Origin of the sequence: Burkholderia sp. Bp9140 (genome assembly GCF_003853425.1) — a bacterium.
Lineage (GTDB): Bacteria > Pseudomonadota > Gammaproteobacteria > Burkholderiales > Burkholderiaceae > Burkholderia.
Genome location: NZ_QTPQ01000058.1, coordinates 1 through 42,351, shown reverse-complemented (window position 1 = coordinate 42,351; position 42,351 = coordinate 1). Strand labels below are relative to the sequence as shown.

31 protein-coding genes and 2 tRNA genes are annotated in these 42,351 nt (G+C 67.7%); 12 read left to right on the top strand and 21 right to left on the bottom strand.

Translation table 11 applies throughout. From position 1 onward, the window contains the following. Together DIE21_RS33885 and aceE are read right to left on the bottom strand one after the other, a co-directional pair. The coding region (locus DIE21_RS33885) for a biotin/lipoyl-containing protein (RefSeq protein ID WP_311767470.1) at positions 1 to 473 on the bottom strand (473 nt) is incomplete at its 3' end. Between the two features lie 70 nt (positions 474 to 543). Next, a complete protein-coding gene (gene aceE / locus DIE21_RS33880) occupies positions 544 to 3,240 on the bottom strand; it encodes a pyruvate dehydrogenase (acetyl-transferring), homodimeric type (protein ID WP_124501727.1) in 2,697 nt (898 codons plus the stop codon). A 273-nt stretch (positions 3,241 to 3,513) separates the two neighbouring features. Between aceE and fixL the strand changes: the two genes are divergently transcribed. The 4 genes from fixL to DIE21_RS33860 all read left to right on the top strand — a co-directional run bounded on the left by fixL (position 3,514) and on the right by DIE21_RS33860 (position 10,102). Beyond that, entirely contained in the window at positions 3,514 to 6,030 is a 2,517-nt protein-coding gene (gene fixL, locus DIE21_RS33875) for an oxygen sensor histidine kinase FixL (RefSeq protein WP_124501726.1), read from the top strand. After that, a complete protein-coding gene (gene fixJ / locus DIE21_RS33870) occupies positions 6,027 to 6,665 on the top strand; it encodes an oxygen response regulator transcription factor FixJ (RefSeq protein WP_006493245.1) in 639 nt (212 codons plus the stop codon). Before fixL ends, fixJ begins: the two co-directional genes overlap by 4 nt. A 235-nt stretch (positions 6,666 to 6,900) precedes the next feature. Beyond that, positions 6,901 to 7,758 (top strand): bifunctional methylenetetrahydrofolate dehydrogenase/methenyltetrahydrofolate cyclohydrolase FolD, encoded by an 858-nt coding sequence (gene folD / locus DIE21_RS33865; protein WP_124501725.1) that lies wholly within the window; start codon positions 6,901 to 6,903, stop codon positions 7,756 to 7,758. Positions 7,759 to 8,014: 256 nt separating this feature from the next. Further along, positions 8,015 to 10,102, top strand: coding sequence for a M3 family metallopeptidase (locus DIE21_RS33860; protein ID WP_124501724.1), 2,088 nt, complete (start codon positions 8,015 to 8,017; stop codon positions 10,100 to 10,102). A 62-nt stretch (positions 10,103 to 10,164) separates the two neighbouring features. Here DIE21_RS33860 and dinB read toward each other — a convergent pair whose 3' ends face one another. Then, positions 10,165 to 11,358, bottom strand: coding sequence for a DNA polymerase IV (dinB, locus tag DIE21_RS33855; RefSeq protein WP_124501723.1), 1,194 nt, complete (start codon positions 11,356 to 11,358; stop codon positions 10,165 to 10,167). A 224-nt stretch (positions 11,359 to 11,582) separates the two neighbouring features. On the opposite strand from dinB, the gene DIE21_RS33850 reads away from it, so the two are divergent. Continuing rightward, positions 11,583 to 12,275, top strand: a complete 693-nt coding sequence (locus DIE21_RS33850; RefSeq protein ID WP_124501722.1) for an aspartate/glutamate racemase family protein — start codon at positions 11,583 to 11,585, stop codon at positions 12,273 to 12,275. 82 nt (positions 12,276 to 12,357) lie between these two features. Here the strand turns inward: DIE21_RS33850 and DIE21_RS33845 are convergent. After that, positions 12,358 to 12,434: transfer RNA gene (locus DIE21_RS33845), tRNA-Met, on the bottom strand. 181 nt (positions 12,435 to 12,615) lie between these two features. On the opposite strand from DIE21_RS33845, the gene xth reads away from it, so the two are divergent. Continuing rightward, on the top strand, positions 12,616 to 13,392 hold the full coding sequence (xth, locus tag DIE21_RS33840; RefSeq protein ID WP_221622411.1) for an exodeoxyribonuclease III: 777 nt from the start codon (positions 12,616 to 12,618) through the stop codon (positions 13,390 to 13,392). Positions 13,393 to 13,417: 25 nt separating this feature from the next. On the opposite strand, the gene DIE21_RS33835 is transcribed toward xth, so the two are convergent. The 4 genes from DIE21_RS33835 to glnA form a co-directional block, all read right to left on the bottom strand. After that, on the bottom strand, positions 13,418 to 15,535 hold the full coding sequence (locus tag DIE21_RS33835; protein ID WP_124501720.1) for a prolyl oligopeptidase family protein: 2,118 nt from the start codon (positions 15,533 to 15,535) through the stop codon (positions 13,418 to 13,420). A gap of 80 nt (positions 15,536 to 15,615) precedes the next feature. Further along, positions 15,616 to 17,145: a nitrogen regulation protein NR(I) gene (gene ntrC, locus DIE21_RS33830; RefSeq protein ID WP_124501719.1), complete on the bottom strand. Its 1,530-nt coding sequence runs from the start codon at positions 17,143 to 17,145 to the stop codon at positions 15,616 to 15,618. A 46-nt stretch (positions 17,146 to 17,191) separates the two neighbouring features. After that, entirely contained in the window at positions 17,192 to 18,334 is a 1,143-nt protein-coding gene (gene glnL, locus DIE21_RS33825) for a nitrogen regulation protein NR(II) (protein WP_185640763.1), read from the bottom strand. A 161-nt stretch (positions 18,335 to 18,495) separates the two neighbouring features. Further along, a complete protein-coding gene (gene glnA, locus DIE21_RS33820) occupies positions 18,496 to 19,911 on the bottom strand; it encodes a type I glutamate--ammonia ligase (RefSeq protein WP_124501718.1) in 1,416 nt (471 codons plus the stop codon). 404 nt (positions 19,912 to 20,315) lie between these two features. Between glnA and DIE21_RS33815 the strand changes: the two genes are divergently transcribed. Continuing rightward, positions 20,316 to 20,780, top strand: a complete 465-nt coding sequence (locus DIE21_RS33815; RefSeq protein WP_124501717.1) for a rhodanese-like domain-containing protein — start codon at positions 20,316 to 20,318, stop codon at positions 20,778 to 20,780. Positions 20,781 to 20,884: 104 nt separating this feature from the next. Here the strand turns inward: DIE21_RS33815 and DIE21_RS33810 are convergent, their stop codons facing one another. From DIE21_RS33810 to hrpA, 5 genes are all read right to left on the bottom strand, one after another. Further along, positions 20,885 to 21,700, bottom strand: coding sequence for a molybdopterin-binding protein (locus DIE21_RS33810; RefSeq protein WP_124501716.1), 816 nt, complete (start codon positions 21,698 to 21,700; stop codon positions 20,885 to 20,887). Next, positions 21,697 to 22,524, bottom strand: coding sequence for an EI24 domain-containing protein (locus DIE21_RS33805; protein WP_124501715.1), 828 nt, complete (start codon positions 22,522 to 22,524; stop codon positions 21,697 to 21,699). Before DIE21_RS33805 ends, DIE21_RS33810 begins: the two co-directional genes overlap by 4 nt. Before the next feature lie 111 nt (positions 22,525 to 22,635). Further along, positions 22,636 to 23,610: a sterol desaturase family protein gene (locus DIE21_RS33800; RefSeq protein ID WP_124501714.1), complete on the bottom strand. Its 975-nt coding sequence runs from the start codon at positions 23,608 to 23,610 to the stop codon at positions 22,636 to 22,638. Between the two features lie 16 nt (positions 23,611 to 23,626). After that, the gene (locus DIE21_RS33795; protein ID WP_124501713.1) at positions 23,627 to 24,616 is read right to left on the bottom strand and encodes a beta-propeller fold lactonase family protein; all 990 of its coding nucleotides are present in this window, start codon (positions 24,614 to 24,616) and stop codon (positions 23,627 to 23,629) included. Positions 24,617 to 24,795: 179 nt separating this feature from the next. Further along, a complete protein-coding gene (gene hrpA / locus DIE21_RS33790) occupies positions 24,796 to 28,992 on the bottom strand; it encodes an ATP-dependent RNA helicase HrpA (protein WP_124501712.1) in 4,197 nt (1,398 codons plus the stop codon). Positions 28,993 to 29,015: 23 nt separating this feature from the next. On the opposite strand from hrpA, the gene argA reads away from it, so the two are divergent. Continuing rightward, positions 29,016 to 30,395, top strand: coding sequence for an amino-acid N-acetyltransferase (argA, locus tag DIE21_RS33785; protein ID WP_124501711.1), 1,380 nt, complete (start codon positions 29,016 to 29,018; stop codon positions 30,393 to 30,395). A gap of 49 nt (positions 30,396 to 30,444) precedes the next feature. Beyond that, on the top strand, positions 30,445 to 30,720 hold the full coding sequence (locus DIE21_RS33780; RefSeq protein WP_006478357.1) for an oxidative damage protection protein: 276 nt from the start codon (positions 30,445 to 30,447) through the stop codon (positions 30,718 to 30,720). A 172-nt stretch (positions 30,721 to 30,892) separates the two neighbouring features. On the opposite strand, the gene DIE21_RS33775 is transcribed toward DIE21_RS33780, so the two are convergent. The 3 genes from DIE21_RS33775 to DIE21_RS33765 all read right to left on the bottom strand — a co-directional run bounded on the left by DIE21_RS33775 (position 30,893) and on the right by DIE21_RS33765 (position 35,447). Further along, positions 30,893 to 32,305 carry an MFS transporter gene (locus DIE21_RS33775; RefSeq protein ID WP_124501710.1) on the bottom strand — a complete coding sequence of 471 codons (1,413 nt, stop codon included), beginning with the start codon at positions 32,303 to 32,305 and terminating at the stop codon, positions 30,893 to 30,895. A 170-nt stretch (positions 32,306 to 32,475) separates the two neighbouring features. Next, positions 32,476 to 33,696, bottom strand: a complete 1,221-nt coding sequence (locus tag DIE21_RS33770; protein WP_124501709.1) for a CaiB/BaiF CoA-transferase family protein — start codon at positions 33,694 to 33,696, stop codon at positions 32,476 to 32,478. Beyond that, a complete protein-coding gene (locus tag DIE21_RS33765) occupies positions 33,693 to 35,447 on the bottom strand; it encodes an acyl-CoA dehydrogenase family protein (protein ID WP_124501708.1) in 1,755 nt (584 codons plus the stop codon). Before DIE21_RS33765 ends, DIE21_RS33770 begins: the two co-directional genes overlap by 4 nt. Before the next feature lie 174 nt (positions 35,448 to 35,621). Between DIE21_RS33765 and DIE21_RS33760 the strand changes: the two genes are divergently transcribed. Further along, a complete protein-coding gene (locus DIE21_RS33760) occupies positions 35,622 to 36,524 on the top strand; it encodes a LysR family transcriptional regulator (protein WP_124501707.1) in 903 nt (300 codons plus the stop codon). A gap of 51 nt (positions 36,525 to 36,575) precedes the next feature. Here DIE21_RS33760 and DIE21_RS33755 read toward each other — a convergent pair whose 3' ends face one another. The 4 genes from DIE21_RS33755 to DIE21_RS33740 all read right to left on the bottom strand — a co-directional run bounded on the left by DIE21_RS33755 (position 36,576) and on the right by DIE21_RS33740 (position 40,883). Continuing rightward, positions 36,576 to 37,994 (bottom strand): amino acid permease, encoded by a 1,419-nt coding sequence (locus tag DIE21_RS33755; RefSeq protein WP_124501706.1) that lies wholly within the window; start codon positions 37,992 to 37,994, stop codon positions 36,576 to 36,578. A 92-nt stretch (positions 37,995 to 38,086) separates the two neighbouring features. Next, positions 38,087 to 39,157: a porin gene (locus DIE21_RS33750; protein ID WP_409364669.1), complete on the bottom strand. Its 1,071-nt coding sequence runs from the start codon at positions 39,155 to 39,157 to the stop codon at positions 38,087 to 38,089. Positions 39,158 to 39,254: 97 nt separating this feature from the next. Next, complete coding sequence (locus DIE21_RS33745) at positions 39,255 to 39,638, bottom strand: RidA family protein (RefSeq protein WP_124501704.1); 384 nt, start codon at positions 39,636 to 39,638, stop codon at positions 39,255 to 39,257. A 30-nt stretch (positions 39,639 to 39,668) separates the two neighbouring features. After that, positions 39,669 to 40,883 carry an amino acid aminotransferase gene (locus tag DIE21_RS33740; RefSeq protein ID WP_124501703.1) on the bottom strand — a complete coding sequence of 405 codons (1,215 nt, stop codon included), beginning with the start codon at positions 40,881 to 40,883 and terminating at the stop codon, positions 39,669 to 39,671. Between the two features lie 191 nt (positions 40,884 to 41,074). On the opposite strand from DIE21_RS33740, the gene DIE21_RS33735 reads away from it, so the two are divergent. Both DIE21_RS33735 and DIE21_RS33730 read left to right on the top strand, forming a co-directional pair. Beyond that, positions 41,075 to 41,557 carry an Lrp/AsnC family transcriptional regulator gene (locus tag DIE21_RS33735; RefSeq protein WP_124501702.1) on the top strand — a complete coding sequence of 161 codons (483 nt, stop codon included), beginning with the start codon at positions 41,075 to 41,077 and terminating at the stop codon, positions 41,555 to 41,557. An 82-nt stretch (positions 41,558 to 41,639) separates the two neighbouring features. Beyond that, a tRNA-Val gene (locus DIE21_RS33730) sits at positions 41,640 to 41,714 on the top strand. A 151-nt stretch (positions 41,715 to 41,865) separates the two neighbouring features. Here DIE21_RS33730 and DIE21_RS33725 read toward each other — a convergent pair. Next, the coding region (locus tag DIE21_RS33725; RefSeq protein WP_124501701.1) for an aminotransferase class III-fold pyridoxal phosphate-dependent enzyme at positions 41,866 to 42,351 on the bottom strand (486 nt) is incomplete at its 5' end.

Here is a 42,351-nt window from a genome sequence, read left to right as displayed (position 1 = left end):
TTGTCCGACTCGAGCGTGACGAGCGACTGCTCCTTCTCGACCGTGTCGCCGACCTTCACGCCGATCTCGATCACCGGGACGTCCTTGTAGTCGCCGATGTCGGGCACCTTCACCTCGAGCGTGCCGCCCGACGCTGCCGGCGCGGCAGCCGGCGCTGCTGCAGCCGGTGCCGGCGCTGCCGCCGGAGCCGGGGCTGCGGCCGGCGCGGCCGCGCCGTTCACCTGCGCCGCGGCGGCGCCGTCGAGCAGGATGATCAGCGAGCCTTCCGACACGGAATCGCCCACCTTGATCTTCACTTCCTTGACCGTGCCGGCTGCCGGGCTCGGGACATCCATCGTCGCCTTGTCCGACTCGAGCGTGACGAGCGACTGCTCGGGCTCGACCGTGTCACCCACCTTCACGAGCACCTCGATGACGGGCACGTCCTTGTAATCGCCGATATCCGGCACCTTCACTTCGATCGCTTGACTCATCTTTTTGTGTCTCCATGGCCGCGCGCGCCCCTCCCGGAAGCGGCGCGCGGCATCACACGGCGCGTGTGCGTTAAACGGTCATCGGGTTGGGCTTCGACGGATCGAGGTTGTACTTGGCGATCGCGTCCGCGACCACCTTGCGCTCGATCGTGCCTTCGTCGGCCAGCGCGTTCAGCGCGGCGACGGTGACCCAGTGACGGTCGACTTCGAAGAAGTGACGCAGCTTCTCGCGGGTGTCCGAACGACCGAAGCCGTCCGTGCCCAGCACGACGAAGCGGCGATCGATCTGACCACGGATCTGGTCGACCAGCGCGCGCACGTAGTCGGTCGATGCGATGACCGGACCCTGCGTGTCCTTCAGGCACTTCTGCACGTGCGACAGGCGACGCTCCTCGGACGGATGGAGCAGGTTCCAGCGCTCGACTTCGTGGCCTTCACGCGCGAGCTCGGTGAAGCTCGGCACGCTCCAGAGGTCGGCCGCGACGCCCCAGTCGTTCTTCAGCAGGTCGGCGGCTGCGATCACTTCGTTGAAGATCGTGCCCGCGCCCAGCAGCTGCACGCGCGGTGCCTTCTGGTCGGCGTCGGCCTTCTTGAACGCGTACATGCCCTTGATGATGTCGGCCGCCACGTGCTCGCCCTGCGGAATCGCCGGGTGCTCGTAGTTCTCGTTCATCACCGTGATGTAGTAGTACACGTCTTCCTGGTCCTGCACCATGCGGCGCAGACCGTCCTGGATGATCACCGCGAGTTCATAGCCGAACGTCGGGTCGTAGCTCACGCAGTTCGGCACCGATGCCGCCCACAGGAGCGAGTGGCCGTCTTCGTGCTGCAGGCCTTCGCCGTTCAGCGTCGTGCGGCCCGCGGTGCCGCCGAGCAGGAAGCCGCGCGAGCGCATGTCGCCCGCCGCCCATGCCAGGTCGCCGATCCGCTGGAAGCCGAACATCGAATAGAAGATGTAGAACGGCACCATGATCTCGCCGTGCGTCGAGTACGACGTCGCCGCCGCGATCCAGTCGCACATGCCGCCCGCTTCGTTGATGCCTTCCTGCAGGATCTGGCCGGTTTCCGATTCCTTGTAGAACATCAGCTGGTCGGAATCTTCCGGCACGTACTTCTGGCCCTGCTGGTTCCAGATGCCGATCTGGCGGAACAGGCCTTCCATGCCGAACGTGCGCGATTCATCCGGGACGATCGGCACGACGCGCTTGCCGAGCGCCTTGTCCTTCAGCAGGATGTTCAGGATCCGCACGAACGCCATCGTCGTCGAGATCTCGCGGCCTTCGCCCGTGCCCTTCAGCAGCGGCTCGAACGTGTCGAGCGCCGGCACCGGCAGCGACGTCGCCTTCTCGCGGCGGTGCGGCAGGTAGCCGCCGAGGTCCATGCGCTGCTTGCGCATGTATTCGAGTTCCTTCGAGCCTTCCTCGAACTTCAGGTACGGCACGTCGGCGATCTGCTCGTCGGTGATCGGCAGGCGGAACTGGTCACGGAACTTCTTCAGTTGCTCGACCGGCAGCTTCTTCTGCTGGTGCGTGATGTTCATCGCCTGGCCCGACTCGCCCATCCCGTAGCCCTTGATGGTCTTCGCGAGGATGACGGTCGGCGCGCCCTTCGTGTTGCTGGCTTCGTGGAACGCCGCGTAGATCTTGTGCGGATCGTGACCGCCGCGGTTCAGCGCCCAGATGTCGTCGTCCGACCAGTCGGCGACGAGCGCCTTCAGTTCAGGCGTGTTGAAGAAGTGCTCGCGCACGTACGCGCCCGACTCCGACTTGTACGTCTGGTATTCGCCGTCGACGACGTCCATCATGCGGCGCATCAGCGCGCCGGACTTGTCGCGTGCGAACAGCGCATCCCAGCGGCTGCCCCAGATGACCTTGATCACGTTCCAGCCGGCGCCGCGGAATTCCGATTCCAGTTCCTGGATGATCTTGCCGTTGCCGCGCACCGGGCCGTCGAGACGCTGCAGGTTGCAGTTGATCACGAACACGAGGTTGTCGAGCTTTTCGCGGCTCGCCATCCCGATCGCGCCGAGCGATTCCGGCTCGTCCGTCTCGCCGTCGCCGAGGAACGCCCACACCTTGCGGCCTTCCGTCTTCGCGATGCCGCGGGCCTCCAGGTACTTCATGAAGCGGGCCTGGTAGATCGCCATGATCGGGCCAAGGCCCATCGACACGGTCGGGAACTGCCAGAAGTCCGGCATCAGCCACGGGTGCGGGTACGACGAGATGCCCTTGCCGTCGACTTCCTGGCGGAAGCTGTCGAGCTGCTCTTCCGACAGGCGGCCGAGCAGGAACGCGCGCGAGTACACGCCCGGCGACGAGTGGCCCTGCACGAACACGAGATCGCCGCCGTGCTGGTCGGACGCCGCGTGCCAGAAGTGGTTGTAGCCGACGTCATAGAGCGTCGCGGCCGATGCGAACGACGCGATGTGGCCGCCGACGTTCGTGTCCTTGCCCGCGCGCAGCACCATCGCCAGCGCGTTCCAGCGCGTGTACGAACGGATGCGGTGCTCGACGTCCTGGTCGCCCGGGATCTTCGCCTGGGCTTCGACGGGGATCGTGTTGATGTACGGGGTATTCGCGGAGAACGGCAGGTGTTCGCCGTGCATGCGGGCGAATTCGATCTGCTTTTCGATCAGGTAGTGCGCGCGGCCGGTGCCCACGGAGGAGATCACGCCGTCGAGCGACTCGAGCCATTCAACGGTTTCCTGCGGGTCGTCGTCACGTTCGGCGGCGACATATTTCATCACTTCGTTCGGTACAGCGGACATTCTCGTCTCCTGGGTCCTGGAATGTGAGGATCGCTCTCGTGCAGACGACGCGACGCGGCCGGCTGCGGGCAAGCTCCGACGGATTGTAATGAGCGTGCACGGGCCCGCGCAACAAAATTTTCGAATTATGAGATCTTTTCTCGTAATGCGGAATATTGCTGCGCCGCACCCTTGTTTCGGGCCTCTCCGGCGCGCGCCGCGAGCACAAATTCGTTTCCGTTCAACATATCCGGTATGGGTTTTCCATGTATTGCGCTGCGCTACAATCCTGCCATGTTGACCGATCGGCTTTTCGCACGCTCGGCGCGACCGTCGGGCCCGCCGGCGGAGTCGCAGCCGTCCCGCTGGCACCACGGACCGTGGTGGTCCAACTCCTATTTGCTGACGCCGCTGCTGTCGATCCTCGTGTTCCTCGTGGTGATGAGCCTGATTCTATGGAGTCTCAATCGCCGCGAACAGCAGCAGCAGGAAGACACCCTGTTTCGTAACGTCGCATGGGCGCAGCAGCAGATCCGCCTGTCGATGACGGGCGCGCAGGAGCAGCTGCAGGCGCTGTCGCGTGATCTCGCGTCCGGCCGCCTCGACCAGAATGCCTTCCAGATGGCCGTCGCGGACGTGATGCAGACGCATCCGGAAATCCTCTATCTGAACTGGTACACCGCGCCCGGCGTGCAGCGCTGGCCGACCGTGCATCCGCCGCTGCTCGGCCAGCGGCTCGCGAAGCCCGGCGACGCGCAGATGCAGGACGCCGTGCGCGGCGCGTACGACGAAGCGCGCAGCACGCGCCGCCAGGCCTATTCGCCACTGATCTACGACGACTTCGGCAACGGCTTCATCACGCTGCAGACGCCCGTGATGCGCGGCGACCGCGAGTATCTCGGCTCGATCGCCGCGGTGTTCTCGGTCGAAGGGATCCTGAAGCACGACATCCCGCAGGAGCTGTCGTCGAAGTACAAGATCTCCATCACCGACTCGAACAACCGCGAGCTGTCGTCGACGTCGACGCGCCCGCGCCTGCCGCGCGACTCCCACTACGACCTGCCGCTCGATCCGCCCGGCCAGGGGCTGACCGTGCGCGTGTACGCGTTCCCGCAGCTCACGAACCTGACCAACAACACGCTCGTGTGGCTGGTCGCCGGGCTGTCGTGCTTCGTGCTGTGGAGCCTCTGGAGCCTGTGGAAGCACACGCGCCAGCGCTTCGAGGCGCAGCAGGCGCTGTACGCGGAAGCGTTCTTCCGCCGCGCGATGGAAAACTCGGTGCTGATCGGCATGCGCGTGCTCGACATGCACGGCCGCATCACGCACGTGAACCCCGCGTTCTGCCGGATGACGGGCTGGGACGAGACCGACCTCGTCGGCAAGGTCGCGCCGTTTCCGTACTGGCCGCGCGATTCGTACCCGGAAATGCAGCGCCAGCTCGACATGACCCTGCGCGGCAAGGCGCCGAGCTCGGGCTTCGAGCTGCGCGTGCGGCGCAAGAACGGCACGCTGTTCCATGCGCGCCTCTACGTGTCGCCGCTGATCGACAGCTCCGGCCGCCAGACCGGCTGGATGTCGTCGATGACCGACATCACCGAGCCTAAGCGCGCGCGCGAGGAGCTCGCGGCCGCGCACGAACGCTTCACGACGGTGCTCGAAAGCCTCGACGCCGCGGTGTCGGTGCTCGCCGCCGACGAGGCCGAACTGCTGTTCGCGAACCGCTACTACCGCCACCTGTTCGGGATCCGCCCGGACGGCCACCTCGAGCTGTCGGGCGGCGGCTTCGATCGCGCGCAGGCGTCCTCCGACTCGATCGACATGGTCGACGCGTTCGCCGGCCTGCCGGCCGCCGCGCTGACGAGCAGCACCGCCGATGCGCAGGAAGTGTATGTCGAGAGCATCCAGAAGTGGTTCGAGGTGCGCCGCCAATACATCCAGTGGGTGGACGGCCACCTCGCGCAGATGCAGATCGCGACCGACATCACGACCCGCAAGAAGGCGCAGGAACTCGCGCACCAGCAGGAAGAGAAGCTGCAGTTCACGAGCCGATTGATGACGATGGGTGAAATGGCGTCGTCGATTGCTCACGAATTGAACCAGCCGCTCGCCGCGATCAACAACTACTGCTCGGGCACGCTCGCGCTCGTGAAGAGCGGCCGCGGCACGCCCGAGACGCTGCAGCCCGCGCTGGAAAAGACCGCGCAGCAGGCGCTGCGCGCGGGGATGATCGTCAAGCGGATCCGCGAATTCGTGAAGCGCAGCGAGCCGAAGCGCCAGCCGGCGCGGGTCGCGGACATCGTCGCCGACGCGGTCGGGCTCGCCGAAATCGAGGCCAGGAAGCGCAGGATCCGGATCGTCACGGAAATCCTCGCAAGAATGCCTATTATTTATGTCGACCCCGTGCTGATCGAGCAGGTGCTCGTGAACCTGATGAAGAACGCGGCCGAGGCGATGGCCGACGTGAAGCCGGCGTCGGCGGATGGCATGATCCGCGTCGTCGCCGACATCGAGGCGGGTTTCGTCGACATTCGCGTGATCGACCAGGGTCCAGGCGTCGACGAAGCGACCGCCGAACGCCTGTTCGAACCGTTTTACAGCACCAAGTCCGACGGCATGGGCATGGGGCTGAACATCTGCCGTTCGATCATCGAATCGCATCGGGGGCGTCTGTGGGTGGTCAACAATGTCGAACCGGACGGCCGCATTTCCGGCGCGACATTCCACTGCAGCCTGCCCATTGGGGAACCCGCTGATCTCGGCCAAGGGGGGCGCGAGGCATCGGCATCACATACCGTTACGGGAGAACTATGAATAGCCCTGTCACCACCACTCAGGAAACTGTCTTCGTCGTCGACGACGACGAGGCCGTACGGGACTCGCTGCGCTGGCTGCTGGAGGCGAACGGCTATCGCGTGCAATGCTTCTCGAGCGCCGAGCAGTTCCTCGATGCCTATCAGCCGGCGCAGCAGGCCGGCCAGATCGCCTGCCTGATCCTCGACGTGCGGATGTCGGGCATGAGCGGCCTCGAACTGCAGGAGCGCCTGATCGCCGACAACGCCGCGCTGCCGATCATCTTCGTCACGGGCCACGGCGACGTGCCGATGGCGGTGTCGACGATGAAAAAGGGTGCGATGGACTTTATCGAGAAACCGTTCGACGAAGCCGAGCTGCGCAAGCTCGTCGAGCGGATGCTCGACAAGGCCCGAAGCGAAAGCAAGAGCGTCCAGGAACAGCGCGCCGCGAGCGAGCGCCTGTCGAAGCTGACCGCGCGCGAGCAGCAGGTGCTCGAGCGGATCATCGCCGGCCGCCTGAACAAGCAGATCGCCGACGATCTCGGGATCAGCATCAAGACGGTGGAAGCGCACCGCGCGAACATCATGGAAAAGCTCAACGTCAACACGGTCGCCGACCTGCTGCGCCTCGCGCTGTCGAAGAAGCAGGCCTGAACGTCGCGCGGCTGCGGGGCACCTGCCCGGCCTGCCGCGCCACCGCGCCGCGCGATGCGGCCCACTCGCGCGGCGTGGCCCGGCGCTTCCTCCCGGAGCGCCGGCGCCGCCGACATGACGCTTCCCGTGCATTCGCTGTCGGACGACAGCAAGCGAACGGTATAATTGCGTGCTTTGCTGCGGCGCTTCAGGCGTCGTACGCCCGCATTCCAACTTCCCGGCAGGACCCACCACCATGACAGCCCTCCTCATCGACGGCAACGCCCTCTCGAAGACCTTGCGCGCGCAGGCCGCCGAACGCGCCGCCGCGCTGACCGCACGCGGCCACCAGCCCGGCCTCGCGGTACTCCTCGTCGGCGCGAACCCGGCGAGCGAAGTCTACGTGCGCAACAAGATCAAGGCGTGTGAGGACAACGGTTTCTTCTCGCAGAAGGATGCGTATCCGGACACGCTGTCGGAGGCCGACCTGCTCGCGCGCATCGACGAGCTGAACCGTGATCCGAAGATCCACGGCATCCTGGTCCAGCTGCCGCTGCCCGCGCACATCGACAGCCACAAGGTAATCGAGGCGATCGCACCTGAGAAGGACGTCGACGGCTTCCACGTCGCGAACGCCGGCGCGCTGATGACGGGCAAGCCGCTGTTCCGCCCGTGCACGCCGTACGGCGTGATGAAGATGTTCGAAACACATGACATCCCGCTGCGGGGCGCCAACGCGGTCGTGATCGGCCGCTCGAACATCGTCGGCAAGCCGATGGCGATGATGCTGCTCGAAGCCGGCGCGACCGTGACGATCTGCCACAGCAAGACGCGCGACCTCGCCGCGCACACGCGCCAGGCCGACGTCGTGGTCGCCGCGGTCGGCAAGCGCAACATCCTGACGGCCGACATGGTCAAGCCCGGCGCGACGGTGATCGACGTCGGCATGAACCGCGACGACGCAGGCAAGCTGTGCGGCGATGTCGACTTCGCCGGTGTGAAGGAAGTCGCCGGCCACATCACGCCGGTGCCGGGCGGTGTCGGCCCGATGACCATCACGATGCTGCTGATCAACACGATCGAGGCAGCCGAGCGCGCCGCCGCGGCCGCCTGATCGCCCTGCCCGCCCAGCCGGCGCGCATTCGTGCGCCGGCATCCCGCCGGTCGCCGCCGCGGCCGCGCCGTCACCCTGCCACCCCCCGCTGCGTTTCGCCCGTATCCGACCCCGCGTCGAGCGCATCCAATCGCGTCGTTAGAAACTAACGATTGGAAAGCGCGCGATGCGCCCCAATAATGTCGATATCGGGCGCCGCTGCTTCGCGCCTCACCCTTTTCACCCCGGTTCATCCGGCAACAGACAGGGAGTCTTAATGTCCGCCAGCGCCAATACCAATCCGCTTCTCGATTTCTCCGGCCTGCCCCGCTTCGGCGAGATTCGTCCGGAACACGTGACGCCCGCGCTCGACACGCTGCTCGACGCCGCCAATCGCGCTGTCGACACCGCGAGCGCACCCGCGACGCCGGCGACCTGGGCCGCGATCGTCGAGACGGTCGAGCAGGCGACGGAGCCGCTCGGGCGCGCATGGGGCGTCGTCGGCCACCTCAACGCTGTCGCCGACACGCCCGAGCTGCGCGCCGCCTACGGCGAGAACCTGCCGCGCGTGACCGAATTCTGGTCGAGCGTCGGCCAGAACCTCGCGCTGTACGAGAAGTACAAGGCGATCGCCGCGAGCGACGAATACGCGACGCTGTCCGCCGAGCGCAAGAAGATCCTCGACAATGCGCTGCGCGATTTCCGCCTGTCGGGCGCCGAGCTGCCCGAAGACCAGAAGCCGCGCTTCGCGGAACTGCAGGAGCAGCAGGCGGCGCTGTCGAAGGCGTTCTCCGACCACGTGCTCGACGCGACCAACGCCTATGCGTATTTCGCACAGGATGAAGCCGAGCTGGCCGGCCTGCCGGGCGACGCAATCGAAGCGGCCCGCGAAGCCGCGCAGAAGGAAGGCAAGGAAGGCTGGAAATTCACGCTGCACTTCCCGTCCTACTTCCCGGTGCTGCAGTACGCCGAGAACCGCGCGATGCGCGAGACGCTGTACCGCGCGTATGCGACGCGCGCCTCCGAACTCGGGCCGCAGTACGGCGGCGGCAAGGCCGAATGGGACAACACGGCGATCGTGGCCGACGAGCTGAAACTGCGCCGCGAAGAGGCGCAGATGCTCGGCTACCGCAATTTCGCCGAAGTGTCGCTCGCGCCGAAGATGGCCGAGTCGCCGCAGCAGGTGATTGCGTTCCTCGAGGATCTCGCGACACGCGCGCGCCCGCACGCGGACAAGGACTGGGACGAACTGCGCGCCTTCGCCGCGAAGGAACTCGGCCTGACCGAGCTCGCGCCGTGGGACGTCACGTTCGCGGCCGAGCGGCTGCGCCAGCAGCGCTACGCGTTCTCGGAAAACGAGGTCAAGCAGTACTTCCCGGAACCGGCCGTGCTGAAGGGCCTCTTCACCGTCACCGAAACGCTGTTCGGCGTGCGGATCGCGCCGGACGATGCGCCGGTCTGGCACCAGGACGTGTGCTTTTTCCGCGTCGAGAACCGCGACGGTTCGCTCGTCGCGCAGTTCTATCTCGACCTGTATGCACGCGAAGGCAAGCGCGGCGGCGCCTGGATGGACGATGCGCGTGCGCGCGCGAAGCGCGGCGGCACCGTGCAGACACCGGTCGCGTACCTGACCTGCAACTTCTCGGCGCCGGTTGGCGGCAAGCCCGCGTGCTTCACGCACGACGAAGTCATCACGCTGTTCCATGAGTTCGGCCACGGACTGCATCACATGCTCACGCGCGTCGACGAGCTCGGCGTGTCGGGCATCAACGGCGTCGAATGGGATGCGGTCGAGCTGCCGTCGCAGTTCATGGAGAACTTCTGCTGGGAATGGGACGTGCTGTCGTCAATGTCGTCGCACGTCGATACCGGCGCCGCGCTGCCGCGCGAGCTGTTCGACAAGATGATCGCCGCGAAGAACTTCCAGAGCGGACTCGGCACGCTGCGCCAGATCGTGTTCTCGATGTTCGACATGCTGCTGCACGTCGACTTCGACCCGGCCGGCGCGACCGGCGTGAACGCGTTCGCGCGCGAGATCAACGAGCGCTACCACGTGATCCCGCAGGCGGCGTTCTCGCGCTGGCCGAACACGTTCAGCCACATCTTCGCAGGCGGCTATGCGGCCGGCTACTACAGCTACAAGTGGGCCGAGGTATTGTCCGCCGATGCGTACGCGGCGTTCGAGGAAGCGGCCGCCGCCAGCGGCAGCGTGCTCGACGCGGCGACCGGCACGCGCTATCGCCGCGAGATCCTCGAAGTCGGCGGCAGCCGCCCGGCGATGGATTCGTTCAAGGCGTTCCGCGGCCGCGAGCCGGAAATCGACGCGCTGCTGCGCCACAACGGGATGGCCGCCCCCGCGCACTGAGTGCGCGCCGCCCGGCGCGTCCGGCTGCATCGAAAGGCACCGCGCTTCGGCGGTGCCTTTTTTCATGGCGCCGGCGTCTCACTGCCGGCGTCGTCCGCATGATCGGCGTCGTCATCGAACAGCAAGAACTGCCCGTGACGCTCGGCCGTATCCTCGTCGATGCGCACGCCGACGCCGAGCAGCCGCACGGCTTGCGCGCGCCGCTGCAGCCCCTTCGCGAGCAGCGCGACCGCCGTCTGCGCATTCGTCGCGTCGGCCACGCATTCGACGGTCGTGCGCTGGAAATCGGCGAAGCGGATCTTCACGTACAGCTTGCGGATCGCGCGGGCAGCACCGGCACGCGCGATCCGCGCGTCGAGCTGCACGACGAGGCGGCGGATTTCGTCCGCGCATTGTTCGAGCGTCGTCAGGTCGGTCACGTAGGTCGTCTCGACGCTGACCGACTTGCGCTCCTGGTCAGCCCGCACCGGCCGCTCGTCGATTCCGCGCGCCAACTGGTACAGCCGCCGGCCGAACGCACCGAACTCGCGATGCAGATCGATCAGCGACCAGTCGCGCAACTGCGCGCAGGTCTGGATGCCGAGCCGGTCGAGCCGCGTGGCAGTCACCTTGCCGACGCCGTGCAGCTTGCGCACCGGCAACGCCGCGACGAACGCATCGACTTCATGCGGGCGCACGACGAACAGGCCGTCGGGCTTGTTCCAGTCGGACGCGATCTTCGCGATGAACTTGTTCGGCGCGACGCCCGCCGACACCGTCACGCCGACCGTGTCGTACACACGCTGACGGATCTCCCGCGCGATCAGCGTCGCGCTGCCCTGGCACAGTTCCGACCCGCTGACGTCGAGGTAGGCTTCGTCGAGCGACAGCGGCTCGACGTCGTGCGTGTAGTCACGATAGATCGCCATGATCTGCCGCGACGCCGCGCGGTACTTGTCCATCGCGGACGGCAGGATCAGCAGGTCCGGACACTTGCGCATCGCCAGCGCCGACGACATCGCCGAATGCACGCCATAGCGGCGCGCCTCGTAGTTGCAGGTCGCGATCACGCCGCGCTGGTCGGGCCGGCCGCCGACCGCGAGCGGCCGGTTGCGCAGCGACGGGTCGTCGCGCATCTCCACCGACGCGTAAAAGCAGTCGCAGTCGCAGTGGATGATCTTGCGCACGCGCGGCGGCGCGTCGCCAAGGGGCGGCGCGCGCGGATCGGCAGGCGGGATGATGGTCGGGTTCACGGTGCCGATACTGTACAAAAACACAGTGCCCGTTTCAACTGTCGCGTGCTGCCGCGTTCGATCGCCGCCGGGCGCCTTTGGCCGCATCGGGCCGCTTCCCGTACTCCCCGGCGATCCGCGGCCATCTCCGGCCAAGCGGCCCTGGCCGGCGGCACCGTACCGGTCCGCTTCGAGCGGATCGTACCGCCGCGCGCACGGGCCGGCCCCTATACTCGTCTGCCACGACAGAAGAAACGCACAGGTGACGGATGAAGACGATCGGACTGATCGGCGGGATGAGCTGGGAATCGTCGGCCGAGTACTACCGGATGATCAACCGCCATTCGAAGGCGCTGCACGGCGGCCATCACAACGCGAAGAGCGTGCTGGTCACGGTGGATTTCGCCGAGATCGAAGCGCTGCAGCGCACGCAGGACTGGGCCGCGCTCGGCGAACGGATGGCCGACGCCGCGCGACAGCTCGAAGCGGCCGGCGCCGATCTCGTCGTGCTGACGACCAACACGATGCACCGCGTGCACGACGCGATCGAGGCTGCGGTGGCACTGCCGTTCCTGCACATCGCCGATCCGACCGGCGCCGCGCTGCGCGCCGCCGGCGTCGAGCGCGTCGCACTGCTCGGCACGCGTTACACGATGGAACTGCCGTTCTATGCGGAGCGCCTGCGCGACAGGTTCGGCCTCGACGTACTGGTGCCGGACGAAGCCGCACGCGGCGACGTGCACCGGATCATCTATGACGAGCTGTGTCACGGCGTGATCGATGCGGGGTCGCGCGCGACCTATGTGGCGATCATCGACGAACTGGCGAAACGCGGCGCGCAGGCCGTGATTCTCGGCTGCACGGAAATCACGTTGCTGATCGGTGCGGACGATTCGCCGCTGCCGGTATTCGATACGACCGCGCTGCATGCGAAGGCAGCGGTCGAGTGGGCGGCGTGCTGAAAACAAAAAACCCGGCACGAGGCCGGGTTCTTGTCGACGAAGCGCGCATCGGTCACTTGCGCTGCACATCGTCTGGTGTGCTTGGTTGCGGGGGTAGGATTTGAACCTACGACCTTCGGGTTATGAGCCCGACGAGCTGCCAGACTGCTCCACCCCGCGTCAGAGAAATAAATTATAGGGTGATGAAGCACTCACGTCAACACCTTTGTCACAATTTCTTTGCAAGCCGTCGATGTCGCGATGCCCGGCGCGTGCTTCGCATCGCGTGTCGCGCGCGTTCGCGCCCCGTGCTCGCGGTAAGATGGCGGCCTTCGCATTCACCCCGCACGCATTCCCGTTCATGAAAATCGCCACCTGGAACGTCAACTCGCTCAACGTCCGCAAGCAGCACGTGCTCGACTGGCTCGCGCAAAGCGGAACCGACGTGCTGTGCCTGCAGGAACTGAAGCTGCCGGACGAGAAGTATCCGCGCGCCGATCTCGAGGCAATCGGCTATCGCAGCTGGTTCGCGGGCCAGAAGACCTACAACGGCGTCGCGATCCTCGTGCGCGACACGCTCGCCGTCGACGAATCGGACGTCGTGCGCAACATCCCCGGCTTCGACGATCCGCAGCAGCGCGTGGTCGCCGTGACGGTCGACGGCGTACGCATCGTGTCCGCGTATTTCCCGAACGGCCAGGCGCCCGACTCCGACAAGTTCGTCTACAAGATGCAGTGGCTCGACGCGCTGCATGCGTGGCTGAGCACCGAAATGCAGCGCCACCCAAAGCTCGCGCTGCTCGGCGACTACAACATCGCGCCCGAGGACCGCGACGTGCACGACCCGGCGAAATGGGAAGGCCAGAACCTCGTGTCGCCGCAGGAGCGCGCGCACTTCGCGAAGCTGATCGAGCTCGGCTTCGTCGACGCGTTCCGCCGCTTCGAGCAGCCCGAGAAGACCTTCACGTGGTGGGACTACCGGATGTTCGCGTTCCGCCGCAACGCGGGGCTGCGCATCGACCACGTCCTGCTGTCGCCGGCGCTCGCCGCCACCTGCACGTCGTGCGAAGTCGACCGCACGCCGCGCACGTGGGAACAGCCGTCCGACCACACGCCGGTCGTCGCGATCGTCGGCTGACCACCCCGCCCGCTCACGCCCGCGCTCAACCGCGCGCGGGCGCGGGCCCGAGATGGGCCCACAGGAAGCCGAACTCCGCCGCATCCGATTCGGCACGCTCCAGGTCGTCGGCGCTGCCGTGGCCGCCGTCGGTGTTCTCCCAGTACCACACCCGTTCATGTCCAAGCTCATGCATGCGCGCGGCCATCTTGCGCGCATGCGCGGGATGCACGCGGTCGTCGCGCGTCGACGTGGTCAGCAACAGCGGCGGATACGCTACACCTTCGCGCACGCGGTGATACGGCGAGTAGGCGGCGAGCGCCGCGCCCTCGCGCACATCGTCCGGATCGCCGTATTCGTCGAGCCACGCGGCGCCCGCGTGCAGCTTCGGATAGCGCCGCATGTCGAGCAGCGGCACGCGGCACAGGACCGCGCCGAACAACTCCGGACGCTGCACCATGCACGCGCCGACCAGCAGCCCGCCGTTGCTGCCGCCCTCGATGCCGAGTTGCGCGGCCGTCGTCACGCCGGTGCGGATCAGATCCTCGGCCACCGCGATGAAGTCGTCGAACGAACGCTGCCGATGCTCGCGCTGCGCGTCGACGTGCCAGCCCGGCCCGAATTCGCCGCCGCCGCGGATGTGCGCGAACGCCGCGACGCCGCCGCGTTCGAGCCACCCGATGCCCAGTGCATCGCTATAGCCCGGCAGGTTCGGAATCGCGAAGCCGCCATAGCCCGACAGCAGGCACGGCCGCGCGACGCGGGCGCTGCCGTCGGGATGCGCCAGTCCATCGAGCGCGTCACGCGGCCCGATCAGCGTGTACGGCACGACCGTGCCGTCGCGCGAGCGGGCATTCGCGCGCCGCACGACGAGCCCGGCCGCATCGAACCGCACCGGCGGCCGGTCGAGCAGTACGCGGCGCGACGGCGCATCGGCCGCGCGATCGTCCAGATCGGCGAGCCAGCATTCGGGGGGATCGAGATAGGTATCGACGTCCACGTACACGTCGTCGTTCAGCGTCGACTCGACCGGCTCGACGTCGATCTGCGCATCGCCCGGCCACTCGAACGGCCGCGCGTCCCACGTCCATGCGCCATCATCGCCCTGGCGCGGCTGCCACAGCAGCGTGCGGTTGTGCACGTCGTCGAGCCAGCTTGCGATCAGCAGCGTGCGCGTGTGCGTCCACGTGCACGCGGACGTCGACGGCCGCGGCTCGAACAGCGTCGTGAGTTCGCGCGACCCGGCGAGGAACGCCTGCTCGCGGATCGCGAGCAGCGAGCCGCCCGCGTGACGCACGCCGCCGCAGTCCCAGTCGAGCCGCGGCTCCAGCATGAGCCAGCCTTCCCAGAAACCGACCTCGACGTGCGTCGGCACATCGTAGCGCGCCCACTCGCCCGCGTCGGTCAGCCGGTATGCATGCGCGTCGAAGAAATCGACGCTGCGCCACGCGACGTGGCGGCCGTCGATCGGATCGAACCCCGCGCCCGCGCTGATGTCGTCGGGTTCGCCGCGGAACACGACCGGCGCATCGGCGAGCGGCGTGCCGCGTACCCAGCGGCGCGCTTCGTACGGATAGCCGGCGGCGGTCACATGTGGCTCGCCGCGATCCCAGCTCACGTAGACGGTATCGCGGTCGATCCAGCCGACCGTGTGATTCCCGGGCTCGTCGATCGTGAACCCGCCGTCGACGAAACGGCGCTGCACGAGGTCGAATTCGCGCACGACGACCGCGTCGGCGCCGCCCGGCGACAGCGACAGCAAAGCACGGTCACCGTCCGGATACAGGATCGCGTCCTGCTCGAACACCCACGACTCGCCCTCTTGCGCGCCGAGCGCGTCGACGTCGAGCAGCGTTTCCCACTCGGGCCGGCCGGCGCGCCAGTCGTCCCAGCGCGCGCGGCGCCACAGTCCCTTCGGGTGGAGATCGTCCTGCCACAGGTCGTACGCCCAGTCGCGCCAGCGGGTCGGAATCACCGGGCGTTCGCGCGGCAGATACGCCTGCGCGAGCCGCGCGGTGAGCGCGCGATACGCATCGTCATCGCGCAGCACGACACGCGTGCGCGCGTTCTGCTCGTCGACCCACGCGCGGGCGCGCTTGCTGTCGAGCGCTTCGAGAAAACGGAAGGGATCGGCCCCGGCGGGCCAGCGGAAGGAATCGGACATGACGGGTGTGCACGTGACGGCAAACCGAGATTATGTCCGATCGCGGCATGCGCGATGCCCGCGCATGCCGCGACGGTTGCTTACGGCTCCAGATGCAGTTCCTGGATCTTGCGCGTGATCGTGTTGCGGCCGATGCCGAGCCGCTCCGCCGCCTCGACCTTGCGGCCGCGCGTGAAGTCGAGCGCCTCGCGGATCACGGCGGCCTCGAAGCGGCGCGCGAGCTCGTCCATCACGTCGGCCGAATTCTCGCGCAACAGCCGCGCGACCTCCGTGCGCAGCCCGTTTTCCCACATCGGATAGCCGGCCGGCGCGCCGTTCGGCACGGCCGCGACGGGCGCAACAACCGTCAACGGCATCGCACCGGCCGCCGGCTGCGCGCGCGCGACGTCGCCGCCGCCGACGCTGGTGCCGGCGTACGCATCCGCGCCATCGACCGTCGCTGTCACCGGCGCGCCTGCCGGCACGAGATCGGGCGGCAGATCCTTGATCTCGACCGTCTGCGCGGGCGCCATCACGGTCAGCCAGTTCGCGAGGTTCTCGAGCTGCCGCACGTTGCCGGGGAACGGCAACGAGGTCAGGTACGCAAGCGCCTCGTCGGACACGCGCTTCGGCTCGACGCCGAGATCGCGCGCGCTTTTCTGCAGGAAGTGGCGCGTGAGCAGCGCGATGTCCTCGCTGCGTTCGCGCAGCGGCGGCAACCGCAGCCGGATCACGTTGAGCCGGTGGTAAAGGTCCTCGCGGAACAGCCCCTGCCGCACGCGCGCCTCGAGATTCTGGTGCGTCGCGGCGATCACGCGCACGTTCGCGCGCAGCGGGTTGTGGCCGCCGACCCGATAGAACTGCCCGTCCGACAGCACGCGCAACAGGCGCGTCTGCAGATCGAACGGCATGTCGCCGATTTCATCGAGGAACAGCGTGCCGTTCTCGGCCTGTTCGAAGCGGCCCTGGCGCGTCGTCTGCGCGCCGGTGAACGCACCGCGCTCGTGACCGAACAGTTCCGATTCGAGCAGGTCCTTCGGAATCGCCGCGGTGTTCAGCGCGATGAACGGCCCGTTCGCCCGCGGGCTGTGACGGTGCAGCGCCCGCGCGACGAGCTCCTTGCCGGTGCCCGATTCACCGGTGATCAGCACGGTCGCCGCCGAATGCGACAGGCGGCCGATCGCGCGGAACATGTCCTGCATCGCGGGCGCCTGGCCGAGCATCTCGGGCGCCTCGGCGACGCGCTCGTCCTGCGGCGCGCCGCCGCGCAGGCTTTCCTCGACCGCGCGGCGGATCAGCTCGACCGCCTTGTCGACGTCGAACGGCTTCGCGAGATATTCGAACGCACCGCCCTGGAACGCCGCGACGGCGCTGTCGAGATCGGAGAACGCCGTCATGATGATGACGGGCAGGCCCGGCAGGCGCTCGTGCATCGCCTGCAGCAGCTCGAGGCCGGAGCCGCCCGGCATCCGGATGTCGGACACGAGCACCTGCGGCTTCTCGTGGTCGAGCGCGGCCAGCGCGTCGCGCACGTTCGCGAAGCTCTTCGTCGCGAAGCTGTCCCGGGCGAGCGCCTTTTCGAGCACCCAGCGGATCGATTGATCGTCGTCTACTATCCAGATCGGCTTCATAGGTCGGTCAGATATTGGTGAATCGGGTGAATCGCCATGCCGCCGCTCAATGGTCGAGCGGCAGCAGGATCTGAAATTCGGTACGTCCGGGCCGGCTCTCGACCTCGATCATCCCGTCGTGCTGCTGCACGAACGTCTGCGCGAGCGTGAGGCCGAGGCCGCTGCCGTCGTCGCGCCCGGACACGAGCGGGTAGAAGATCCGGTCGCGGATCTCTTCCGGAATGCCGGGCCCGTTGTCGACCACGTGCAAGTCCAGTGCCAGCTTGTACAGGCGCTTCGCGATCGTCACCTTGCGCGCGACGCGCGTGCGCAGCTCGATCTTCGCGTCGCCCTGCGCGATCCGTTCGCGCAGCGCCTGCGCGGCGTTGCGCACGATGTTCAGCAGTGCCTGGATCAGCTGCTCCTTGTCGCCGCGCAGGTCCGGCACGCTGACGTCGTAGTCGCGCTCGATCGTGAGCCCGCGCGGAAATTCCGCGAGCATCACTGCGCGCACGCGTTCGCACACTTCATGAATGTTCACGTCGCCGACGATGTGCGGATGCCGGTGTGGCTCCAGCAACCGGTCGACGAGCGTCTGCAGGCGGTCGGACTCCTTGATGATCACCTGCGTGTATTCGCGCAACTCGCCGCGCTCGCGCTCGCTCAGTTCGAATTCGAGCAGCTGGGCTGCGCCGCGAATGCCGCCGAGCGGGTTCTTGATCTCGTGCGCGAGGTTGCGGATCAGTTGCTTGTTGACCGCGGTCAGGTCGTGGATGCGCTCCTCGCGATCGGTGCGCGACTGCCGTTCGTTCTCGAACAGCTCGACGAGCACGAAATCGGGCGCGGTCTCGAGGAAGCCGACGATCGCATGCACGTGCAGCGCCTCGTGGCCGGGCCGGTCGAGCACGGTATCGAGATGCGTCGCGTGAAAGCGCTCCTCGCCGATCGCGGTGATCGTCGACGCGAGCTCGTTCGCGTTCGGAAAAATCTCGCCCCACGGCCGCTGCGCGAGCTGCCGGCGCGAGATGTCGAGCATCGCCTCCGCGGACGGGTTCGCGAACGCAACCCGCAGCGTCTTGCGGTCGAGCACGATCACGACCGTCGGCAGCGCTTCCAGCCCCGCAAGCAGGCCCGAGCGCGCGAGCCGCTCGTCTTCCGTCAGTCGCTCGGGCTGCCCCGTCTTCGCCTTGATCAGATTCTTCAGAGCCATCTTGCGTATCGTCGCGCCTCAGCGGGCCGGAAAATGAAAATTGTCGGAACAAAAAAGGGACGGCTGGACGCCGTCCCCTTTCAGACTCCGCGGTTCCCGCCGCAGGCCGCGCGACGGGAACGAACCGGCAGGACGGCGCTGAATCGAAGCGCCATCGCCGATTACAGCGAGTAGTACATCTCGAACTCGATCGGATGCGTCGTCATGCGGAACTTCGCCAGCTCCTGCTCCTTCAGCGCGAGGTACGCATCGATCATGCCGTCGGTGAACACGCCACCGCGCGTCAGGAACTCGCGATCCTTGTCGAGCGCTTCCAGTGCCTGGTCGAGGCCCGCGCAGACGGTCGGGATCTTTGCATCCTCTTCCGGCGGCAGGTCGTACAGGTTCTTGTCGGCAGCTTCGCCCGGATGGATCTTGTTCTGGATCCCGTCGAGACCGGCCATCATCAGCGCCGTGAAGCACAGGTACGGGTTCGCCATCGGATCCGGGAAGCGCGTTTCGATACGGCGGCCCTTCGGGTTCGACACGTGCGGAATGCGGATCGATGCCGAACGGTTGCGTGCCGAGTAGGCGAGCTTGACCGGCGCTTCGAAGTGCGGGACCAGACGCTTGTACGAGTTCGTCGTCGGGTTCGTGATCGCGTTCAGTGCACGGGCGTGCTTGATGATGCCGCCGATGTAGAACAGCGCCAGTTCCGACAGGCCGGCGTAGCCGTTGCCCGCGAACAGGTTCTGGCCGTCCTTCCAGATCGACTGGTGAACGTGCATGCCCGAACCGTTGTCGCCGACGACCGGCTTCGGCATGAACGTCGCCGTCTTGCCGTACGAGTGCGCGACGTTATGGATGATGTACTTCGACCATTGCGTCCAGTCGGCGCGCTGCACGAGCGTCGAGAACTTCGTGCCGATTTCGTTCTGGCCCTGGCCCGCCACTTCGTGGTGGTGCACTTCGACCGGGATGCCGAGCTGTTCGAGCAGCAGGCACATTTCCGAACGCATGTCCTGGAATGTGTCGACCGGCGCGACCGGGAAGTAGCCGCCCTTCGTGCCCGGGCGGTGGCCCGTGTTGCCGCCTTCGAATTCCTTGGCCGACGACCACGGCGCTTCTTCCGAGTTGATCTTCACGAAGCAGCCCGACATGTCCGTGTTCCACTGGACCGAGTCGAAAATGAAGAATTCCGGTTCCGGACCGAAGAAGGCCGTGTCACCGATGCCCGTGCTCTTCAGGTACGCTTCGCCGCGCTTCGCGAGCGAACGCGGATCGCGCTCGTAGCCCTTGCCGTCAGCCGGTTCGACCACGTCGCAGGTCAGCACGAGGGTCGACTCTTCATAGAACGGGTCGACGAATGCGGCGTTCGGGTCCGGCATGAGCAGCATGTCCGACGCCTCGATGCCCTTCCAGCCCGCGATCGACGAACCGTCGAATGCATGGCCGCTTTCGAACTTGTCTTCGTCAAACGCCGAAACCGGCACCGACACGTGCTGTTCCTTGCCGCGCGTATCCGTGAAGCGGAAATCGACAAACTTGACGTCCTCGTCCTTCACGAGCTGCATGACGTCGGCGACGGTTTTACTCATAACCTCTTCTCCTGATTGAACAATTCCGGCGGACTGGGAACCGCCTCGTTTATCGAGCTGCCCGGAGTCTGGCTTTGGCGCAGCGCGCCCCGGGTCGACCGAATTCTATATAGCAGCAACCGTGCCAGCCATGCGCAGAAGCGACATGAATCGTGCCAGCCCGCGCCACGGCAGGGCCCGGCTGCGCGATTCCGGGGCCGGGCGCCGCATCAGCGGTTGCCCGGCCGCACCGATACGGTGCAAATGACGGGACGCACCGGCGCGACGGGATCATTCTGGTGCACCCATGCCATTCTGCACTCTTCTGGTGAATCCGTGCGCGGTGCATGCGCCGCAGGGCACGGACATCCGCGCAGCGGTGCCGCGCTAGAATGTTCGTTTGACCGATACGGAGACCTCCTGCCATGAGTACGCTCGACCAGCTTTACGCGAAGGCCGAAGAACGCCGCGTCCAAGGCGCGCTCCACTATGCCGGCGCACTGCTGCCGGCCGAGGCATTCGAACTGCTGCAGCTCGATCCGTCGGCACGCCTCGTCGACGTGCGCACCCGCGCCGAGCTCGACTGGATCGGCCGCCCGCTCGTCGGCGACGGCCAGTACCTGCATCTCGAATGGACGCGCTACCCGGGCGGCGTGCCGAACGCCGAATTCATCGACGAACTGAAGGCGGCCCTCCCGGCCGATACGCCCATCCTGTTCCTGTGCCGCAGCGCGGCGCGCTCGAAGCTCGCCGCGGTCGCGTCGTCGCAGGCCGGCTTCACGAAGGCCTTCGACCTGCTCGAAGGCTTCGAGGGCGGCAAGGACGCCGAGGGCCACCGCAAGACGGTCGACGGCTGGTGCTTCCGGAAACTGCCGTGGATCGGCGCCTGACGGCGCCGCCGTTCAGGCACGCCCGACTGCGACATCGTCGAGCCGGGCGATGACATCCCGATGACGGGCCGCGTTGCGCGACCCGTGGTTCTGGTGCGGCCCGTTCAGGCGCGCGGTGCGTCCGGCTCGACGACGTCGCCGCCGAGCAGGTGCACGCCTTCGCGCAGCTTCACGAACGCGGCCGCGACCGCTTCCGGCTCGCCCTTCACGCCGAGGTCGATATGCCGGCGCGCGTAGATCCCGCCGCGCTCGGCATCGCCGACGCTCGGCAGGCTGAACACGCGCACGCCCGGGAAATCGCGCTCGATCCTTTCCATCAGCGGCGTGAGCGTCGATTCCGGCAGTTCGAACACGTACAGCGAGCGCTCCGCGTGCGGCGTTGCGTGATGGAGATGCTGGTACTTCGTGTCGAGCACCCATTCGATCATCGGCCATGCCATCACCGGGAAGCCCGGCACGAAATGGAGATCGCCGACCGAGAAACCGGGAATCCGGTTGTAGCCGTTCGGGATGATCGTCGCGCCCGCCGGGAACACGCCCATGTTGAAGCGGTGCTGGTTTTCCGGCGAATCGAAGTCGACCGGCGTGGCCGGATCGGCGTGCGTCTCGCGGATGCGCTCCGAAATCAGCAGCTTCGCTTCCGGATGCAGCTCGAGCGGCACGCCGAGCGCGGCGGCGGCGCACTGGCGCGTGTGGTCGTCCGGCGTCGCGCCGATGCCGCCCGTCGAGAACACGATGTCGCCGGACGCGATCGCGCGGGCGAGCGTCGCGGTGATCCGCGCCGGATCGTCGCCGACGTATTCGGCCCAGTCGAGCGCGAGGCCGCGCGCGCCGAGCAGCTCGATGGCCTTCGCCAGATGCTTGTCCTGCCGGCGGCCCGAAAGGATTTCGTCGCCGATGATGATGATGCCGATGCTCATGCCTGCCCCATGTCGATTGCGGTGGCGCGCGAACTCGCGCGCAGGTCGTCCAGCGCGCGCAGGCAATAGTGCCCGAACCACAGCGCCGAGAAGACGAGGATGAAAGCGTAAACCCAGATCATCGCCGCCGCCACGAACGGAAACAGCACCATCATCCAGACCGACGACACCCACACGAAGGTCGGCACGGTGCCGAGCAGCCCGGTCGCGACGCCGATGCCGATCAGCGGCCAGCGATGCTGCCGCACGAGCGCGCGGCGCTCGTCGCGGCTCGCGTGCTGCGCGAGCGCGTCGTAGGTCATCACGCGGTACGTGAGCCAGCCCCAGATCACGGGCGGCAGCAGCGCGAAGAACGGCGGAATCAGCCACAGCGGGATCGTGACGACGAGCAGCACGACGCCGACGATGGCCGCGCCGAGCGAATTGAACACGCTGCCGAGGAACGTGCCGCCCCGCTTCGCCTCGAGCGCGGCGAACTGCCGGTTCGACAGGTGCTTGATCACGACCGGCATCGAGATCGTCGCGATCAGCAGCAGCACGGTCAGCACGATCAGCGGGATCGCGAGCGACACGACGACGAACGGCGCGACGACCGCATGCAGCTGCGACATCCCGATCGCGTCGAACGCGCGGTACAGCGCGGCGGTCAGCACGAAGCCGTCGAGCGCGCCGCGCGCGGCGTCGATCAGCGTCTGCCACGAGAACCACAGCACGACGCCCCACAGCAGCGCCGAGACGACGAACGGCATCAGGGTGAGCCACAGCATGCGCGGGTGCAGCGCGCTGGCGAAGGCCCGGACGAAAGAGCGCAGCAAGTCGTTCATGCGAACCTGTATCGACGGAGAAAAACGGGGAAAGGATAAACCACACGGCCCGCATGCGCCAAAGCGCATGCGGGCCGTGTGGTCACGCCGTTCAACGGGAGCTGGATCGGGTCAGGCCGACGCCGCGCCGCGCTTCGCGGGAACGAGACGCCGGAAGATCCGCACGAACGCGAGGCCGTGCTGCGCCCAGAAGCCGTCGCCGTAGGACACGCCCTCGACCTGCTCGCGGATGCCGGTCGGCTCGACCGTGCGGTTCCACGACGCGGTGCCGAACATCATGTCCCACCACGGGAACAGCACGCCGAAGTTGCAGCCGTACTTGGTGCCCTCGTGACCGTAGCCGACCGCGTGGTGACGCCGGTGGAAGGTCGGGCTCACGAGCAGGCGCTCGCCGAGCCGGCCGAACGACAGCCGCGCATTCGTATGCTGGATGCTCTGCAGGAAGTTGGTGACCGCGGTCAGCACGACGAACTGCGACGGCGTCACGCCGATCACGAGCGCGATCGCCGCGAAGAAGCACGACTGGATCACGTCGTCGAGCAGGTGGTTGCGGTCGTCGCACCACAGCGACATCTGCCGCTGGCTGTGATGCACCGCGTGCAGCTCCCACCAGATGCCGAACTTGTGCTGCCAGCGGTGATACCAGTAGCCGGCGAAGTCGAGCACGACGAGGTAGATCGCGAACGCGACGATCGGCTGCGAGGTCACGCCCGGCCACAGATAGTCGAGGTTGAAGTTCGCGACGCCGTGCAGGCGCAGCCATGCCTGAAAGTTGTCGAACACCGGCTGCAGCGCGAAGAAGAAGAACAGCGTGTAGATGCCGAGCTTCGAGATCGCGGTGTAGATCACGTCGACCCGCACCGCGCGGCGGTTCTTCCAGCGCTCGACGGGCGCGAGCGCCTCGAGCGGGCGCAGCAGCGCGAACATCAGCACCATCTGGAGCGCGCCGACGATCACCCAGTACAGCGCGTCGTAGGTGTCCTCGTCATAGTCCATCAGGTTGAACTTGAAGAGGAGCGGCTGCACGACGTCGACGTACAGCCAGGTCTGGATGTCCGACACGAACGCATCGATCAGGTGCAGCATCGTCCGCCTCCGCCCGTCACGCGCCGTTCGCAGCCTTCCACGGCGCGCGGTCGTAGAAGTAGATTCCGTGCGGCGAACGGCCGACGGAGATCGTCTGCACCAGCTTGCGCGATGCCAGATCGATGATTCCCACCTTCTTCGCGAAGCGGAACGTCACCCACAGCGTCTTCTTGTCGGCGGACAGCTCCATGTCGTCGGGGCCCGGCAGCAGGCCGGTGATGTCGCCGACGTTGGTGAGCGTGTTCTCGTCGATGATGCTGATCGTGTTCGCGACCCGGTTGGTGATCGCGACGTGCGTGCCATCGGCGAGCGAGCGGAAATTGTGCGCGCCCTTGCCCGTATAGATCTGCTTGACGATCTTCTGGTTGCGCCAGTCGACCACCGCGACGTAATCCGCGCCGGTCATCCCGACCAGCAGGAACTTGTCGTCCGGCGTGAGCCACAGGCCCGCCGGCACCTTGCCGACCGGCATCTTCCACTTGACCGTCTGCGTCGCGAGGTCGACCGCGGCGATCTCGCCGGACACCTGCAGCGACACGAGCACGGTCTTGCTGTCCTTCGTGAACGCGATGTGGCTCGGCATCACCGCGAGCGGCAGGCGCTTCACGAGATGCAGGTCGCGGCCGTCGTAGCCGTAGATGTCGAGCCGGTCGAGGCGCAGCCCGGTCGACACGAACCACTTCTTATCGGGCGAGAAGCCGAGCTGGTACGGATCCTCGATGCCTTCGACCGTGCGTTGCAGCTTGCCCGTCTTCGGATCGACGAACATCAGGCTGTTCGAGACCGAATTCGCGACGATCAGCGACGAATTGTCCGGCGTCGCCATCAGGTGGTGCGGCTCCTTGCCGGTCGGCATCGTGCCGACGACCTGGCGGGTCTGCTGGTCGATCAGGGAAAGCGTCGCTTCGGCCGAATTGAGGATGATCACGTTATTCGCGTGTGCGGCGGGCGCCAGCACGGCGGCGGCCAGCGCAAGCGTGCGGCCGAAGGAAAGGAAGGTGCGCATGAAGACTCACGTCGTGGAACAGCAGTCATTGTAAAACGCTCAACCGGCCCCGCCGGTTGACGAGAATCGACGTTGCGCCACTTCGACGCACGCCGCGGCCGCCGTGCGGCCCGCCGCGGCAGGCGCCGCGCGGCCGGCCGGACCGGCAGCCGGTGCGGGCCCGGACAACCGCCGTTGCGCTAGCGCTGCATCGACTCCCAGACCTTGTGCAGACGCTTGACAGAGACAGGCATCGGCGTGCGCAGTTCCTGCGCGAACAGCGAAATGCGCAGTTCCTCCAGCAGCCAGCGGAATTCCGCGAGCCGCGGGTCGGCGACACCGCCGCGCTGCGACACCGCGCGCTGGTACTGCTGGACGAGCGGCAGCAGCTCGCCGGACTGCTTCGCGTCGCGCGCCGGGTCCGCCTTCAGCTTGTCGATCCGCAGCGCGATCCCCTTCAGGTAGCGCGGGAAGTGCGCAAGCTGCACGTAAGGCGTGTCGATCACGAAGCGCTTGCCGACCAGCGCGGCGAGCTGCTGCTGCAGGTCCGCGTGGGCCTGCGCGAACGGCTTCGCCTGCGCGAGCTTCTTCGCGAGTCCCGCGTATTCGGCGAGGATCTGCCCGACGAGCCGTGCGATCTCCTGCGCGAGCAGGTTCAGGCGGCTCCGGCCCTCGTCGCGGCGAGCGTGGAAGCTCGCGTCGTCGTCGGGCAGCGGGTCCTGCAGGCACGCGCGATCGAGCGCCGTGTCGATCAGCTGGTCGCGCAGCTCGTCCTGCGTGCCGAGCGACATGTACTGCATCGCCATCTCGCGCAGCCCCGGCAGGTTCTTCTCGAGGAACTTGATCGGCTCCTTCAGCTGCAGCGCGAACAGCCGCCGCAAGCCGGCACGGTGGATCCGCGCGGCCTCCTCCGGCGAGTCGAACACCTCGACGTCGCAATGCGTGCCGCGATCGACGAGCGCCGGATAGCCGTACAGCGTCTGGCCGCGGCGGCGGATCTCGAGCAACTCGGGGAGCTTGCCGAAGTTCCACGTCGTCAGGTTCTCGTAAAGCGCGGTCGCGCCGGCTTCCGCCGGGGCGGCCGTATGCGGCGCCGCGCCCCTGCCAGCCTTGCCGCCCTGCGCCGCCGAACCCGGCGCGGCAGCAGGCGCCGGCGTGTCGCCCGCGTCGCCGGCACCGGCCTCGCCGCCGGGCGCGATCGTCGACGCCGCCGCGATCTTCTGGAACTGCTGCTGCGCCTGCGCACCGAGTTCCTGACGCAGCTGCGCGAGATTGCGCCCCATCGCGAGCTGGCGGCCGTGCTCGTCGATCACCTTGAAGTTCATGAACAGGTGCGCGGGCAGCGTCTCGAGCTTGAAGTCGGCCGTCTTCATCGCGACCTGCGTCTGGCCGCGCACGTCGGCGATCAGCGCCTCGACGAGGCCGCCCGCGCCGAAGCGCTCGCGGCCCGCGCGCTCGACGAAGCCGGCCGCGTACTCGGGCAGCGGCACGCAGTGCCGGCGCAGTTTCTGCGGCAGCGACTTCAGCAGCAGCTGCACCTTCTCCTTCAGCATCCCCGGCACGAGCCATTCGCAACGGCGCGCATCGACCTGGTTCAGCGCGTAGAGCGGCACCGCGAGCGTCACGCCGTCGCGCGGCGTGCCGGGCTCGAAATGGTAGGTGAGCGCCATCTCGACGCCGGCCATCGTCGCGCGCTTCGGGAACAGCTCGGTCGTCACGCCGGCCGCCTCGTGGCGCATCAGGTCGTCGCGAGACAGGTACAGCAGCCGTTGCCTGTCCTCCGCCTGGCCGCCCTGCTTCACCTCGTCGCGATACCAGCGCTCGAATGCCGCGCCGGTATGGATGCCCTCGGGAATCGCCTGGTCGTAGTACGCGTAGATCAGCTCGTCGTCGACCAGCACGTCCTGCCGGCGCGACTTGTGCTCGAGCTGCTCGATGTCGGCAAGCAGCTTGCGGTTGTGCGCGAAGAACGGCAGCTTCGTGTCGAACTCGCCCTCGACCAGCGCGCCGCGGATGAACAGCTCGCGCGCACGCGCCGGATCCTGCTGGCCGAACGCGACGCGCCGGCGGTGATAGATCGGCAGCCCGTACAGCGTCGCGCGCTCGAACGCGCTGACCTGTGCAGGACGTTTTTCCCAGTGCGGCTCCGACAGCGACTTCTTCAGCAGGTGCGCGCCGATCTTCTCGACCCACTCGGGCTCGATCTTCGCGAGGCAGCGCGCATACAGCCGGCTCGTCTCGACGAGCTCGGCCGCCATCACCCAACGGCCGGCCTTCTTGGCGAGCGCGGAGCCCGGCCACAGGTAGAACTTGATCCCGCGCGCGCCGAGATAGTGCGGATCGTCGTCGGCCTTCATGCCGAGGTTGCCGAGCAAGCCCGTCAACAGGGCCAGATGCACCTGCTCGTAGGTCGCCTCGACCTCGTTGAGCCGCCAGCCGTGCTCGCGCACGACCGTCAGCAGCTGCGAATGGACGTCGCGCCATTCGCGCAGCCGCAGGTGCGACAGAAAGTTCTGCCGGCACGCGTCGATCAGCTGGCGGTTCGACTTCTTGTGCGCGACGGCCTCTTCGAACCACGCCCAGATCTTCAGCCACTGCAGGAATTCGGAGCGCTCGTCGGCAAAGCGGCGATGCGCCTGGTCAGCCTGCTCCTGCGCTTCGATCGGACGGTCGCGCGGGTCCTGCACGGACAGCGCGCTCGCGATGATCAGCACCTCGCGCAGCGACTGCTGGTCGCGCGCGGCGAGGATCATGCGGCCCACGCGCGGGTCGAGCGGCAGCCGTGCGAGCTCGCGGCCGAGCGGCGTCAGCGCGTTGTCGTCGTCGACCGCGCCGAGTTCGTTGAGCAGCTGGTAGCCGTCCGCGATCGCGCGGCCGGGCGGCGGCTCGAGGAACGGGAACGATTCGATCGCGGTCAGGTGCAGCGATTTCATCCGCAGAATCACCGACGCGAGCGACGAGCGCAGGATCTCCGGGTCGGTGAAACGCGCGCGCGCCTGGTAGTCGCTTTCCTCGTACAAGCGGATGCAGACGCCGTCGGCCACCCGGCCGCAGCGGCCCGCGCGCTGGTTCGCGGCGGCCTGCGAGATCGACTCGACCTGCAGCTGCTCGACCTTGTTCCGGTACGAATAGCGCTTCACGCGCGCGAGCCCGGTGTCGACGACGTAGCGGATGCCCGGCACCGTCAGCGACGTCTCGGCCACGTTGGTCGCAAGCACGATGCGGCGCGCGTTCGACGCCTTGAACACCTTGTCCTGGTCGGCGGCCGACAGCCGCGCGAACAGCGGCAGGATCTCGGTATGCGGCGGATGGTGCTTGCGCAGCGCCTCGGCCGCCTCGCGGATCTCGCGCTCGCCGGGCAGGAACACCAGCACGTCGCCGGGGCCTTCGCGGCACAGTTCGTCGACCGCGTCGACGATCGCGTCCATCAGGTCGCGTTCGGCCTCGCGCGCGGTCTTCACGCGGTCGCGGCCACCGGTGCCCTCGGCGTGCTTCACGGCCGGGCGATCCTCGGCCACCGGGCGGTAGCGCATCTCGACCGGATACAGCCGCCCGCTCACCTCGATCACGGGCGCCGGGCGCGCGTCGGTGCCGAAGTGGCGCGCGAAGCGGTCCGCATCGATCGTCGCGGACGTGACGATCAGCTTCAGGTCCGGCCGCCTCGGCAGGATCTCCTTCAGGTAGCCGAGCAGGAAGTCGATGTTCAGGCTGCGCTCGTGCGCCTCGTCGATGATCAGCGTGTCGTACGCCTTCAGCAGCGGATCGGTCTGCGTCTCGGCGAGCAGGATGCCGTCCGTCATCAGCTTGACGGACGCGCCCGGCGCGAGATTGTCGGTGAAGCGCACCTTGTAGCCGACCACCTCGCCGAACGGCGTGCCGAGTTCCTCGGCGATCCGCCGGCCGGTCGACGACGCGGCGAGGCGCCGCGGCTGCGTGTGGCCGATCAGGCCCGTGCCGCCGGCGCCGAGGCCGCGGCCGAGCTCGAGACAGATCTTCGGCAGCTGGGTGGTCTTGCCCGAACCCGTTTCGCCGCAGACGATGACGACCTGATGACCGGCGATCGCGCGCGCGATTTCGTCGCGCTTGCCCGACACCGGCAGGCTTTCGGGGTAGGTGATCGGCGGGACGGGATTCGGCGCGACGGTCGCGCGCGGCGGACGTTCGCGGCGCGGCGCGCGCTCGCCGGTGGCCTGGGGCGCGCCCTTCGCGGCCGGCTGGCCCGCCTCGCGGCGCCGCTCATCGCCGTGCGGCCCGCGCGGCGGCTTGCCCGCCTGCTGCTGTTGCTGCTGGCGCGGCGGCTGGCCCTGCTGCTGACGCGCATCGGCCGCACCATCCGGGTGCCTGGCCGACGGCGCTTTGGCCCGCGTCGGCGCGGGACTTTTAGGTACATTCGACATGGGGGCGCATTATAATCCCGCCCATGAATTCCCAAACCGACCTCCCTTCCGCCCAGACCGGCGCCGCGACGCCGCCGGCCGCCGACGATTCGGCCGCCAGCCACGCGCAGTTCGTCGACTGGATGCGCTCCGTCGCGCCCTATATCCACAGGTTCCGCAACAGCACGTTCGTCGTGGGGTTCGGCGGCGAGGTGGTGCAGCAGGGGCTCCTGAACGCGCTCGTGTCCGACATCGCGCTGCTGCAGGCAATGGGCATCCAGATCGTGCTGGTGCACGGCTCGCGGCCGCAGGTCGAGGAGCAACTGAGCCTGCATGGTGTCGAATCCGAGTTTTCGCACGGGCTGCGCATCACCGATGCGCGCGCGCTCGAATCCGCGAAGGAAGCGGCCGGCGAAGTGCGTCTCGACATCGAGGCCGCGATCAGCCAGGGTCTGCCGAACTCGCCGATGGCGCACGCGCACATCAGCGTCGTGTCCGGCAACTTCGTGACCGCGCGGCCGGTGGGGATTCTCGACGGGGTCGATTTCGCGCACACCGGCATCGTGCGCAAGATCGACGCCGAATCGATCCGTCATTCGCTCGCGAGCCGCAAGCTCGTGCTACTGTCGCCGCTCGGCTTCTCGCCGACCGGCGAGGCGTTCAACCTGTCGATGGAAGACGTCGCCTCGGCCGCCGCGATCGCGCTGCGCGCCGACAAGATCATCTTCCTGACCGAGGCGCCCGGCATCGTCGACGACGAAGGCGAGCTGATCCGCGAAATGTCGCTCGACGCAGCCGCCGAGCTGCTCGACTCCGGCAACATCCAGGGCGACGACGCGTTCTTCCTGAAGCACTCGATCCGCGCCTGCCGCGGCGGCGTGACCCGGGCCCACCTGATTCCGCAGTCGCTCGACGGCAGCATGCTGCTCGAACTGTTCCTGCACGACGGCGTCGGCACGATGATCTCGTACGAGAACCTCGAGAGCCTGCGCGAAGCGACGCCGGACGACGTCGGCGGCATCCTGTCGCTGATCGAGCCGCTCGAGTCGGACGGCACGCTGGTGCGGCGCGGCCGCCACCAGATCGAACGCGACATCGACCACTTCTCGGTGATCGAGCACGATGGCGTGCTGTTCGGCTGCGCGGCGCTGTATCCATACCAGCAGGAAAAGATCGGCGAGATGGCGTGCCTGACGGTCGCGCCGGAAGCGCAGGGCTCCGGCGACGGCGAACGCCTGCTCAAGCGCATCGAGCAGCGCGCCCGCGCGCGCGGCCTCACGCACATCTTCGTGCTCACGACGCGCACCGAGCACTGGTTCCTCAAGCGCGGCTTCGTCAAGGTCAGCGTCGACGACCTGCCGGAAGACCGCCGCAAACTCTATAACTGGCAGCGCAAGTCGCTCGTGCTGATGAAGCAGCTCTGAGCGCAGGCACGACTGCCCTCCCCCAGATCGATTACAGGAGAAGTACACGATGGCCCGAATGATCCAATGCGCGAAGCTCGGCAAGGAAGCCGAAGGTCTCGATTTCCCGCCGCTGCCGGGCGAACTCGGCAAGCGCATTTACGAAAGCGTGTCGAAGGAAGCGTGGCAAGGCTGGCTCAAGCAGCAGACGATGCTGATCAACGAGAACCGCCTGAACATGGCCGATCCGCGCGCACGCCAGTACCTGATGAAGCAGACCGAGAAGTATTTCTTCGGCGACGGCGCGGACCAGGCGTCCGGCTACGTACCGCCGACGGAAGGCTGAGCGCCGCGCCTCGCGCAGGCCGGCCATGCCGGCCTCGCGCGAAGCAACGCAAGGCAAACGGCACCGTGTTTCACACGGTGCCGTTTGCTTTTGGGGAAGCGGAATCGAGCCGATGCGATCGGCCCGGCGCGTTCGACGCCGCCGGATCGGCAAGCCGCGCCGGCCTGCCGGCTCAACCCGCCGGTTTCAACGCGCCGCGCTCGTCCGGCTGCGCGGGCTCGCCGGCCGGCCTTTCGGCGCTCGTGCTTTCGGTGCCCCATTCGGCCGCATCGCTACGCTCGGCCGTCGACAGTTCGTCCGCGCGGTAGCCGGTACGATTCAGCAGCGCGAGCATGCACGCGAGCGACACGAGCGCATACAGCCCCGACGCGATCGCGACGCCGACGATGCTGCCGGTCGCGTTCAGGATCGCCTGCGCAAGCACCGGCGTGCCGCCGCCGACCACGAGCGCGCTCAGCTGGTACGCGAGCGACAGGCCCGTATAGCGGATGTTGGCCGGGAACACGCGCGCGAGCACGCCGCCGACCGCGCCGTAGAACATCGCCGACGGGATCGTCGAGATGCACATCCCCGCGACGGCGACCCAGTACGACCGGGTCGCGAGCGCATGGAACATCACCGGCATCAGCACGATCTCGGGAATCAGGATCCAGCACATCGCCCGCCGCATGTCGACCTTCGACACGAACCACGCGCCGACCGGCTGCATCAGGAACTGCACGACGAGCGAGATCGACAGGATGCCGAGGAACGTCCCCTGCGCGTAGCCGAGCGCCTTCGTCGCCCACGACAGCGCGAACGTGCTGCGGAAATACGTGACGTTGATCACCGGCAGCGTGCCGGCCGCGAGCAGCACGACGGGCCAGTGGTCGCGCACGACGTCGCGCAGCGGCAGCTTCACCGTCCGCTTGCGCGCGAGCACGCGCTGCATGTCGATCGATTCCTCGAGCCGCAGCCGGATCACCATCCCGATGATCACGAGCACCGCCGACAGCAGGAATGGAATGCGCCAGCCCCACATCAGGAACGACGGCGTCGGCAGCGCGCTCAGCGCGAAGAAGGCGGCCGTCGCGAGCAGATTGCCGGTGGGCGACCCCTGCTGCGCGAACGCCGCGTACAGGATGCTGCGGTGCTTCGGCGCGTTCTCGCTCGCGATGAGCACCGCGCCGCCCCACTCGCCGCCGACCGCGATGCCCTGCAGCACGCGCAGCACGACGAGGCCCGCGGGCGCCCACACGCCGATCGACGCATAGCCGGGCAAGAGGCCGATGCCGGTCGTGGCGAGCCCCATCATCACCAGCGTGATCACGAGCGCGGTCTTGCGGCCGACGCGATCGCCGAGGTGCCCGAACACGATCCCGCCGAGCGGCCGCGCGGCGAAGCCGGCCCAGAACGTGACGAACGCGAGCAGCGTCGCGACGCCGGGATCCATCGTGCTCGAGAAGAACACCTTGCCGAACACGAGCGCGGCGGCGGTGCCGTAGATGTAGAAGTCGTACCACTCGATCGTGGTGCCGACGAATGCCGCGAGGGCGGCGCGGCCTGGCCGCGGCTGTGCGGCGGACGGGGATTGCGGACGGCTCATCGATGTCTCCATGTTCGTGATCGGCGGCGCGACTGTCGCGCGCCTTGCCGGATGGCCGGCCTTGCGCCGCCGGCTGGCGGTATTGCCTTGCGTAGCGCTGCCTTGCGTAGCGCTGCCTTGCGTCCCGTTTCGTCGGCCGGGGATGCTCGCCTGCAAGCCCCCTCGACCGGTCACGCCGGGTCGGGCGCGACCTTCAGCACGCCGGCGTCGAGCAACTGCTGCTGGAGCGCGGGATCGACGCCGAGGCGCTCGAGCACCGCGCGCGTGTCGCGACCGAGCGCGGGCGGCGGCGAACGGTAGGTCGCCGGCGTGCGCGACAGCCTCACCGGCGATGCGGTGCCGCGATACGCGCCGATCTCGACGAACAGCGCGCGGTGCAGCGCATGCGGATCGCGTGCGACGTCGGCGACCGTACGCACCGGCCCGCACGGCACGCCCGCCGCCATCAGGTCGCGCGCAAGCGGCTCGCACGGATGCGCGGCGAGCCGTGCCTCGAGTTCAGCCTTCAACTCGGGCCGGTGCGCGCAGCGGCTGCGGTTGTCGACGAAGCGCGGGTCGCCGGCCAGCGCCGGCGCGCCGAGATGCGCGACGAGGCGTGCGAACTGCCGGTCGTTGCCGACCGCGAGGAAGATCGGCACGGTCGCCGTGCGGTAGCTGTCGTACGGCGCGATGTTCGGATGCGCGTTGCCGCTGCGCTCGGGCACGCGCCCCGAGCCGAAGAAGTTCGGCAGGTGCGGATGCAGCAGCGACACGCCGCAGTCGTACAGCGCGATGTCGATCGACTGGCCCCGCCCGCTCCTCTCGCGCTCCGCGAGCGCGAGCAGGATGCCGGCCAGCGCGTTGAGCCCCGTGACCATGTCGACGATCGGCAACCCGATGCGCAGCGCGTCGCCGTCGCGCTCGCCGTTGACGCTCATCAGCCCGGCCATCGCCTGGATCACCGCGTCGTAGCCGGGCAGCCCGCCGAGCGGGCCGTCCTCGCCGAAGCCCGTCACCGCGCAGTGGATCAGGCGCGGGAAACGCGGCTGCAGGTCGCGCGCGTAGTCCATCCCCCAGCGCGCGAGCGTGCCGGGCTTGAAGTTCTCGACGAGCACGTCGGCGTCGTCGAGCAGGCGCCACAGGATCGCGCGCCCTTCGTCGCGCGACAGGTCGAGCGCAAGCCCTTCCTTGTTGCGGTTCACACCCAAGAAGTACCACGCGGTGTCGCCGAGGAACGGCGGCCCCCAGCCGCGCGTCTCGTCGCCGCCCGGCGGCTCGATCTTGATCACCGTCGCGCCGTGGTCGGCGAGCGCCTGCGTGCAGTACGGGCCGCCGAGCACGCGGCTCAGGTCGACGACCTTCAGGCCGTCCAGTGCGCCACGGGGCGCGTTCGTCTCGTTCGTCGCATTCATCGTTCGACCTCCGGCAGCAGGTCGAGCGCCATGTCGAGCGGCACCGGCGTGCCGCGCAGCAGCGCGTCGAACGCCGCCGCGTCGTCGTCGCGCGACGCCGGCGCGAGCGGGTCGACCGGCAGCAGCTTGTGACGCACGATCAGGTGCGCGAGCGCGAGGCGCCGGTGATCGGGCGCGAGCCGCACGCCCTCGCACGCCATCAGCACGGCCGCACTCGCGTAGTACAGCGCCGACGCAGCCTGCCGCACGCGCGCGTCGTCGCCTTCCGCCGCGACGCGTGCGAGCGCATCGCATGCGCGCGCGAGAATGCGCCGCAGCGCCGCGCGGCTCGCCTCGGGCAGCGGCGCCGCGCCGAGCCGGTCGCCGAGGAACGTGCGCAGCGCGTCGAGCGCCTGCTCGCGCTGCGCGGCGCGCGCGACGTCGAGCGCGACGATGTTGCTGGTGCCTTCCCAGATCGAGCCGAGATGCGCGTCGCGCACGAGCCGCGCATCGCTCCATTCCTCGATGTAGCCGGTGCCGCCGCGCACTTCCATCGCATCGCCCGTCACGCGGCGCGCATCGCGGCACGCGCGGAACTTGATCAGCGGCGTCAGGATGCGCACGCAGCGCGCGGCCTGCTCGTCGCCCGCATCCGCCTGCGGCAGCAGCAGCGCGATCTGCATGAACATCGCACGCGCGGCCTCGGCGGGCAGCAGCATCTTCATCAGCTGGCGCTGCATCAGCGGCATCTCGATCAGCTTGCGGCCGAAGGCCTCGCGATGCGCGGCGACATGCAACGCTTCGTTCAGCGCGCGCCGCATCAGCCCGGCCGCGCGCACGCCGTTCGACAGCCGCGACATGTTGATCATGTCGGCCATCTGGTGAAAACCGCGGCCGATCTCGCCGATCAGCCAGGCCTGCGCGCCTTCGAGCGCGATCTCGCCGCTCGCCATCGAACGGCTGCCGAGCTTGTCTTTCAGCCGCACGATCCGGTAGCGGTTGCGCGTGCCGTCCGGCAGCGCCTTCGGCAACAGGAACAGCGCGAGCCCCTTGATGCCGTCGGGCGCGCCGTCGGGCCGCGCGAGCACCATCGCGAGATCCGCGTCCGCGTTCGAGCAGAACCACTTGTCGCCGTACAGGCGCCACACCGTCCCACCCTGCGCGTCCGTTTCGCGCACCGCGCGCGTCGCGATGCGGCCGACGTCGGAGCCGGCCGCCTGCTCGGTCATGAACATCGCGCCCTGGAACAGCGTGTCGAAATCGCGCGACGCGAGCATCGGCAGGTAGTGCTCGACGAGCGCCGGCTCGCCGAAACGGCGCAGCGTGCGCGTCAGCGAATCCGTCATGCTGACCGGGCAGCACAGCCCGAATTCGGCCTGCACGAACAGGAACGTCAGCGCGTACTTGACGAGCGGCGCCACCGCCTCGGGCTGGTGGCTCAGCGCCGCGAGCCCGAGTTCCGAATACGCGACGCGTTCGAGCGCGACATACGCAGGGTCCTTGTCGATCCGCTGCACGGCCTCGCCGCGCCGGTTGCGGTGCTCGAGCACCGGCGGATGCTTGTCCGCGCGCGACGCCCATTCGTCGAGTTCGCCCGACACGCGCGCGCCGAGCGCGTGCAGTTGCGGTTCGAGCCGTGCGTAATGAGTGGCGCCGAGATGCAGCTTCAGCAACGCGCCGAGATCGGGATCGGCGGTGAAGAAATTGACGCCCCGGCTGTCGGGGATGTTGCCGGATGCGCGGGCGTCCGGCGTGCGAGCGGTCTCGTTCATGCATGCGTCTCCAGGGGTGGCCCGGCTGCCGGCCGGCGCCCGCGCCGTGGCGGTGCGGCCGGCTCGTGCCAGGCGTTCAGCAGAGCGTAGGCGCGTGATCGATAAGCGTCCAATACAGGATTTATCCGGTACGATAGACAGCGCTTATCGATCCCGATGCGGGGAGGAGACAGCATGGAACTGAGGCAGTTGCGCTACTTCGTGGCGGTCGCCGAGGAACTGCATTTCGGGCGCGCGGCGAAGCGCCTGTTCATCTCGCAGCCGGCGCTGAGCTTCGACATCCGCAAGTTCGAGGAAGCGCTCGGCGTGCAACTCTTTTCGCGCACCAACAAGACGGTCGCGCTGACCAACGCCGGCGCAGTGCTGCTCGGCGAAGCGCGCCGGCTGCTGCTGCAGGCGGCCGAGGCCGAGCGCCTGACGGTACGCTCGGCGTCCGGCCTCGCGGGCCGGCTGCGGATCGGCTTCGTCCATTCGATGCTGTATCGCGGGCTGCCCGATGCGGTGCGGCGCTTCGAGGCCGACTACCCGGGCGTGGAAATCGTGCTGAGCGAAATGAACACGCAGGCGCAAGTGCAGGCGATCCAGCGCGGCCAGATCGATCTCGGCTATGCGCACTGGGGCCACTGCCCGCCCGAGGTCGAGTCGACGCCCGTCTACACGGAACCGTTCGTGTGCTGCCTGCCGGCCGCGCATCCGCTCGCAAGGCGCCGGCACGTCGCGCTCGCCGCGCTGGCCGCGGAACCGTTCATCCTGTTTCCGCGCGACGCGGCGCCCCACTATCACGACCTGATCATCGCGCAATGCGTGAACGCGGGATTCTCTCCGTTGATCCGTCACGAGGCGCGGCTGTGGCAGACGATTCTGTCGATGATCGAGTTCGGGATGGGCATCGCGCTGGTGCCGCGCGTGCTACAGCAGGCGAAGAGCGACCGGCTCGCGTTCCGGCCGCTGAAGGATGCGCCGCTCGAGTCGCGCACGCTCGAGCTGAAGCGCAGCGGCACCGCCGAACCGGTCGCGCTGCGCTTCGCCGACTACGTGCGCGCATCGATCGACGCGCTGCCCGCGCTCGCGGGCTGAACCGGCCCGCCGTTACTTGGCTGCGCTACTTGGCTGCGTGACTTCACCGCGTCACTTGGCTTCCGGCTGCAGCGCCGGCTGCGCGCGCCGGTACCACACCGCGTACACGACGGACAACGCAAGCAGGAACGGAATGCCGAAGATCAGCGTCATGTGGAATTCGACCGTGAAGTAGGTCGTCACCATCACCGCGAGCATCAGCGCCGCGCCGAGCAGCGTCAGCAGCGGGAAGCCGCGCATCCGGAACGCGGGCGCCGGCAGGCCGAGCGCCGCGCGACGCCGCCGGAAGCAGTAGTGCGTGACGAAGATCATCATCCACGTGAACAGCGCGCCGAACATCGACACCGACATCATGATCGTGAACGACGCGTCCGGATACAGCACGCTCAGGATCGTCGCGAGCGCGATGCCGAGGGTCGACAGCATCAGCGCGCCGAGCGGCACGCCGCGCGCGTTCACTTCGCCGAGCGCCTTCGGCGCATGGCCCGCACGCGACAGGCTGAACATCATCCGCGTCGTGATGTAGAGCTGGCTGTTCATCGCGGACAGCGCGGCGATCAGCACGACGAAGTTGATCAGCCCGGCCGCGCCCGGCAGGTGGATCGCCTCCATCACCTTCACGAACGGGCTCTCGTCGCGCCCCGCCGCCGTCCACGGCACGATCGCGAGCATCAGCGCGAGCGTGACGAGGTAGAACAGCACGAGCCGCACGATCGTCGAGCGGAACGCGCGCGTCACCGCACGCTCGGGATCTTCCGCCTCGCCCGCCGCGACCGCGATCATCTCGATGCTCAGGTAGCTGAAGATCGACACGATCACCGCGACCCACATCCCCCACATGCCCTTCGGAAAGAAGCCGCCGTGAGCGGTGTAATGGTGGAAGCCCGCGCGGGCCGCGCCGTCGCCGACCAGCGCCGGATTGCCGAACACGACATACGCGCCGAGCACGATGAAGCCGACGATCGCCGCGATCTTCACGACCGAGAAACCGTATTCGACCGCGCCGAACACATCGACGCTGCGCGCATTGACGAACACGAGCAGCGCCGAGAAGCCGACGATCCACAGCCAGCCCGGCACGCCCGGGAACCAGTACTTCATGTACAGCGCGATCGCGGTGACTTCAGTGCCGACCGCGAGCACGATGCACGCCCAGTACGCATAGCGCACCAGGAACCCGGCCCACGGGCTCACGTAATGTTCGGCGTACGCGCCGAACGACCCGGAGGTCGGGTGCGCGACCGTCATCTCGGCGAGACAGCCCATCAGCAGCAGCGAGATGAACGCGCCGATCGCGTAGCTGACGAGCACGCTCGGGCCCGCGAAGCCGATCGCGAACCCGCTGCCGAGAAAGAGACCGGTGCCGATCGCACCGCCGATCGCGATCATCGCCATCTGCCGTGCGGAAAGCGTGCGGCGCAGACCGTGCTCGCGCGCCGCGATGTGCTGGAATTGCCCTTCTGGTTGCATCGAATGACCTCGTTCGAAAGCGTGTGTCCGGTGGAAACGTCGACGACGCACGGGCCGGTGCCGGACCGCACCGGCCACCGCGCGCCGCGTGCTCAGAACAGGTGGCGCAAGCCGGCCGCGATGCCCGTCTGGTTGCCGCGTCCCGGCATTTCGGTGAACGCGCCGCCGGTCACCCGGTTGTAGTCGACCGTCGCGTAGACCTGCGTCGCCTTCGACAGCGCGTACTCGGCCTCGAGCACGCCCGTATAGCGCTTCCCGCCGTTACCTGCCATGCCGTTCACGTTGCGGATGTCGTCGTAGTACGCGACGCCCGTCACCGATACCGCCGGCGTGACCTTCACGCTCGCGCCGGTGTAGAAGATCGTGTCGCGGCGCGGGTTGTCGGCGAACGAACCGTAGGTCACGTCGCGGCCCGGCGCATTCAGCAGCTGCCGGTCGAGCATGCCCGTGCGGTCGATGCCGCCGAGATAGCCCGCATACAGCGTCGCCGCGCCGAACGCGTAGCGTGCGCCCGCGCCCCATGCCTGCTGTGCGCGGCTGTTCAGGTCGCGCACCTGCTGGTAGGTCGCGCCGAACATCAGCCCGCCGAGCGTATACGACGCGTGCGTGCCCCAGTACGCATTCGCGCCGAGGCTGCCCGCGACACCGCCGAAGCCGTAGCTCGCGCCGACGTTCAGCCCGCCGAAGGTGCCGTCGTAGCTGACGACGTTGCTTGCGCGGCCCTGCGTGAGGAAGTACGGCCACATGTTGGCCGTGTAGTTGCCGACCGTCAGCGGGTCGAGATCGCCGAACAGGTTGAACGCCTCGGTCGCCTGCCGGCCGAGCTTCACGGTGCCCCAGTCGCTCGCGAGGCCGACATACGCGTAGCGGCCGAACAGCGCGCCGTCGAGCTGCCCGTTCTGCGGCTCGAAGCCGCTCTCAAGCTGGAAGATCGCCTTCAGCCCGCCGCCGAGCGCTTCGCTGCCTTTCAGGCCCCAGCGGCTGTTGGTGATCGCGCCGTTGGTCATCTGCACGCTCGCGTCGTTCGACGCGTTCGCATGCGTCGTGTAGCGGATGCTCTGGTCGACGATGCCGTACAGCGTCACGCTGTTCTGCGCCATTGCGCCGCTCGCGGCGAGCAGGCCCGCCATCGTCGGCAGTGCGAATCGTCTGATGTTCTTCATCTTCGTCTCCATCCTTGTCTCGTTGCTTTAGGTTTGTTGGTGCTGGTTGGGGTGTGTCGGTAATCGTGGGGACTGCAATCCGCGCGAAGCCGCGCGCCTACTCGCGCGCCGCCAGCGCGACATACGCGACGAGTTCGACGCGCATGGCCGGATGCGCGAAGCCCTGTACGCCAACGCACGCGCGGTTCGGGTACGGTTCGCGGAAATGGCGCCGGTATTCGGCGTCGAATTCGGGCATCGCCTTCACGTCGGACAGGTAGACGAGCACCTGCGCGACGTCGTCCATCGTCGCCCCGGCGGCCGCGACGGCCTTCGCGAGATTGCCGAGCGTGACGCGCGCCTGCTCGGCCATCGTGTCGCCGACGATCGCGCCGGACGCATCGACCGGCCCGTGGCCGGTAAACATCAGCCCGCCCGCGCGGGTCGCCCACGAGAACGGCTGCGCAAGCTGCGGCAAGTCGACCGGGATCGTGTCTGCCATCGTGTCCTCCTTCGGTTTCGAATCTGAAGCTCAGGCGGCCTGACGCGACGAGCCGCCGAGCACGTCGGCGATCGCGTTCGCGACGTGGTCGACGTTCGCGTCGTTCAGGCCCGCGATGCACATGCGGCCCGAGCGCAGCAGGTAGACGCCGTGCGACGCGCGCAGCCGGTCCACGTCGGCCGCGGCGATGCCCGTGTAGCTGAACATGCCGCGCTGCGTGACGAGCGCATCGAACGCGGGCGCCGGCAGGCGCGCGTCGAGCCGCGTCTTCAGCGCGCCGCGCATACGCTTGATGCGCGTGGGCACCTGTGCGACCTCGTCCTCCCAGCACGCACGCAGGACGTCGTCGTTCAGCACGGTCGACACGAGCTGCGCGCCGAACAGCGGCGGGCTCGAATAGGTGCGACGCACGCCGGCCTGCAGCTGGCTCAGCACCGTCGCCGCTTCGCCCGCGCTCGCGCAGACGATCGACAGCCCGCCGACGCGCTCGCCGTACAGCGAGAAATTCTTCGAGAACGAGTTGCTGACGATCGCCGGCAGCCCGGCGTCGACGATCGCGCGCACCGCCCATGCGTCGTCGTCGAGTCCGTCGCCGAAACCCTGGTACGCCATGTCGACGAACGGAATCAGTCCGCGGCGCGCGAGCACGTCGATCACCGCGCGCCATGCGTCGCGGTCGAGGTCGAGGCCCGTCGGGTTGTGGCAGCACGGCTGCAGCAGCACGATGCCGCGCGCGGGCAGCGCATCGAGCGCCGCGAGCATCGCGTCGACGCGAACGTCGTTGCGCGCTTCGTCGTAGTACGGATAGGTGTGCACGTCGAGGCCGGCCGCCGAAAGGATCACGCGATGGTTGTCCCATGTCGGATCGCTGATCCAGATCGCGCTGTCGGGGAAATAGCGCTTCACGAACTCGGCGCCGAGCCGCAGCGCGCCCGAGCCGCCGAGCGTCTGCAGCGTCGCGATGCGCCCCTGCGCGAGCGCCGCGCAGCCGGCGCCGAACACGAGGCGCTGCACGCCCTGCCGGTACGCGGCGAGTCCTTCCATCGGCAGATACGTATGCGGCGCGCCGGCTTCGCGCAGCCGCCCGGCCGCGAGCCGCGTGCTCTCGAGCACCGGAATGCGGCCCGCGTCGTCGTAGTAGAGGCCGATGCTGAGGTTGACCTTGTGCGGATGGGCATCCTGCTGGAACGCCTGGAACAGCGACAGGATCGGATCGCCCGGGTAGGCGGGAATGTGTGCGTACATGACGGAATGACGGTAGGAGTTGAATGCGGCAATACGGCCGACGGCGTGGCATCGCGCCAGGCCGTTCGGTCGAGACATGGGCCGCATGTTATCGAGGACGAAATAGAATGAGCTTCACTTTTCGATGACGAATCGCGAAGATTGCAGTAGAGTCTGCGTCTGTTATCTCAAAATTCACGGGATTCTGCGAAATGACCCTGGATCGAACCGACATGCGGATCCTCCGACACCTCGAGAAGGACGGACGCATCAGCAATCAGGACCTCGCGAACGCGGTCGCGCTGTCGCCGTCGGCGTGCCTGCGGCGCGTGAAGCTGCTCGAGGAACGCGGCGCCATATCCGGCTACCGCTGCACGATCGAGCCGAAGAAGGTCGGCGTCGCGTTCGAAGCGCTCGTGCACGTGTCGATGCGGCCGGACGTGCCCGAGTGGCACGACCGGTTCGTGGAGGCGATCCAGGCATGGCCGGAAGTCGTCGCCGCACAGATCGTGACGGGCGGCTCGAACTACGTGCTGACGGTGCGGGCGCGCGACCTCGACCACTACTCGGATTTCGTGATCAACCGGCTGCACCGCGCGACGGGCGTGATGTCGATCAATTCGAGCATCGTGCTCGCGACGCTCAAGCGCGACGGCTCGATCCTCGATCTCGTCGAGCCTTCGACGGCCGGCTGATGGCTTTTTGCGCCGGCCTGAAAAATATTTGAAGAAAGTGCTTTACGAACCCGAAAAGCTCTGACATAATTTCAACTTCTTTGGGCGGTTAGCTCAGCGGTAGAGCACTGCCTTCACACGGCAGGGGTCACTGGTTCGATCCCAGTACCGCCCACCAAAGAGTTCAAGGGCCTGCGTCTCACGACGCAGGCCCTTTTCGTTTTGCGGTCGCTTTTCGGCGCGCGCCCCTCCCTGCCCGGTTCTTCACGAACGGGTCCGACGAGCGACGACGCTTCGACCACATGCAATCGAAGCGTTGCGTCGACTCCCTACCCTGCCAACCCCACCCGCTCCGCCGTCGCATCGAACGCGCGCGTTGCCTTGTCGACGATCTCGTCAACCTCGGCCTCGCGGATCACGAGCGGCGGTGACAGCAGCATTCGGTCGCCGGTCGCGCGCATGATCAGGTTGCCGCTGAAGCAGAAGTCGCGGCAGATCGTGCCGATATCGACGCTTGCATCGAAACGCTCGCGCCGGTCGCGATCACGCGCAAGCTGGACGCCCGTGACGAGCCCCGTCCCCGCGATCTCGCCGACGATCGGATGATCGCCGAGCGCTTCGCGCAGCCTGCGCTGGAAATACGGCCCGATGTCGTGCTTCACGCGCTCGACGATTCCTTCGTCGCGCAGCAGCTTCAGGTTCGCGACTGCGACGGCCGCGGCAACCGGATGACCCGAATACGTGAGGCCGTGATTGAATTCGCCGTGGTCGATGATCGGGCGCGCGATGCGCTCGTGAATGCCGACCGCGCCCAT

Coding starts and splice junctions, on each gene's coding strand:
- DIE21_RS33755 (WP_124501706.1), bottom strand. CDS start 37,994: ATGCAACCAGAAGGGCAATTCCAGCACATCGCGGCGCGCGAGCACGGT.
- DIE21_RS33780 (WP_006478357.1), top strand. CDS start 30,445: ATGGCCCGAATGATCCAATGCGCGAAGCTCGGCAAGGAAGCCGAAGGT.
- fixJ (WP_006493245.1), top strand. CDS start 6,027: ATGAATAGCCCTGTCACCACCACTCAGGAAACTGTCTTCGTCGTCGAC.
- folD (WP_124501725.1), top strand. CDS start 6,901: ATGACAGCCCTCCTCATCGACGGCAACGCCCTCTCGAAGACCTTGCGC.
- hrpA (WP_124501712.1), bottom strand. CDS start 28,992: ATGTCGAATGTACCTAAAAGTCCCGCGCCGACGCGGGCCAAAGCGCCG.
- ntrC (WP_124501719.1), bottom strand. CDS start 17,145: ATGAAGCCGATCTGGATAGTAGACGACGATCAATCGATCCGCTGGGTG.
- DIE21_RS33810 (WP_124501716.1), bottom strand. CDS start 21,700: ATGAGCATCGGCATCATCATCATCGGCGACGAAATCCTTTCGGGCCGC.
- glnL (WP_185640763.1), bottom strand. CDS start 18,334: ATGGCTCTGAAGAATCTGATCAAGGCGAAGACGGGGCAGCCCGAGCGA.
- DIE21_RS33770 (WP_124501709.1), bottom strand. CDS start 33,696: ATGAATGCGACGAACGAGACGAACGCGCCCCGTGGCGCACTGGACGGC.
- aceE (WP_124501727.1), bottom strand. CDS start 3,240: ATGTCCGCTGTACCGAACGAAGTGATGAAATATGTCGCCGCCGAACGT.
- DIE21_RS33795 (WP_124501713.1), bottom strand. CDS start 24,616: ATGCGCACCTTCCTTTCCTTCGGCCGCACGCTTGCGCTGGCCGCCGCC.
- DIE21_RS33745 (WP_124501704.1), bottom strand. CDS start 39,638: ATGGCAGACACGATCCCGGTCGACTTGCCGCAGCTTGCGCAGCCGTTC.
- DIE21_RS33760 (WP_124501707.1), top strand. CDS start 35,622: ATGGAACTGAGGCAGTTGCGCTACTTCGTGGCGGTCGCCGAGGAACTG.
- DIE21_RS33800 (WP_124501714.1), bottom strand. CDS start 23,610: ATGCTGCACCTGATCGATGCGTTCGTGTCGGACATCCAGACCTGGCTG.
- DIE21_RS33740 (WP_124501703.1), bottom strand. CDS start 40,883: ATGTACGCACACATTCCCGCCTACCCGGGCGATCCGATCCTGTCGCTG.
- DIE21_RS33735 (WP_124501702.1), top strand. CDS start 41,075: ATGACCCTGGATCGAACCGACATGCGGATCCTCCGACACCTCGAGAAG.
- DIE21_RS33860 (WP_124501724.1), top strand. CDS start 8,015: ATGTCCGCCAGCGCCAATACCAATCCGCTTCTCGATTTCTCCGGCCTG.
- DIE21_RS33765 (WP_124501708.1), bottom strand. CDS start 35,447: ATGAACGAGACCGCTCGCACGCCGGACGCCCGCGCATCCGGCAACATC.
- DIE21_RS33835 (WP_124501720.1), bottom strand. CDS start 15,535: ATGTCCGATTCCTTCCGCTGGCCCGCCGGGGCCGATCCCTTCCGTTTT.
- DIE21_RS33805 (WP_124501715.1), bottom strand. CDS start 22,524: ATGAACGACTTGCTGCGCTCTTTCGTCCGGGCCTTCGCCAGCGCGCTG.
- fixL (WP_124501726.1), top strand. CDS start 3,514: ATGTTGACCGATCGGCTTTTCGCACGCTCGGCGCGACCGTCGGGCCCG.
- DIE21_RS33775 (WP_124501710.1), bottom strand. CDS start 32,305: ATGAGCCGTCCGCAATCCCCGTCCGCCGCACAGCCGCGGCCAGGCCGC.
- DIE21_RS33815 (WP_124501717.1), top strand. CDS start 20,316: ATGAGTACGCTCGACCAGCTTTACGCGAAGGCCGAAGAACGCCGCGTC.
- argA (WP_124501711.1), top strand. CDS start 29,016: ATGAATTCCCAAACCGACCTCCCTTCCGCCCAGACCGGCGCCGCGACG.
- glnA (WP_124501718.1), bottom strand. CDS start 19,911: ATGAGTAAAACCGTCGCCGACGTCATGCAGCTCGTGAAGGACGAGGAC.
- DIE21_RS33850 (WP_124501722.1), top strand. CDS start 11,583: ATGAAGACGATCGGACTGATCGGCGGGATGAGCTGGGAATCGTCGGCC.
- xth (WP_221622411.1), top strand. CDS start 12,616: ATGAAAATCGCCACCTGGAACGTCAACTCGCTCAACGTCCGCAAGCAG.
- DIE21_RS33750 (WP_409364669.1), bottom strand. CDS start 39,157: ATGAAGAACATCAGACGATTCGCACTGCCGACGATGGCGGGCCTGCTC.